The organism is Streptomyces sp. NPDC006368, from assembly GCF_040612535.1.
Lineage (GTDB): Bacteria > Actinomycetota > Actinomycetes > Streptomycetales > Streptomycetaceae > Streptomyces.
In genome coordinates, this window is the sequence record NZ_JBEXQK010000015.1 from 1 (window position 1) to 56,306 (window position 56,306).

At 70.4% G+C, this 56,306-nt stretch carries 51 protein-coding genes, 4 tRNA genes and 5 pseudogenes (1 of these 60 running past the window's edge); 32 read left to right on the forward strand and 28 right to left on the reverse strand.

Translation table 11 applies throughout. The annotated features are described in order from the left end of the window. Window positions 1–102: 102 nt before the first annotated feature. The 4 genes and pseudogenes from ABZZ38_RS14050 to ABZZ38_RS14065 form a co-directional block, all read right to left on the reverse strand. Window positions 103–1,229 (reverse strand): annotated as a pseudogene (locus tag ABZZ38_RS14050) (site-specific integrase); the annotation flags it as partial. Continuing rightward, a pseudogene (locus ABZZ38_RS14055) lies at window positions 1,226–1,428 on the reverse strand (RRQRL motif-containing zinc-binding protein); the annotation flags it as partial. The pseudogenes ABZZ38_RS14055 and ABZZ38_RS14050, both read right to left, overlap by 4 nt. A gap of 117 nt (window positions 1,429–1,545) precedes the next feature. Continuing rightward, window positions 1,546–3,816 carry a restriction endonuclease gene (locus ABZZ38_RS14060; RefSeq protein WP_356739201.1) on the reverse strand — a complete coding sequence of 757 codons (2,271 nt, stop codon included), beginning with the start codon at window positions 3,814–3,816 and terminating at the stop codon, window positions 1,546–1,548. 562 nt (window positions 3,817–4,378) lie between these two features. Next, entirely contained in the window at window positions 4,379–5,701 is a 1,323-nt protein-coding gene (locus ABZZ38_RS14065) for a peptidase (RefSeq protein ID WP_356739203.1), read from the reverse strand. A gap of 271 nt (window positions 5,702–5,972) precedes the next feature. Between ABZZ38_RS14065 and ABZZ38_RS14070 the strand changes: the two genes are divergently transcribed. After that, on the forward strand, window positions 5,973–6,386 hold the full coding sequence (locus ABZZ38_RS14070) for a YciI family protein (RefSeq protein WP_356739205.1): 414 nt from the start codon (window positions 5,973–5,975) through the stop codon (window positions 6,384–6,386). A 97-nt stretch (window positions 6,387–6,483) separates the two neighbouring features. Here the strand turns inward: ABZZ38_RS14070 and ABZZ38_RS14075 are convergent, their stop codons facing one another. Next, entirely contained in the window at window positions 6,484–6,735 is a 252-nt protein-coding gene (locus ABZZ38_RS14075) for a hypothetical protein (RefSeq protein WP_356739207.1), read from the reverse strand. Here ABZZ38_RS14075 and ABZZ38_RS14080 point away from each other — a divergent pair. The 6 genes from ABZZ38_RS14080 to ABZZ38_RS14105 all read left to right on the forward strand — a co-directional run bounded on the left by ABZZ38_RS14080 (window position 6,734) and on the right by ABZZ38_RS14105 (window position 11,243). Then, on the forward strand, window positions 6,734–7,210 hold the full coding sequence (locus ABZZ38_RS14080) for a TetR/AcrR family transcriptional regulator (protein ID WP_356739209.1): 477 nt from the start codon (window positions 6,734–6,736) through the stop codon (window positions 7,208–7,210). The two genes, ABZZ38_RS14075 and ABZZ38_RS14080, sit on opposite strands and share 2 nt — an antisense overlap. Beyond that, on the forward strand, window positions 7,120–7,320 hold the full coding sequence (locus ABZZ38_RS14085; protein WP_356739409.1) for a hypothetical protein: 201 nt from the start codon (window positions 7,120–7,122) through the stop codon (window positions 7,318–7,320). Before ABZZ38_RS14080 ends, ABZZ38_RS14085 begins: the two co-directional genes overlap by 91 nt. A 150-nt stretch (window positions 7,321–7,470) precedes the next feature. Beyond that, the gene (locus tag ABZZ38_RS14090; RefSeq protein WP_356739211.1) at window positions 7,471–8,187 is read left to right on the forward strand and encodes an HhH-GPD-type base excision DNA repair protein; all 717 of its coding nucleotides are present in this window, start codon (window positions 7,471–7,473) and stop codon (window positions 8,185–8,187) included. 138 nt (window positions 8,188–8,325) lie between these two features. Beyond that, window positions 8,326–9,882, forward strand: coding sequence for a M28 family metallopeptidase (locus tag ABZZ38_RS14095; RefSeq protein ID WP_356739411.1), 1,557 nt, complete (start codon window positions 8,326–8,328; stop codon window positions 9,880–9,882). A 301-nt stretch (window positions 9,883–10,183) separates the two neighbouring features. After that, the gene (locus ABZZ38_RS14100) at window positions 10,184–10,480 is read left to right on the forward strand and encodes a type II toxin-antitoxin system VapB family antitoxin (protein WP_003999914.1); all 297 of its coding nucleotides are present in this window, start codon (window positions 10,184–10,186) and stop codon (window positions 10,478–10,480) included. A gap of 121 nt (window positions 10,481–10,601) precedes the next feature. Further along, window positions 10,602–11,243, forward strand: a complete 642-nt coding sequence (locus ABZZ38_RS14105; RefSeq protein WP_356739213.1) for a LytR C-terminal domain-containing protein — start codon at window positions 10,602–10,604, stop codon at window positions 11,241–11,243. A 64-nt stretch (window positions 11,244–11,307) separates the two neighbouring features. Here the strand turns inward: ABZZ38_RS14105 and upp are convergent, their stop codons facing one another. Next, the gene (gene upp, locus ABZZ38_RS14110; RefSeq protein ID WP_356739215.1) at window positions 11,308–11,943 is read right to left on the reverse strand and encodes a uracil phosphoribosyltransferase; all 636 of its coding nucleotides are present in this window, start codon (window positions 11,941–11,943) and stop codon (window positions 11,308–11,310) included. Between the two features lie 92 nt (window positions 11,944–12,035). Here upp and ABZZ38_RS14115 point away from each other — a divergent pair, with 92 nt between their 5' ends. The 8 genes from ABZZ38_RS14115 to ABZZ38_RS14150 all read left to right on the forward strand — a co-directional run bounded on the left by ABZZ38_RS14115 (window position 12,036) and on the right by ABZZ38_RS14150 (window position 16,530). After that, a complete protein-coding gene (locus tag ABZZ38_RS14115) occupies window positions 12,036–12,275 on the forward strand; it encodes a hypothetical protein (RefSeq protein ID WP_356739217.1) in 240 nt (79 codons plus the stop codon). Window positions 12,276–12,435: 160 nt separating this feature from the next. Further along, a complete protein-coding gene (locus ABZZ38_RS14120; protein WP_356739219.1) occupies window positions 12,436–12,963 on the forward strand; it encodes a hypothetical protein in 528 nt (175 codons plus the stop codon). A gap of 62 nt (window positions 12,964–13,025) precedes the next feature. Continuing rightward, window positions 13,026–13,505, forward strand: coding sequence for a nucleoside deaminase (locus ABZZ38_RS14125; protein WP_356739413.1), 480 nt, complete (start codon window positions 13,026–13,028; stop codon window positions 13,503–13,505). 111 nt (window positions 13,506–13,616) lie between these two features. Beyond that, window positions 13,617–13,701: transfer RNA gene (locus ABZZ38_RS14130), tRNA-Ser, on the forward strand. Between the two features lie 163 nt (window positions 13,702–13,864). Continuing rightward, window positions 13,865–14,029, forward strand: coding sequence for a hypothetical protein (locus ABZZ38_RS14135; protein ID WP_356739221.1), 165 nt, complete (start codon window positions 13,865–13,867; stop codon window positions 14,027–14,029). 9 nt (window positions 14,030–14,038) lie between these two features. Further along, on the forward strand, window positions 14,039–14,332 hold the full coding sequence (locus tag ABZZ38_RS14140; RefSeq protein WP_356739223.1) for a Dabb family protein: 294 nt from the start codon (window positions 14,039–14,041) through the stop codon (window positions 14,330–14,332). 224 nt (window positions 14,333–14,556) lie between these two features. Further along, window positions 14,557–15,363: an RNA polymerase sigma factor SigF gene (locus tag ABZZ38_RS14145; protein WP_356739415.1), complete on the forward strand. Its 807-nt coding sequence runs from the start codon at window positions 14,557–14,559 to the stop codon at window positions 15,361–15,363. 234 nt (window positions 15,364–15,597) lie between these two features. Continuing rightward, window positions 15,598–16,530: an RNA polymerase sigma factor SigF gene (locus ABZZ38_RS14150; RefSeq protein ID WP_356739225.1), complete on the forward strand. Its 933-nt coding sequence runs from the start codon at window positions 15,598–15,600 to the stop codon at window positions 16,528–16,530. Between the two features lie 118 nt (window positions 16,531–16,648). Here ABZZ38_RS14150 and ABZZ38_RS14155 read toward each other — a convergent pair whose 3' ends face one another. Then, window positions 16,649–16,855 carry a hypothetical protein gene (locus ABZZ38_RS14155; RefSeq protein WP_356739227.1) on the reverse strand — a complete coding sequence of 69 codons (207 nt, stop codon included), beginning with the start codon at window positions 16,853–16,855 and terminating at the stop codon, window positions 16,649–16,651. Window positions 16,856–17,005: 150 nt separating this feature from the next. Between ABZZ38_RS14155 and ABZZ38_RS14160 the strand changes: the two genes are divergently transcribed. From ABZZ38_RS14160 to ABZZ38_RS14170, 3 genes are all read left to right on the forward strand, one after another. After that, a complete protein-coding gene (locus ABZZ38_RS14160) occupies window positions 17,006–17,473 on the forward strand; it encodes a MarR family winged helix-turn-helix transcriptional regulator (protein ID WP_356739229.1) in 468 nt (155 codons plus the stop codon). Between the two features lie 9 nt (window positions 17,474–17,482). Then, complete coding sequence (locus tag ABZZ38_RS14165) at window positions 17,483–19,978, forward strand: MFS transporter (protein WP_356739231.1); 2,496 nt, start codon at window positions 17,483–17,485, stop codon at window positions 19,976–19,978. 143 nt (window positions 19,979–20,121) lie between these two features. Then, window positions 20,122–20,940, forward strand: a complete 819-nt coding sequence (locus ABZZ38_RS14170) for a YceI family protein (protein WP_356739233.1) — start codon at window positions 20,122–20,124, stop codon at window positions 20,938–20,940. A 77-nt stretch (window positions 20,941–21,017) separates the two neighbouring features. On the opposite strand, the gene ABZZ38_RS14175 is transcribed toward ABZZ38_RS14170, so the two are convergent. From ABZZ38_RS14175 to ABZZ38_RS14210, 8 genes are all read right to left on the reverse strand, one after another. After that, window positions 21,018–21,791: a TetR/AcrR family transcriptional regulator gene (locus tag ABZZ38_RS14175; protein ID WP_356739235.1), complete on the reverse strand. Its 774-nt coding sequence runs from the start codon at window positions 21,789–21,791 to the stop codon at window positions 21,018–21,020. Window positions 21,792–21,822: 31 nt separating this feature from the next. Beyond that, entirely contained in the window at window positions 21,823–23,358 is a 1,536-nt protein-coding gene (locus ABZZ38_RS14180; RefSeq protein WP_356739237.1) for an MFS transporter, read from the reverse strand. 140 nt (window positions 23,359–23,498) lie between these two features. Continuing rightward, window positions 23,499–24,242 (reverse strand): response regulator transcription factor, encoded by a 744-nt coding sequence (locus ABZZ38_RS14185; protein WP_356739239.1) that lies wholly within the window; start codon window positions 24,240–24,242, stop codon window positions 23,499–23,501. Window positions 24,243–24,372: 130 nt separating this feature from the next. Continuing rightward, on the reverse strand, window positions 24,373–25,239 hold the full coding sequence (locus tag ABZZ38_RS14190; RefSeq protein ID WP_356739417.1) for an amidohydrolase family protein: 867 nt from the start codon (window positions 25,237–25,239) through the stop codon (window positions 24,373–24,375). A 43-nt stretch (window positions 25,240–25,282) separates the two neighbouring features. Further along, window positions 25,283–26,131, reverse strand: a complete 849-nt coding sequence (locus ABZZ38_RS14195) for a DUF2797 domain-containing protein (protein ID WP_356739241.1) — start codon at window positions 26,129–26,131, stop codon at window positions 25,283–25,285. Next, window positions 26,128–26,982 carry a carbon-nitrogen hydrolase family protein gene (locus ABZZ38_RS14200; RefSeq protein ID WP_356739243.1) on the reverse strand — a complete coding sequence of 285 codons (855 nt, stop codon included), beginning with the start codon at window positions 26,980–26,982 and terminating at the stop codon, window positions 26,128–26,130. Before ABZZ38_RS14200 ends, ABZZ38_RS14195 begins: the two co-directional genes overlap by 4 nt. Before the next feature lie 275 nt (window positions 26,983–27,257). Then, complete coding sequence (locus ABZZ38_RS14205; RefSeq protein ID WP_356739245.1) at window positions 27,258–27,485, reverse strand: hypothetical protein; 228 nt, start codon at window positions 27,483–27,485, stop codon at window positions 27,258–27,260. A gap of 26 nt (window positions 27,486–27,511) precedes the next feature. Further along, window positions 27,512–28,066: a hypothetical protein gene (locus tag ABZZ38_RS14210; protein ID WP_356739247.1), complete on the reverse strand. Its 555-nt coding sequence runs from the start codon at window positions 28,064–28,066 to the stop codon at window positions 27,512–27,514. A 197-nt stretch (window positions 28,067–28,263) separates the two neighbouring features. Between ABZZ38_RS14210 and ABZZ38_RS14215 the strand changes: the two genes are divergently transcribed. Then, window positions 28,264–28,797 carry an NUDIX hydrolase gene (locus tag ABZZ38_RS14215; protein ID WP_356739249.1) on the forward strand — a complete coding sequence of 178 codons (534 nt, stop codon included), beginning with the start codon at window positions 28,264–28,266 and terminating at the stop codon, window positions 28,795–28,797. Here ABZZ38_RS14215 and ABZZ38_RS14220 read toward each other — a convergent pair. Then, window positions 28,775–30,121, reverse strand: coding sequence for a hypothetical protein (locus ABZZ38_RS14220; protein WP_356739419.1), 1,347 nt, complete (start codon window positions 30,119–30,121; stop codon window positions 28,775–28,777). The genes ABZZ38_RS14215 and ABZZ38_RS14220 overlap by 23 nt on opposite strands. Window positions 30,122–30,444: 323 nt before the next feature. On the opposite strand from ABZZ38_RS14220, the pseudogene ABZZ38_RS14225 reads away from it, so the two are divergent. The 6 genes and pseudogenes from ABZZ38_RS14225 (at window position 30,445) to ABZZ38_RS14250 (ending at window position 33,926) form a co-directional block, all read left to right on the forward strand. Beyond that, a pseudogene (locus ABZZ38_RS14225) lies at window positions 30,445–30,770 on the forward strand (hypothetical protein). 193 nt (window positions 30,771–30,963) lie between these two features. Further along, window positions 30,964–32,088 (forward strand): radical SAM protein, encoded by a 1,125-nt coding sequence (locus tag ABZZ38_RS14230; protein WP_356739251.1) that lies wholly within the window; start codon window positions 30,964–30,966, stop codon window positions 32,086–32,088. Continuing rightward, complete coding sequence (locus ABZZ38_RS14235; RefSeq protein WP_329873362.1) at window positions 32,085–32,249, forward strand: hypothetical protein; 165 nt, start codon at window positions 32,085–32,087, stop codon at window positions 32,247–32,249. The genes ABZZ38_RS14230 and ABZZ38_RS14235 overlap by 4 nt, the downstream gene beginning before the upstream one ends. Window positions 32,250–32,337: 88 nt before the next feature. Next, window positions 32,338–33,207 (forward strand): GNAT family N-acetyltransferase, encoded by an 870-nt coding sequence (locus ABZZ38_RS14240; protein WP_356739253.1) that lies wholly within the window; start codon window positions 32,338–32,340, stop codon window positions 33,205–33,207. A gap of 101 nt (window positions 33,208–33,308) precedes the next feature. Beyond that, a pseudogene (locus tag ABZZ38_RS14245) lies at window positions 33,309–33,749 on the forward strand (hypothetical protein); the annotation flags it as partial. Between the two features lie 3 nt (window positions 33,750–33,752). Beyond that, complete coding sequence (locus ABZZ38_RS14250; RefSeq protein WP_356739434.1) at window positions 33,753–33,926, forward strand: hypothetical protein; 174 nt, start codon at window positions 33,753–33,755, stop codon at window positions 33,924–33,926. A 91-nt stretch (window positions 33,927–34,017) separates the two neighbouring features. Here the strand turns inward: ABZZ38_RS14250 and ABZZ38_RS14255 are convergent. Together ABZZ38_RS14255 and ABZZ38_RS14260 are read right to left on the reverse strand one after the other, a co-directional pair. Continuing rightward, window positions 34,018–34,090, reverse strand: a tRNA-Arg gene (locus ABZZ38_RS14255). Between the two features lie 241 nt (window positions 34,091–34,331). Continuing rightward, a tRNA-Ser gene (locus tag ABZZ38_RS14260) sits at window positions 34,332–34,422 on the reverse strand. A 215-nt stretch (window positions 34,423–34,637) separates the two neighbouring features. Here ABZZ38_RS14260 and ABZZ38_RS14265 point away from each other — a divergent pair. Further along, on the forward strand, window positions 34,638–35,102 hold the full coding sequence (locus ABZZ38_RS14265) for an SSI family serine proteinase inhibitor (protein WP_356739255.1): 465 nt from the start codon (window positions 34,638–34,640) through the stop codon (window positions 35,100–35,102). 193 nt (window positions 35,103–35,295) lie between these two features. Beyond that, a complete protein-coding gene (locus tag ABZZ38_RS14270; protein WP_356739257.1) occupies window positions 35,296–38,922 on the forward strand; it encodes a PAS domain-containing protein in 3,627 nt (1,208 codons plus the stop codon). 50 nt (window positions 38,923–38,972) lie between these two features. Here the strand turns inward: ABZZ38_RS14270 and ABZZ38_RS14275 are convergent, their stop codons facing one another. The 5 genes from ABZZ38_RS14275 to ABZZ38_RS14295 form a co-directional block, all read right to left on the reverse strand. Continuing rightward, entirely contained in the window at window positions 38,973–40,619 is a 1,647-nt protein-coding gene (locus ABZZ38_RS14275; RefSeq protein WP_356739259.1) for a long-chain fatty acid--CoA ligase, read from the reverse strand. Window positions 40,620–40,719: 100 nt separating this feature from the next. Continuing rightward, window positions 40,720–41,283, reverse strand: a complete 564-nt coding sequence (locus tag ABZZ38_RS14280) for a SigE family RNA polymerase sigma factor (protein WP_356739261.1) — start codon at window positions 41,281–41,283, stop codon at window positions 40,720–40,722. Window positions 41,284–42,051: 768 nt separating this feature from the next. Then, window positions 42,052–42,136: transfer RNA gene (locus ABZZ38_RS14285), tRNA-Ser, on the reverse strand. Between the two features lie 186 nt (window positions 42,137–42,322). Continuing rightward, a complete protein-coding gene (locus tag ABZZ38_RS14290; protein WP_356739421.1) occupies window positions 42,323–42,892 on the reverse strand; it encodes a hypothetical protein in 570 nt (189 codons plus the stop codon). A gap of 492 nt (window positions 42,893–43,384) precedes the next feature. Further along, a complete protein-coding gene (locus ABZZ38_RS14295; protein WP_356739263.1) occupies window positions 43,385–47,386 on the reverse strand; it encodes a hypothetical protein in 4,002 nt (1,333 codons plus the stop codon). A 624-nt stretch (window positions 47,387–48,010) separates the two neighbouring features. On the opposite strand from ABZZ38_RS14295, the gene ABZZ38_RS14300 reads away from it, so the two are divergent. Beyond that, window positions 48,011–48,934 (forward strand): FkbM family methyltransferase, encoded by a 924-nt coding sequence (locus ABZZ38_RS14300; protein WP_356739266.1) that lies wholly within the window; start codon window positions 48,011–48,013, stop codon window positions 48,932–48,934. Between the two features lie 59 nt (window positions 48,935–48,993). After that, window positions 48,994–49,173, forward strand: a pseudogene (locus tag ABZZ38_RS14305) (GntR family transcriptional regulator); the annotation flags it as partial. 16 nt (window positions 49,174–49,189) lie between these two features. On the opposite strand, the gene ABZZ38_RS14310 reads toward ABZZ38_RS14305, so the two are convergent. The 3 genes from ABZZ38_RS14310 to ABZZ38_RS14320 form a co-directional block, all read right to left on the reverse strand. After that, window positions 49,190–49,948 carry a glycosyltransferase family 2 protein gene (locus tag ABZZ38_RS14310; protein ID WP_356739268.1) on the reverse strand — a complete coding sequence of 253 codons (759 nt, stop codon included), beginning with the start codon at window positions 49,946–49,948 and terminating at the stop codon, window positions 49,190–49,192. Between the two features lie 8 nt (window positions 49,949–49,956). Beyond that, window positions 49,957–50,745 (reverse strand): GntR family transcriptional regulator, encoded by a 789-nt coding sequence (locus tag ABZZ38_RS14315; RefSeq protein WP_356739423.1) that lies wholly within the window; start codon window positions 50,743–50,745, stop codon window positions 49,957–49,959. Between the two features lie 298 nt (window positions 50,746–51,043). Further along, the gene (locus ABZZ38_RS14320; protein WP_356739270.1) at window positions 51,044–52,447 is read right to left on the reverse strand and encodes a trypsin-like peptidase domain-containing protein; all 1,404 of its coding nucleotides are present in this window, start codon (window positions 52,445–52,447) and stop codon (window positions 51,044–51,046) included. 182 nt (window positions 52,448–52,629) lie between these two features. On the opposite strand from ABZZ38_RS14320, the gene ABZZ38_RS14325 reads away from it, so the two are divergent. The 3 genes from ABZZ38_RS14325 to ABZZ38_RS14335 all read left to right on the forward strand — a co-directional run bounded on the left by ABZZ38_RS14325 (window position 52,630) and on the right by ABZZ38_RS14335 (window position 55,258). After that, window positions 52,630–53,433 carry a glycerophosphodiester phosphodiesterase family protein gene (locus ABZZ38_RS14325; RefSeq protein ID WP_356739272.1) on the forward strand — a complete coding sequence of 268 codons (804 nt, stop codon included), beginning with the start codon at window positions 52,630–52,632 and terminating at the stop codon, window positions 53,431–53,433. A gap of 62 nt (window positions 53,434–53,495) precedes the next feature. After that, complete coding sequence (locus ABZZ38_RS14330) at window positions 53,496–54,125, forward strand: ATP-binding protein (RefSeq protein ID WP_356739274.1); 630 nt, start codon at window positions 53,496–53,498, stop codon at window positions 54,123–54,125. 158 nt (window positions 54,126–54,283) lie between these two features. After that, complete coding sequence (locus tag ABZZ38_RS14335) at window positions 54,284–55,258, forward strand: DUF5926 family protein (RefSeq protein ID WP_356739276.1); 975 nt, start codon at window positions 54,284–54,286, stop codon at window positions 55,256–55,258. Window positions 55,259–55,483: 225 nt separating this feature from the next. Here ABZZ38_RS14335 and ABZZ38_RS14340 read toward each other — a convergent pair whose 3' ends face one another. Together ABZZ38_RS14340 and ABZZ38_RS14345 are read right to left on the reverse strand one after the other, a co-directional pair. Further along, a complete protein-coding gene (locus tag ABZZ38_RS14340; protein WP_356739278.1) occupies window positions 55,484–56,089 on the reverse strand; it encodes a hypothetical protein in 606 nt (201 codons plus the stop codon). A gap of 132 nt (window positions 56,090–56,221) precedes the next feature. Continuing rightward, on the reverse strand, window positions 56,222–56,306 hold the final stretch of the coding sequence (locus ABZZ38_RS14345; RefSeq protein ID WP_356739280.1) for a bifunctional DNA primase/polymerase. 626 nt of this gene lie beyond the right edge of the window; only the last 85 of its 711 coding nucleotides appear in the window; its start codon lies off the right edge, out of view; its stop codon occupies window positions 56,222–56,224.

The following is a 56,306-nucleotide window of genomic DNA, read 5'->3' on the forward strand; positions in this document are numbered from 1 at the left end:
CACAAATAATCACACCCTCTTTCCCTAACCCACTCTCTTCCTTTCTCACCGGGCACGATGTCGAAGGGCCCCACCGTTCGCGGTGGGGCCCTTCGACGTGTCTCAGCCTTCGTTGTCCTGGTTTTTGTCCACAGCGGGTGCTTCCGGGGCTCCCCAGATGGCATCGGCGATCTTCCGGGCCACATCCTTGAGCATGGCGTCCGGCACATGGAGGTAGCGCGCCCGCATGCTCGCGGAGGTGCCCGGCTCCCACCCCATGATCTGATCGATGACGCGGTCCGGGACACCGAGCAGCATGAGCACGGTGGCGGCCGTGTGCCGGGCGTCGTGCAGCCGAGCGTTCCGGACCCCCGCTTCTCCCAGCAACCGCTTCCAGTCGTGATAGTCCGTGTTCGGGCTGAGGGGGCCACCCAGCGGCTTGGTGAACACGTAGTCCGACTCGACCCACAGGTCGCCGGCCGCCTTGCGCTCGCGCTCTTGCGTCTCGGCGTGTGCGCGGAGCATGGCGACCAGCGGGCCCGGCAGGGGCACGGCGCGGCGGCCGGCGTGGGATTTGGTGTTCTTCGTCTCACGCCGGACCTGCACCTTGTCCGGGCAGTACCCCGCCTTTCGGCCACACGGTGAGGCTTCGGGGCACCCATGCTCGTACCTGGGGCGCAGACGGTTGCGGCGCAGCTTCAGGTACTCGTTGCTCAGGTCGACGTCAGACCAGCGCAGTCCAAGCGTCTCGCCCTGCCGCAGTCCGAGGGCCAATGCCAGCATCCAGCGGGGGTTCCGACGCTTGTTGGCTTCGAGCAGCAGGCACTGAACCTCTTCCACGGAGTAGGGCTCTACCTCGGATTCGTCCTCTTCCATCCGTGGTGGCTTCGCCAGCGCGGCGGCGTTCTTGGCCGCGTAGCCCCGCTGTACGGCCTCCCCCAGCGCGGTCCGGGCGGTGCGGTGAGCCTGGTGAGCCGTACCGGCCTTGCGCTCCCCGTTTGCCTGCATGCGGCGGTACAGGCCTTCCAGATGCTCGGGCTGCAAGCGGTCAAGGCGGTGCTTGCCGACACCGGGCACGAGGTGCACGCGAACGGCGACCTCGTAGCCGTCGTACCTGTTCTCGCTCACGGTCGGCTTGGCGATGTCTCAACCCAGTGCCAAAGCCACTTCTGAACCGTCCACGCCTTACCCGGCTGCTGCGTCGAACCCGCGTCGCGCTGCTTCTCCAGCTTCTTGACTTCCTCAAGTACAGGTACGCGGTCAGCGGTTCGCGCCGCCGACGCCCGAAGGATCTGTGCCGCGATGTCCTGACCTCCCGGCCGCAGTCCACGGATGCGGAGTTGGCGGCGGGTGGCCAAGTCGTCGCGGGGCGTAGCGCCACGGGTAGGTAGGAATGCCGAAGCGCTCGCCTGTCGGGTCGAAGAAATCGGCGAGGGTCAGCCGGCTCACGCTGCTTCAGCGCCACCGGTGGCGCGCTTGGCAAGGATCGTGTCCCGCAGCATCCGCGCGTTCGCCGGTGAGGTGTGGACCTCGCGGCTGGGTCTCGAATGGGTCCGTTAGCTCTGGCTAATCAGACGATTCCCGTAGGGTCTGCATCATGCTTTGAACTTCTCTTACTTCGTTCCATGCGAGCCCAGCGGCACTGTCTTTGCGAGGAGCTGCAAAGGGCGTCTCATGCCCTGCGTCGTACTCGTCCAAGCGCTGCAATACGTTGTCGTACTCACTCATGTCGAATGGATCAGTTGAGCCGATTGCCTTGTAGTGGTCGATTACTTCCTTCATTTCCGATCCGGAAAACACCGGGTCCCGATGAGTTTGCGCCCAATCTTCGAAGGCCGATTCGGCATAGTCATCCCGAACCGAATCCAGCCTTGCTAGGGCCTCAGAAACCTCGATCCCGGGGTCGTAGTGTTCGATGGATCGGAGGAAGTCCTCGGCTTCTTCGATGAGGTTCCAATCACTGAGATCACCCATAATCCACTCGACCGCCCACGATATGCAGTCGAACATGATCTCTTCGCCTCTTGAAGTTTTGTGTCGAGCCAGGGTCTGAAAAAACGCATGCAGGTCAGTCGACTCCGATGCATTCAAGATGGTATCTGCGTCAGAAGCCGCTTCAAGAGCCAGTTCCCGGATTACCTCCGATTCAAGATCAAGCCCCATCTCTAGACACAGCCAGGCGCGACGCACATAATTCTTCCCGTGCCTGGAGTTACGCAGATTGACAGGCTCAGCATGGAAAACCATGGAAGCGACCTGTTCGAGCTGATCTCGCCGCCTTTTGTAGGTCTCAGCCATAGGACCTCCACCTGGCGCCGGGAAAATGAGCCAGAGAGTCTCTAGCTGCTCAAACCTCCTAACCATCGAGATGAGAGAAGTTACCTCGCCTATGTCCGACTGGACATAGTTGACTAGAAAGTCTCGAACGGACGGATTATGGAAGCCGACGTGTACAGCCCCGTACTGATGCATGCTTCTTAGCATTGTGCCGTCCAGCACACCCAGCGCCTTACGCAGCTCACGCAAAGGTTCGCCAAGTTCCATCCACAGCTCTTGCAGGTCGTCCAGGCGAATATCCGACATGAACGTCAGAATGAGCTTCAAAAGCTTCACATCGGTTTCACCTAGCTGATTGCGGACGATGTGATCCCAGATCCGGTATGGATCTTCGAGGTTAGCGACGATATCGTCGCTCAGCGACTCGTGGTGACCCGACAGCAATCCGGATTCTGCAAGCGTGACTGCGATAATGCGTGGATTGAAATTTCGGTGCTGAATGATCGGGCGATATACTCGCTTCTCTGCAAATGACTGCTTAACCGTCTGAGGTAGCGGAGAGTTATAAACGTGATTATAGAGGATGGAGGCTCTAGCCTGATACGTGTAGTCCGATAGGTCAATGACGCAGGTATGGACGTCGAACGAGTGCCTATCGAGGCGTTCATACCGCTGCCTGGCCTGCGCGAGAATATATTCACGAGTCGTGAGAATGAAGCGCTTGTTGGGACTTCTTGAGACTCGCTTCATCAGCGAAAGAAGTCGACTGTCCTCATTTTTCGCAAGCTTCTCATCGAACGTCGTCTGCCCGAGGAAGTCATCGTAGTAGTAGACCTGATTCAGCTCGTCATTCCACAGATGGTTCGCCTCGTCAGAATCCTCTGAGATCTCCACAAGCTCATATCCCATGGCCATATAGTGCGCACTGAGAACCTGACTCAGGGTTGTCTTGCCGATCCCAGGGATGCCTGCGATAACGCACACGTGCCTACTCTCAAGAAGTTCGAGAGCCCTGTCATAACTGGGGTTGACCGCGTAGGTTCGCAGCGTACCGTCGAACTCTTCAGCCAACGCCTGGGAGCGGGTCACAACGTTCTTGGCGAGCAGCGAGTTTAGAACTGAAGCGCTCGTAAGCCACAGACGAAGGTGTCTGCGGACAATGTGATCGCGCTTGCGCAGAAGGGCGTCGATCTCCTCCTTCCCGTAAATATCACTAGGAGTTTTGACGTAAGGCTGGAGGATCTCGAACAGCTTGTCCTTGGCGCCTTTGGTCAGAGAGGCCGACGTCGCAAGGATGTATCGTTGCGGTTTAAGCTTCGCTACTTTTGCCGCTTCGGTATTTTCAACGTGCTCGATCAGTTTTGCACGTCCGGACCGGTGCCAGTGCTTGCACTGCACGACGAGTGACTCTCCTGCCGAAGAGAGATGGCGCAGGTCGACTCCTCCGTCTGCGCCAGCGGCGAAAAGCTCAAGCCTCACGCCAAGCTCCTCTTCAAACAGGTCCTTGCAGACGGCTTCAAAGTCGAAGTCCGTCAGCCGACTCAGGTCGAACGTTTCCATGCCCCTCCTCTGCCACGCGCCTGCCTCTCAGTATCGGCCGGGACCGGTAACTTGTGTAGCTGGTAGCCGAGTTGCGGTGGACCAGCGAGGACTCACCGCCTAGAAGCGGCACCGTAACGGCGCACCGCATCAGGCCCCGGGCCGGCAGTCCTCGTTGTCCTGGTCTTTGTCCAGTGCGCTCACGGACGCCAGCGTTCGCCGCCGTACGCGCACCCCTCCTGACCTGCCGAGCGAACCCCCACGAACGCCCCTGTACAGCCGCGCGGACAGTTGGAAAGCGTGTTGGGGGCAACCCCTCACGAGTTCGAATCTCGTATCCTCCGCCAGTGCCTCACCGGGCACGATGTCGAAGGGCCCCACCGTTCGCGGTGGGGCCCTTCGACGTGCGTGGTTGCAGTTTTGGTCGCAGTTCGCGGCTATCGCCCGTTGAGGACGGCCCGGCACACGTTGCAGTACACGGCGGCGTTCCGTCCCGACGGTGGCAGCCGGGCGGCGGTGAACGGCGTCGGGGGCCGGACCGTGCCGGCCCGGCCCCCGACGGTGCGTCATCGACGCTGTCGGCTCAGCCGTCCGCGCCGGCCTTGCGGCGGCGGACCACGAGCATCGCCCCGGCGCCCATCGCCACCGCGACGCCGCCCGCGAGGGCGATCTGCGGTACGGCGGAGGACGAACCGGTGGCGGCGAGGGTGCCCGACGTGGCGTTCACCGGCTGGACGGAGGTCACACCCTGCGGGGTCGTGCCCGGGGCGTGCGGGCGGTTCCCGCTGGGCTGGGCGTCATCGACCTTGCCCGGCTTGGTGCCCACGGGCGCGATCTCGAAGTCGTACAGGTCGGAGTCCGGGGTCCCGCCGCAGGAGCCGTCCTCGTTGAAGTAGCTCCCCGCCGCCACGGCGACGCCCTCACCGGCCGGGGCCTTGGCGTCGACCGTGAGGCGCAGCTTGATGTCGGTGTGGGCACCGGCCTTCAGCGGGCTGATGACGTCGATGTAGCGGTCGTCGTCGAGGGGCTTCCACTTCGTGGACGAGGCGGAGGACCACTGCAGCTTCAGCAGGTCGTCGAACGACTTGTAACCGCGCTTGTCGAAAGCGTGGACGGCTGCGTGCGTGTACACCTCGTCCATCGTCTTCTTGCTGCCGTTGCTCACGCGCAGCGAGAAGTTCACCGTCGTACCGGCGACGACCTTGGACGGCAGGCCGGTGACCACGGTGGTGAGCTTGGACTCGAGGACGCACGCGTCCTCCTCGTCCCCGTCACCGTCGTCACCCTCGTCGCCTTCGTCCTTCTTCGCGTCGGCGAGCGCCTCGTCGGCGGCCTTCTTGGCCTTCAGGGCCTCGGCGGTGGCCTTCTGCGCCTTGGTGTAGGCCTGGCCGGCGGCGACGCGCACGTCGTCCGCGGCAGAGGCGACGGCCTTGGCCTTCTCGTCGGCGGCCGTCTTGTCGGCGGCGGCGGTCACGGCGACGGCCTCGGCGTCCTCGACCGCCTTCTGCGCGGCGGCGCGCTCCTCCTCCGTGGCCTCGGCCGGCAGGGCGGCGAGCTCGGCCTTGGCGTCGGTGACGGCCTGGTCGGCGGCCGTCTTCGCCGCGGCGGCGGCCTTCGCCTCCTGCTCGGCCGCCTTGGCGGCCAGGGCGTGCGGCGCGTCGTCCGCCATCGCGGCGTCCCAGACGGCCTTGGCGGTCTTCTCGGCGGCGAGGGCGGCGTCGTACGCCTTCTGCGCCTCGGCGGCCGCCTTCTCCAGTTCGGCGATGGACTTCTTGGCGGCCTTCGTGGTCTGCGACTGCGGCGCGGACGGCTTGGTGTCGGCGAACGCGGGGGTGACGGACAGCAGCACGGCGGGCGTCGTCACGGCGGCGGCGACAGCCGTCGCCAGAATGCGGCGAATCTTCACTAGAGCCCTTTTCTGGGTCCGAAAGAATGGGAGCAGCCGCGGCGGGGTGGAGCTCACGCAACGCGACCGGCGAGAGCGATCGTATGGCCGTGCCCAAGGCCGGGAAAGCGCGATTCCCGGGGGAAACCCCACGGGTGCGAGCCCCCGCAGGCGCATAGAAGGACAACCCCGGCAGTTGCCCACAGTTTCCATCTTTTCTCTGTGACTCATGTCACGGCGCGGCGGTGCCGATGCCGAGAACCGAGACACCGCACGCGCGAGGAGCGATGACATGAAGTACCTGGTGATGGTGCAGGGTTCGCAGGCCGACTACGACGCGATGACGGGTAAGGGGTCGGCGCAGTACCCCGCGTGGTCCGAGGACGACCTGCAGGCGATGTTCGCGTTCATGCGGCGCCTCAACGAGGACCTGGCGCGGTCCGGGGAGCTGGTGGACGGCCAGGGGCTGGCCGAGCCCGCCCGGACCCGCTTCGTCACCGCCGACGAGGACGGGCGTCCGGTGGTCACGGACGGGCCGTACGGCGACACGCAGGTGCAGCTCGCCGGTTACTGGGTGCTCGACTGCCCCGACCTGGACCGGGTCACCGGGATCGCCGCGCGCATCGCCCGCTGCCCCGTGCCCGAGGGCACGCCCGACTATCCCGTCGTCATCCGGCCGATCCTGGAGGACGGCGCCGACATGTGAGCCGGCGCCGATCGGCCGGGCCGGCACCGCCTGGTCGACGGTCGACCCGGTCTCGGCGGCCACCTCCCGCGGCGGCGGCGCGGGTGCGGAAGGCCCCTCAGTGCGCGTGCACGCCGTCGAGGTGCGGTTTCCCCCGCGGTACGAGGACGAGGGCGACCGACGCTCCCACCGCGCCCGCCACCGCGCAGCCGGTGAACGCCGTCGCGAAGCCGCCCGCCGTAAGGAGAAGCAGCCCGCCGGTCCGCCCGCCGGCGATCGGCGCCCCACCGGTCCGCGCGCCGCCCGCAAGCGGCAGGCCATCGCCGAGACGGCGCGCGCCGTTCCTCCGCGAGGGCTTCGGCGTCGGCATGGACGCCATCGCCGCCGAGGCGGGCGTCTCCAAGGTGACCGTCTACAACCACTTCGGCAGCAAGAAAGCCCTCTTCACCGCCGTCATCACGGGCGCGCTCGACGAGACGCTCGACGACGACTCCTCGGCCGCCCTCGCACGGCTCGCGGACACCGGGGACGCCGACGACCTGCGCGCCGCCTTCGTCGACGCGGCCCGCGCGTGGGTCGCCGCCGTACGGGCCAACGAGGACGTGGCCGCGCTGCGCCCCCTCGTCGCCACCGAGCTCCACCGCTTCCCGCAGCCGGGGGCGGCCTGGCGCGGCCACGGCCCCGCGGGCCACCACCCGCCGTGGCGGACGCCCTGCGCGCCCCGGCCGACCGGGGCCGCCTGGCGATCCCCGACCTGGAGGCGGCGATCGTCCAGCTCTACGCGCTGCTCGTCTTCCCGCACATGGTGTTCGGCCAGTACGGCGCGGACCTGGACGACGACCTGACGGAACGCCTGGTGACGAGCGGGGTCAACATGTTCCTGACGTACTACGCCCCTGACCCGCACGGGACCCCGGCCCCTGACCCGTACGGAACCGGGCCCCGTCCCGGGTAGTCGCCTGTCGGCCGGTTGTCCGTGGTGCCTGCCACCATCGCCGGCCGAGCGAGGCGCCACCCTGACGGCCCAGCACCCGCGGAGGCGCGTCGGCGCCTGAGCGGCGGACTCCGCCGTGCGGCCCGTGGGCGGGGGCGCGATCATCGGGCCATGACCACCACGATCCGCCTCGCCCAGCAGCCTGAGGCCGACGCCCTGCTGGCCCGCAGCCCCCTCGCCGCCCTGGTCGGGATGCTGCTCGACCAGCAAGTGCCCATGGAGTGGGCGTTCTCCGGCCCGTACACGATCGCCCAGCGGCTCGGCTCCGACGACCTGGACGCACACGGGATCGCCGCGTACAACCCGGAGGCGTTCGTCGCGCTGCTGTCCGCCAAGCCCGCGGTGCACCGCTACCCGGGCTCGATGGCCAAGCGGGTCCAGCAGTTGTGCCAGTACCTGGTGGACGAGTACGGCGGTGACGCGGGCGCCGTGTGGGCGGACGCCGGCACCGGCGAGGAGCTGCTGGACCGGCTCCTCGCGCTGCCGGGGTTCGGCAAGCAGAAGGCGCAGATCTTCCTGGCGCTGCTGGGCAAGCGGTACGGCGTACGGCCCGAGGGCTGGCGGGAGGCGGCCGGCCCGTACGGCGAGGAGGGGTCGTACCGTTCGGCTGCCGACATCACCGGGCCGGAGACGCTCGCCAAGGTCCGCGCGTACAAGCAGGAAGCCAAGCGCGCGGCCAAGACGGCCAAGACGGCCAAGACGGGCAGGACAGCGCAGGCGGCGAAGACGGCCCGGACGGCCGCGCCGGGCGGGAAGGGCACGTCAGCGGGTACGGCGGCCAGGGCGCCCAAGTCCGACCGGCCATCGAGAAGTTCTGCCGCGGAGTGATGGCCTCCGCAACGAATCGTACGGAATATGACGTGAGTTGCGGCACATGTGTTCCCAGAAGCATGGGAGATCGCTAATTTCCCTTCAACCTCTTTCGCACCGGGAAGGACCTCTGTGACCGCATCCCCTCGCAGAGCCGTGGCCACCCTGGCCGCAGCCGCACTCGCGACCCCGCTCCTGCTGGCCTCCGCCTCCCCCGCCTCCGCCGACCGGCTCGCACCCGAGCCGGGCGCCGCCGCGGCCAAGGACGCCGCCAAGCTGTCCAAGAAGCTGGTCCGGGAGGCCTCCGCCGAGGACGCCTTCACGCACCTGCGGAAGTTCCAGCGGATAGCCGACTCGGCCGGCGGTCACCGCGCGGCCGGCTCGCTCGGGCACGACGCCTCGGCGGCGTACGTGTACCAGCAACTGAAGAAGGCCGGTTACCAGGTCGAGTACCAGAAGTTCGACTTCGTCTACACCGAGACGCTCGCCGAGAAGCTCTCGGTGGTCTCGCCCGCGCCCCGCGCCATCGACATCAAGGCGATGACGTACACGGCGTCGACACCGGTCGGTGGCCTCAGGGCCGCCGTGGCCGCCGTCCCGGCCCCCGCGGACGACGCGACCCCCGGCTGTGAGCCGACGGACTACGCCACCGGCACCTTCACCGGCAAGATCGCCCTCATCAAGCGCGGCGGCTGCAGCTTCGCCGACAAGCAGACCCAGGCCGCCGCCGCGGGCGCGGTCGGCGCGATCATCTACAACAACGTCGACGGCTCCCTCTCCGGCACCCTCGGCGACCCGGCGGTCGGCAAGATCCCGACCGGAGGCGTGTCCAAGGCGGACGGCGAGAAGCTCGCCGCCGACCTGGCGGGCGGCCCCGTGGAGGTGAACTTCGAGGTCCGCCAGCTCCGTGAGACCCGCTCCACCAACAACGTCATCGCGGAGACGCAGCGCGGCAACGCCGCCAACACCGTGATGCTCGGCGCCCACCTCGACTCGGTGACCGCCGGCCCCGGCATCAACGACAACGGCTCCGGCTCCGCCGGCCTGCTCGATGTCGCCCTGAAGTTCGCCAAGTCCAAGGAGAAGGACCGGACCACCAACAAGGTGCGCTTCGCCTGGTGGTCGGCGGAGGAGAACGGCCTGCTCGGCTCCGAGCACTACGTCGAGAACATGAGCGAGCTCGACCGCAAGGAGGTCAAGCTCTACCTGAACTTCGACATGATCGCCTCGCCGAACTACGGCCTGTTCGTGTACGACGGTGACAACTCCGACGGCGTCGGCGCGCCCGCCGGCCCGGCCGGTTCGGCCCAGATCGAGCGCGACATCAACGCGTTCATGGACAAGCAGGGCCTCCCGCACGAGGGCACGGACTTCACCGGCCGCTCCGACTACGGACCGTTCATCGCGGTCGGCATCCCGTCCGGCGGTACGTTCACCGGCGCCGAGGGCATCAAGACCGAACGGCAGGCGGAGAAGTTCGGCGGCACCGCCGGGGTCGCGTACGACGCGTGCTACCACGCCAAGTGCGACGACATCAACAACGTCAACATGACCGCGTTCGACGCCAACATCGACGTCATCGCCAACGCCGTGGGCACCTACGCCCATGACCTCAGCTCGCTGCGCAAGCCGGTGGAGGTCGTCCCGACGGACGGCGACGCGGGCAGCGGCGGCGGCCTGCACGAGGACCACGACCACGAGGTCACCGAGTAGGACGTCAGCGACTAGGACCACCGAGCAGAGCGCGTCCGGCAGGAACGGACGGGCCCACGCACCCCCCGCACCACCAGGCATCGCCCCCGGGCGCGCCGCGGGAGAGTCGCCATGCGACCCCTCCCGTGGCGCGCCCGCGGCGCGCACCCCTTCGGGGGAATCCGTCGCGCCGACCGCCCCGCACGCCCGCCCCGGTACACGGGGCCGCGCGACCCTCGCCCCGCATCACATCGGCATCACAACGGCGCCCGTCGGCGCCGCGTGGCTGCGCTGGGCGCCGGTCGCCCGGTAGGCTTTCCGTGTGATCTTCAAGCGCATCGGTAACGGGCGGCCGTATCCCGACCACGGCCGGGAAAGCACCCGGCAGTGGGCGGATGTCGCGCCGCGCCCGGTCCGCCTCGATCAGCTCGTGACCACCAAGGGTCAGCTGGATCTGGAAACGCTCCTCGCCGAGGACTCGACCTTCTACGGCGACCTCTTCGCGCACGTCGTGAAGTGGCAGGGCGATCTCTACCTCGAGGACGGGCTGCACCGCGCCGTACGCGCGGCCCTCCAGCAGCGGCAGGTGCTCCACGCCCGCGTGCTGGAGCTCGACTGACCCCGCCTCGCCGGTCGTAGGGAGTCGCTCGGCTCAGCCTTTCGGGGCCATTCCGACCCGTCCGGCCCTATCGATTGATCGTTTAGTAGGCATAGTCACCGGGCCGCATTACGCTGCGCCCATGAGCATGCTCACTCCCCCGGGTATGGGCGGAAAGTACCGCATCACGGGTAACGCCTACCCGCGCATGCGCCGCCCCCGTCATCGCCGCCGGCTCGTGTTCGCGGCACTCGCCGCAGTGGTCGCCCTCGGCCTGGCCGGCTGGGGAACCCTGCAGCTCGTCGATGCCTTCAGTGGCGGCGCCGGAAGCGGGAAGCGGACCACGGCCGCCGCCACCGCCTGCAAGCCCCGCCAGAATGCCGCCCAGGACCTCGCCACCCCGGTCCAGGTGCCCCTCAAGCCCGCCCAGATCACGGTGAACGTCTACAACGCGACCCCCCGGGCCGGGCTCGCCAAGACGACCGCCGACGAGCTGAAGAAGCGCGGCTTCGCCATCGGCAAGGTCGGCAACGCCCCCGTGACGTACGACAAGAAGGTGCCCGGCGCCGGACTGCTGCTGGGCGCCGCCGAGGCCACCAAGGGCGCCTTCCCGGTCCTCGGTACGCAGCTGAAGGGCGCCGCGCTCAGGACCGACACCCGGCAGACGGCCGACGTGGACCTGATCATCGGCACCGCGTTCACGGCCCTGACACCGCCGAAGGACGCGACCGCGGCCCTGGCCACCCTGGCCAAGCCCGCGCCCGCGCCCTCCGCGAAGTGCTAGGTACAGCCAGGTCGTGCGGGCACCCCGGGGATGCCGGGGTGAAAGGGGGCTACGCCCCCGGTCGTCACTCCGCCGTGCCGTACATGCGGTCACCCGCGTCGCCGAGGCCCGGCACGATGTAGCCGTGCTCGTTGAGGCGCTCGTCGACCGAGGCGGTGACGACCGTGACCGGCGTGCCCGCCAGCTCGCGCTCCATCACCTCGACGCCCTCCGGCGCCGCCAGCAGCACGACCGCCGTCACATCGTCGGCACCGCGCTTGATCAGCTCCTGGATCGCCGCGACCAGGGTGCCGCCCGTGGCCAGCATCGGGTCCAGGACGTACACCTGGCGCCCGGAGAGGTCCTCCGGCATCCGGGTCGCGTACGTCGACGCCTCCAGCGTCTCCTCGTCGCGGATCATGCCGAGGAAGCCGACCTCGGCGGTCGGCAGGAGCCGCACCATGCCGTCGAGCATGCCGAGGCCGGCCCGCAGGATCGGCACCACCAGCGGCTTCGGGCTCGACAGCTTCACGCCGGTCGTCCCCGTCACCGGGGTCTCGATGTCGACCTGCTCGGTCCGCACATCCCGGGTGGCCTCGTAGGCGAGCAGGGTCACCAGCTCGTCGGCGAGACGCCGGAAGGTCGGGGAGTCGGTGCGCCTGTCGCGCAGCGTGGTGAGTTTGTGCGCCACCAGCGGGTGGTCGACGACGTGGATCCGCATGGACTCCACAGTAGCCCGCACTGGCATCAACCCCTGCCCTGGAGGGAAGGTGGGGAGGTCAGGACGGACCCAGCCTGGGGGTGGTGGTCGCGATGCCGGACTCCGAAGACCCACGAGACGAAGACCCGAAGCGTCGCGGGGACACGAAGCGGCGCGAGAAAAGGAAGCGGCGCGAGGAGCCGGCGGAGACCGACTCCGAGCGACGCAGGCGCCGCGCGCAGTTCCTCCGCGAGCTGAACGAGGCCAAGGCCCTGCGCGACCGCGTCCAGCCCCGCCGCGCCAGGGCCGCCAGGATGCGCCAGGCGATGCGTATGCGCACCTTCCGCTGGTGATGCCGGGTGACACGGACCGCGTATCGGGCTCAGACTGGTGCACGACGCAAGAGCGGAACACCTCTCCTGAAGGCCTCGCATCTGCCACGATGCCGAGTGGGCGGGGCATTCAGGAGCGTGCCGCCCGATCGTCACACCTCTGATCAGTGGGAGAGTCACGGTGTACTTCGCCGCACTGCTCGCGCGCACCGAAGACGGGTGGGAAGCGAGCGACACAGAGCTCGACGATGTGGAGACCTTGTCGGATCTGACCGAGCTGGCGCGTGAGGCCTCGGTGGACGACGACACAGTGCTCGTCTTCATCGAGCAGGAGGACGCATGGTTCGGCATCGTCCGCGTGGAGGGTGAGGACGACCCTCGTATCTACGTCTCGGACGGCGCAGCCGCCGCCCGCTCCTCGTACGGGGAGATCCTGACCAAGGAACTGCTGGGCGACGACCTCGACGACGACGCCCCCGACCTGGACGCGCTGGACCTCGACGGCACCGAGGACGGCGAACCGGCTGACGAGGAGGAGGAGGATGCGGAGGTGACGGCCGAGACCGTACCGGCGGAGCCGGTCGGGGATCGCCTGATCCTGGACGATCTCGGCCTGTCCGAGAAGGAGCTGCTGGCGCTCGACACCGACGCGCTGAGCGAGATCGCGGACGCGCTCGGCGCCGCGGAGGTGCTGGAGACCGTCCGCTAGTGCCCTCCGTACACCCCCAGCCCACCCCCTTCGATCCCGTACGCGATCCCTGGCGCGCGTCCATGCGCCGGGCGCTGGAGGAGGCCGAGCGAGCCGCGCGGGCCGGCGATGTGCCGGTCGGCGCGGTCGTGCTGGCCGCGGACGGCACCGAACTCGCGTCCGCGCACAACGAGCGCGAGGCCACCGGCGATCCGACGGCGCACGCCGAGGTACTGGCGCTGCGACGGGCGGCCGAGCGCCTGAGCGGGGCGGCGAGCAGCGCCCCGGACGAGGGCGGTGTCGGGCGACGGCCGGGTGAGTGGCGGCTGTCCGGCTGCACGCTCGTCGTCACCCTGGAGCCGTGCGTCATGTGCGCGGGCGCGCTCGTCCAGTCCCGGGTGGACCGGCTGGTGTTCGGGGCGATGGACGAGAAGGCCGGGGCGGTCGGCTCCCTGTGGGACCTCGTACGGGACCGTCGCCTCAACCACCGGCCGGAAGTGATCCGGGGAGTGCTGGCGGACGAGTGCTCGGCGCTCCTGACGCGCTTCTTCCGCGACCGCTGACCGCGCCGACCGCGCCGCCGACGCGCCGCCGACACGGTGCCCGCCACCGCGCCGCCGCGACGCCGAGTATCGATTTCGGCGAACCGGCACCCTTGGGCTAAGCTCTCTCTCGGTAGCGTGTCCGAGCGGCCGAAGGAGCTCGCCTCGAAAGCGAGTGTGGCGCAAGTCACCGAGGGTTCAAATCCCTCCGCTACCGCTCTTGTGTGAAGGGCCCCGGCGCATGGCGTCGGGGCCCTTCGCGCGTCCGCCTCCCGGTGCCGTAAAGGGCCCCGGTGGCCAGGGTCTTGGCCCCGGAGGGCTCGGTTAGACTCACGCGACCGCCCACGGGTTCGCAGGGGAGAGACGGGGAGACCGGGCCGATGGTGCAAGCGAAGAAGATCGGGCTCTATGTCGTCGTGGTCTTCGTGCTGTACACGATCATCAACTCCCCCGACCGGGCCGCCGACCTCGTCCAGGTAGGGTTCGAGGGCATTTCGAGCGCCGCGCAGGGCGTCGGCGATTTCATGACCGAGCTCGTCAACTAGGAGTCCGCTGTGATCCGCCACCTGGTCCTCCTGAAGCTCAATGACGGGGTGCGCCGCGACGAGCCGCGCGTCGTCGAGGCCGCCAAGGCCTTCGAGGAGCTCGGTGGGCTCATTCCCGAGCTGAAGTTCTGGGAGTGCGCCTGGAACATCACGGACCGGCCGATCGCGTACGACTACGCCATCAACTCGGCGGTCGAGGACACGGACGCGCTGAAGCGCTACATCGAGCACCCGGCCCATCAGGCCGCCGCCGATCAGTGGCGTGAGTTCGCCACCTGGGTGATCGCCGACTACGAGTTCTGAGCGCCGGCGGGCCGCCGCCGCCCGCCGAGCCCGAGCCCCGCACCTGTTCCGTGATGGTGCGGGGCTTTGTCATGTCTCTTCCGCGCGGTCAACACGGCGTTATCAGGTGCTTGCACAGAGTGGACATGTCTTGTGATGCTATGACCGCTTTTGACGGATCAGTTGACCGTACTTGATCGCGAAGGGGTGGCGTGGACGTGCCGGCCAGTACGACGCCTCAACAGGTGCCGCCCCAGAACGAGTCGGAGGCCCGCACCAAGCCATCGGGGCGGGCGGCGGACACCCGCGCACTCACCCAGGTCCTCTTCGCCCAGCTGAAGGACCTGGAGCCCGGCACGCCGGAGCACAACCGGGTGCGCGGGGCGCTCATCGAGGCGAACCTCCCCCTGGTGCGGTACGCGGCGGCCCGCTTCCGGTCCCGCAACGAGCCCATGGAGGACGTCGTCCAGGTCGGCACGATCGGTCTGATCAACGCGATCGACCGGTTCGACCCGGACCGGGGGGTGCAGTTCCCGACCTTCGCCATGCCGACGGTCGTCGGCGAGATCAAGCGGTACTTCCGCGACAACGTGCGGACCGTGCACGTACCGCGCCGGCTGCACGAGCTGTGGGTCCAGGTGAACGGCGCGACCGAGGACCTGACGACGGCTCACGGCCGCTCGCCCACGACCGCCGAGATCGCCGAGCGGCTGAAGATCTCCGAGGAGGAGGTGCTGTCCTGCATCGAGGCGGGGCGCTCGTACCACGCCACCTCACTGGAGGCCGCGCAGGAGGGCGACGGGCTTCCGGGGCTGCTCGACCGGCTGGGGTACGAGGACCCGGCCCTGGCGGGCGTCGAGCACCGGGACCTCGTACGGCATCTGCTCGTGCAGTTGCCCGAGCGGGAGCAGCGGATCCTGATGCTCCGCTACTACAGCAACCTGACCCAGTCTCAGATCAGCCAGGAACTCGGCGTCTCGCAGATGCATGTGTCAAGGCTCCTGGCGCGCAGTTTCGCCCGATTGAGATCCGCAAACAGGATCGAGGCATAGCTGGATCGGGTAGACCTGTATAGCCCCACTTCAGGCGGCTCAAAAGCCGCACACCCCCTGTTTCCTGCGCAGATTTGCCCTCTTCTTGTCGACAAGTCACTACAGCGTGTTGCCGACATGTGACATTCTGCTGGAACCGCGTTTGCCGCAGCCTCGGCTCCGGTATTCAGGTGGAGGCTGCGTTCCTCCGATGGTCGCGGCCCACGCGACCGTCCGCGACCTCAAGGGGGTGGCATGTCCGCAGAACAGGGCAGCTCGAAGGTGCTCACGCTCACGCCCGGCTCCGAGCTCGCGCACGCGTCCGAGCTCACGCCGGTGCCCGACACCGTGCCGGTGGCCGTGGTGAGCGCGCCCGCCCCGCTTCCCGAGCTCCCCGACGCCCTGGAGGCGTCGGCCGCGCCGGAAGCCATCGACACCCGCACGCTGTCCCGCTCCCTGTTCCAGCGGCTCGCCGTCCTCGAGCCGAACAGCCCGGAGCGTACGTACGTACGCGACACGCTCATCGAGCTGAACCTGCCCCTCGTGCGGTACGCCGCGGCCCGCTTCCGCAGCCGCAACGAGCCCATGGAGGACATCGTCCAGGTCGGCACGATCGGGCTGATCAAGGCGATCGACCGGTTCGACTGCGAACGCGGCGTGGAGTTCCCGACGTTCGCGATGCCGACCGTCGTCGGCGAGATCAAGCGCTTCTTCCGCGACACGTCGTGGTCGGTGCGCGTGCCGCGCCGGCTCCAGGAGCTGCGCCTGGCGCTGACGAAGGCGAGCGACGAGCTGGCACAGAAGCTGGACCGCTCGCCCACCGTGCCCGAACTCGCCGCCGTTCTGGGCGTGTCCGAGGACGACGTGGTCGACGGGCTCGCGGTCGGCAACGCGTACACGGCGTCGTCGCTGGACTCGCCGTCCCCGGAGGACGACGGGGGCGAGGGCTCGCTGGCGGACCGGCTCGGGTACGAGGACAGCGCCCTGGAGGGCGTCGAGTACCGGGAGTCGCTCAAGCCGCTCCTGGCCAAACTCCCGCCCCGGGAACGGCAGATCATCATGCTGCGGTTCTTCGCGAACATGACGCAGTCGCAGATCGGCGAGGAGGTCGGCATCTCCCAGATGCACGTCTCCCGGCTGCTGACGCGCACGCTCGCGCAGCTGCGCGAGGGCCTCATCTCCGACTGAGGGTGCCCAACAGCACCCCCGACCGAACAAATTGACTGCCGGTCACCCCCGAGGGGTGACGGTGACGGCGGCGCCCTGCCGGGCAGGGCGCCGCCGTCGTGCGCTCAGCCGCGAGCGGTCAGGCGAGCGCGAGCCACGCGACCGCGGCGATGATCACGACAGCCGCGACGACACCCGCGATCAGGCCGGCCCGCGAACCCGACGGGGCCGGTTCCCGGCGCCGCTGCGGCGTGCCCTCGTCGACGAAGGCGCGGAACATCTGCGTGCTGCCGGCCGGGTCGTAGTTGCCCTCGGGGCCCTGCGGAGCGTGGGGGTTGTGTGCCATGGGTCAGGACCCTAGCGAACCCGCGTGCTTGACCCAACCCATGATCTCCTTTGCCAGGACTTTAGCCGCGTTCGCCCCTTTTTAGTTTGCCTGTAGCAACCAACCTTGCCTATGGTTGCCCTAAGCAACAAGATGTTTCGGGGGTGTCCCATGGCCGAGCGGAGTCAGTACGAAGAGCTGGCCCGGCAGCTGAGCGCCATCGGCGCCGTCAAGCGCGGGCTCTCCCGGGTCCTCCCGGCCGAGTGCCCGGGCGGGTCGGCGGCCGTGCTCTCGCTCCTCGCCCGCCACGGCGACATGCGGATGAGCCGGCTCGCCGAGCTGCTCGCCGTCGACATGTCGGTCACCAGCCGACACGTGGCCCACGTCGCCGACCGAGGCTGGATCGAACGGCTGCCGGACCCGGGCGACAAGCGCTCCCGCATCCTGCGGCTGACCCCGACGGGTCAGGACATGCTCGACGACCTCGGCCGCCGCACGGCGGACCTGGTCGCCCACAACCTCCAGGACTGGTCCGACGACGAGGTCGGACACCTCACCGCGATGCTGGCCCGCCTCCGGGACTCCTTCGGGGACTGCCGGGCCCACGCCACCACCCGTACACCCGCAACAACGACGTAAAGGAAGTTCATGGCTACGACCACACCACCCGGTGTGCGGGGCGGCCACGCCAAGACCCGTGACGGTGGCGGCGGCGCGCCGATGACCCACCGGCAGATCATGGAGGCGCTCTCCGGGCTGCTGCTCGGAATGTTCGTCGCCATCCTGTCCTCGACGATCGTCTCCAACGCCCTTCCGGAGATCATCTCCGACCTCGGCGGCGGCCAGAGCGCCTACACCTGGGTCGTGACCGCGGCCCTGCTGTCGATGACCGCCACCACTCCGCTGTGGGGCAAGCTGGCCGACCTGTTCTCCAAGAAGCTGCTGGTCCAGACGGCCCTCGTCATCTACGTCGCGGGCTCCGTGGTGGCCGGGCTCTCCCAGAACACCGGCATGCTGATCGCCTGCCGCGTCGTCCAGGGCATCGGCGTCGGCGGTCTCACCGCCCTGGCCCAGATCATCATGGCCGCGATGATCTCCCCGCGTGAGCGTGGCCGCTACAGCGGTTACCTCGGCGCGACCTTCGCCGTCGCCACCGTGGGCGGCCCGCTCCTCGGCGGCGTCATCACCGACACCGACTGGCTCGGCTGGCGCTGGTGCTTCTACGTCGGTGTCCCCTTCGCGATCATCGCGCTGATCGTGCTCCAGAAGACCCTGAAGCTGCCGGTGGTCAAGCGGCAGGTCAAGGTCGACTGGGCCGGCGCCCTCTTCATCAGCGCGGCGGTCTCCCTGCTGCTGGTGTGGGTCACCTTCGCCGGTGACAAGTACGACTGGCTGTCGTGGCAGACGTGCGCCATGGTGGGCGGCTCGATCGTCCTCGGCGCGCTGTTCCTGCTCGTCGAGTCGAAGGCGAGCGAGCCGATCATCCCGCTGCGGCTGTTCCGCAACCGCACCATCACGCTCGCCTCGCTCGCGTCGCTCTTCGTCGGTGTCGCGATGTTCGCCGGCACGGTCTTCTTCAGCCAGTACTTCCAGCTGGCCCGCGACAAGTCGCCGACGATGTCCGGCGTCATGACGATCCCGATGATCGCCGGCCTGTTCGTCTCGTCCACCGTCTCCGGCTTCGTCATCACCAAGACGGGCCGCTGGAAGGCCTGGCTGGTCAGCGGTGGTGTGCTGGTGACGGCCGGCCTCGGGCTGCTGGGCACCATCCGGTACGACACGGAGTACTGGCACATCGGCGTCTTCATGGCCGTCCTGGGCCTCGGCCTCGGCATGATGATGCAGAACCTGGTCCTGTGCACCCAGAACCAGGTCGCCCCGGCGGACCTCGGTGCCGCCTCCTCCGTCGTCACCTTCTTCCGCTCCCTGGGCGGCGCGATCGGCGTCTCGGCGCTGGGCGCGGTCATGGCCAACCGGGTCACGCGTTACGTGCAGGACGGTCTCGCCGACCTGGGCCCCAAGGGCGCGGCGCTCGGCCACGGCGGTACGAGCGGCGGGGGCATCCCCGACCTGGACGCGCTGCCGGCCCCGATCCGCACGGTCATGGAGACCGCGTACGGGCACGGCGTCGGCGACGTCTTCCTCTACTCCGCGCCCTTCGCCCTGCTCGCCTTCCTCGTGACCCTGTTCATCAAGGAGGTCGCCCTGAAGAGCCACGCGTCGCCGCAGCACGCGGCGAAGGAAGCCACAGCCGCGCCCGCCGTGGCCCCCGCCGCCGGTGACACCGTCGCCCGGAACACGGACGGCACGGAGAAGGACAGGGGCATGGGTGAGGACATGGGCATGGCCGCAGACGTGGACACGACCGTCCACGGCACCGGCACCCCCGTGCACGGCACCGTCCGTACGGCCGACGGCACCGCGGTCACCCGTGCCGCCGTCACCCTCATCTCGCTCGGCGGCCGGCAGCTGGGGCGCGCCGTCGCCCACGCCGACGGCACGTACGCGCTGGACGCGCCGGGCTCCGGCTCGTACGTCCTGATCGCCTCCGCCGACGGCTTCCAGCCGCAGGCGTCCACGATCGTCGTCGGCGGCGAGGCCCTCTCGTACGACATCCTGCTCTCCGGTACGAGCGGACTCACCGGCGTGGTCAGGGCCGCGGACGGCGGGGCGCCGGTCCACGGCGCGATGGTGATCGTCACCGATGTGCGGGGCGACGTCCTCGCCTCCGGTACGTCCTCCGAGGACGGCGCCTTCACCTTCGCCGAGCTCGTGCCCGGCGCCGTGACCGTCGCGGTCAACGCCGACGGCTACCGGCCGCTCGCCCTGCCGGTCGAGATCGGCGGCCAGGGCGTGACCCGGGTCGAGGCGCTGCTGCACTCCGGCGCCCGGCTCCAGGGCACGGTGCGCGCCGGGGCGGACCGCCGCCCGCTGGCCGACGCGCGGGTGACGCTCGTCGACGCGGCCGGGAACGTCGTGGCGACCGCGACGACGGGCGAGGACGGCGCGTACGGCTTCGCCGACCTGAACGCGGGCGAGTACACGGTCATCGCGACCGGCTACCCGCCGGTGGCCGGCGCGCTCACCGTGGCCGGCCGCGGGGTCGAGGGCCACGACATCGAACTCGCCCACCCCGGCGAGTAACCGGACGCCCGGCCGCGCGTCGAGCGGAGGCGCGGCCGGGACGCACAGGGGCGGCAGGCAGGGGACGGCCTGCCGCCCCTTTCGCACAAGACGTTCGCACGAGGGCGTTCCCACGGGGCGTTCGTACGAGGAGAGAAACCCGCATGGCACTGCACGCACACGTACGCACCCGCGACGGCTGGGCGGTCCAGCACGCGGTCGTCACCGTGACCGACATGACCGGCGCGCAGGTGCTGCGGGCCGACGCCGACGCCGAGGGGGCCGTCACCTCGGACGCGCCGCTGGCCCCCGGCCCGTACACGGTCATCGTCACCGCCGTCGGCTACGCCCCCGCCGCGTCCACCGCGCTGGTGACGGCGAGCGGGCGCGCCGACGTCGGCACGGTCGTCCTGGCCCGCGCGGGCGGCGTCGAACTCCCCCCGCCGGGCGTCTGGACGCTGGACCCGGCGCACTCGTCGGTCGGCGCGGTGGCCCAGCACCTGGGCATCTCCAGCGTGCACGGCCGCTTCACCGACTTCGGCGGCCGGATCGAGATCGCGCCGGACCTCACCGCGTCCCGCGTGGACGCGGTCATCTCGGCGGCCTCCGTCGACACGGGCAACACCCTGCGCGACAAGCACCTGAAGTCGCCGGACTTCCTGGACGTGGAGGTGTACCCGGAGATCACCTACACCAGTCACGGCCTGAGCCCCGCCGGGCCGGACCGCTGGACCGTGCACGGCTCCCTGGCGCTCCACGGCGTCGTCCGTGACGTGGACCTGGACCTCACCTACCTGGGCACGGGCCCGGACCCGTGGGGCGGCACGCGGGCGGCGTTCCGCGCGACTGCGGAGCTGCGGCGCGAGGACTTCGCGATGCGCTACAACCAGGTGGTGCAGGCGGGGATCTCGGCGATCGGCACGACGCTGCGCGTGGAGCTGGACATCCAGGCGGTCCAGGGCGACGCGGCCCCGGCCGTCTAGCCCCTCGGCCCGGCCCCGGCCCCGGTCCGCCGTCAGCCCGTCAGTCCGTCAGGTCCGTCCTCGGTCGTCATCGGTCGTCATCGGTCGTCATCGGTCGTCATCGCCTCGATACCGGCGATGAGGACCCGCAGCGCGAACTCGAAGTCGCGTTCGCGCATGTCCTCCACGGTGTCGCCGCCCCGCGCGGCCATCAGCTCCGAGGCGCGCGCGAAGTCCTTCCGGTAGCCCGGCCGCTCCATGATCAGGCCCATGGCCTCGCGGAAGTACGCGTCCTGGCTCATGCCCGCGCTCGCACACCGCTGGATGAACTGGCCCTCGATGGTGCCGAAGCCGTACACGAACTGGAACACCGCCGACATGGCGCCCGTCTGCCCGCGCGCGGGCAGTCCCGCGTTGCCGATGACCTGCTGGACGCAGAGCGTGAAGGCCATGGAGTGCGGGCCGATGTTGAGGAACCGGCCGATCAGCGATGACACCCACGGGTGGCGCACCAACAGGTCGCGGTAGCCGGAGGCCAGTCGGCGGAGCTGGACGCGCCAGTTCTCGGCGGCGGCCGGGTCGGGCAGGGACAGCTCGCCGAAGACCGCGTCGATGGCGAGCTCCAGCAGGTCGTCCTTTGTGTCGACGTACCAGTAGACCGACATCGCGGTGACGTTCAGCTCCGCCGCGAGCCGCCGCATGGAGAACTTGGCCAGCCCCTCGGCGTCGAGCAGCCGGACCGCCGCCGCCGTGATCCTCTCGCGGTCCAGGCCGGAGGGCTGCTCGGCCTTGCGGCCGCGCCGCCCCTTGCCGTCCTCCAGCCACACGCTCGCGCGTGCCGGGCGCTTCACGCGGTCGGCTGCCGACACCATGGGCGTTCCTCCTCGTTGCTGACCCCCGATGCTATGCCCGCCCCGGTTCCGGTCGATCGCCTCGCTCCGCGCGCCGCAGCAGCAGCGCCGCCAGCAGGCCGCCCGCCAGGACGGCGACCGCGCCGACGAGCTGGCTGGTCTCCAGGCCGGTGGCGAAGGCGTCGGCGACCCGGCTGCGCTCGGCCGGGGTTCCGGCCGCGGCCAGCGCCGCCGGCAGGGACGCGGCGGAGACGCCGGCGGCGGTCACCAGGGACGCGAAGCGGGAGTTGAGTACGGCGCCGAGGACGGCGACGCCGAGGCCGTTGCCGAACTCGGCGAGGGTGCCGTTGATGCCGGCGCCCACGCCCGCCTTCTCCGGCGGGATCGCGCTCATGATGGCGTTGGCCATGGCCGGCATGGACAGGGCGACGCCCGCGCCCATGACGACGAGCCCGAGCAGCATCCCGCCGTACCCGTGCGCCCCGCCCAGGACGGCGATCGCCGCGAGTCCGGCCGCGACCATGGCCATGCCGAGGGCGATGGTCCACGGCGTACCCAGCTTCGGCAGCAGCCGCGCCCCGACGCCGGCCACGTTCAGTACGACGACGGTGAGGGCGAGCGGCGCGGTGCGCAGGCCCGCGTCCAGCGGCCCGTACCCCAGCACGAACTGCAGGTGCTGCGTGAGCAGGAACAGGGAGCCGGTCATGCCGAAGGCGACGAGGATCGTGCCCGCGACGGCTCCGACGAAGCGCTGGTTGCGGAAGAAGTGCATGTCCAGCATGGGGTGCGGGGTGCGCAGCTCCCACAGCGCGAACAGGCCCAGGACGAGCACGCCGATGGCCGTGGAGACCCCGACCCGGGTGGAGGTCCAGCCGTGCTCGGGCCCGGAGATGATCGCGTACACCAGCGCGGTCATGCCGATGGTGGACAGCAGCGCGCCCAGCAGGTCGGGGCGGTCGCCCTGCTTGTGCTTGGACTCCGGTACGAGCGCGGCGACGGCGACGAGCCCGATGAGGGCGACCGGGATGTTGATGAGGAAGATCGCGCCCCACCAGAAGTGGTCGAGCACCAAGCCGCCGATCAGCGGTCCGGCGGCGAAGCCGAGCGAACTGACCGTGGACCACAGGGCGATGGCCTTGACGCGCTCGGAGTCGTCGAAGACCTGCACGACGACGGCGAGGGTCGTGGTCATCAGCAGCGCGCCACCGATGCCCATGCCCGCGCGGGCGGCGATCAGCTGCCCGGAGCTCTGGGCGAGGCCGGCGGCCAGCGAGCCCAGGCCGAACAGGGCCAGGCCGGTGAGCAGCATCTTCCGGCGGCCGTAGCGGTCGGCGGCGTTGCCCGCGGTGAGCAGCAGTCCGGACTGCACGAGCGAGTACGCGTTGATCATCCACTGGACGTCGGAGGTCGAGGCGTCCAGCTCACCGGTGAGGGAGGGGATGGCGACGTTGAGGACGGTGTTGTCGAGCAGCACGGTCAGCTGGGCGAGGCAGATGACCCCGAGGATCAGCCAGCGCTGCGGATGGCCGCCCCCGGTGGGGGCGGTGGGGGCGGCGGCCGGTTGGCTGCCGGCGGTGGTCGCCGTCATGCGGGCAGCTCCTTGTACGGTGTAAGGGAGTCGGTCCCGCACACCGTACAAGTGACTCCCGTACGCTGTATAACGCTTTTCCGGGGCGCGTTTTCCCAGGTCGGTCCGGCCCGTGGTTCCCCGGAAGCCCGCCCACCCCGTCACTCACCCGGCTTGATCAGATATCCCGCGCCGCGCCGGGTGTGGATCATCGGCGGGTGGCCGGAGTCGATCTTGCGGCGCAGGTACGAGATGTAGAGCTCCACCACGTTGGCCTTCCCGCCGAAGTCGTAGCTCCAGACCCGGTCCAGGATCTGCGCCTTGCTCAGCACGCGCCGCGGATTGCGCATCAGGAACCGCAGCAGCTCGAACTCGGTCGCCGTCAGATGGATGGACCGCCCGCCCCGCGTCACCTCGTGGCTGTCCTCGTCGAGCACCAGGTCGCCCACCACCAGCAGGGACTCGTTCCGCGCCTTCTCCGCCGCTCCGGACCGCCGGATCAGCCCGCGCAGCCGGGCCACGACCTCCTCCAGGGCGAACGGCTTGGTGACGACGTCGTCCCCGCCGGCCGTCAGCCCGGCGATCCGGCTCCCGGCCGCGCCCCTCCCGCCCTCCTTCGCCGCGCCCCTCGCCGTCAGGAACAGCACGGGCACCCGGGGAAGTTCGTGCCGCAGCCCGCCCAGGACCGCGACCCCGTCCATGTCGGGCAGCGTCATGTCCAGGACGACGGCGTCCGGCCGGAACGCGCGCGCCGCGCGCACCGCCCCCGCGCCGTCACCCGCGCTGCACACCTCCCAGCCCTCGTACCGCAGGGTCGTCGACATCAGCTCGGCGAGCGACGCCTCGTCGTCGACGACCAGCACCCGGACGGGGCCGCCGTCCGGCCTGAACACTTGGGTACGCATACGGCCACGGTCGCGGCCGGCTCTGAGAGGACCCTTGCGCGTCCCTGTGAAACACCTGAGAAAACATCCGCCGGCGATCGCCGACAGCCGCGACAATCGTCCGACGACGGGCGCGGCCGTCCACGGCGGGCTACGGGAACAGCCGGGCCCCGTTGTCGTGGCACACCGCCCGCAGCCACTCCTCCCCGAGCCCGAGCCGCTCCAGCGCCTCCAGCTGATGCGCGTACGCGTACGGGATGTTGGGGAAGTCGGTCCCGAGCAGGATCCGCTCCCCCAACTCCAGCAGCCGCCCGCGCTCGCCGGCCGGGAAGGGCGTGAAACGCTCACCGAAGTCGGTGAACGCCATCGTCGTATCCAGCCGCACCTCCCCGTACCGCTCGGCGAGGTCCAGGAAGTCCGTGTACTCCGGCATCCCCATGTGCGCGACGATCAGCCGCAGCCGCGGATGCCGGGCGAGCAGCCGCGCGACCGGCTCCGGCCCGGTGTACGCGCCGGGCGCGGGCCCGGACCCGCAGTGCATGACGACGGGCACGCCGGCCTCGGCCAGCAGACCCCAGGCGCCGTCCAGCAGCGGGTCGTTCGGGTCGTACGCCCCCACCTGCACATGCGCCTTGAACACGCGCGCACCGCCCTCGACCGCCTCCCGCACGTACCGTTCGACGCCCTCCTCGGGGAAGAGCGTCGCCGTCCGCAGGCACCCCTCGACCCGCGCGGCGAACTCCGCGGCCCAGCCGTTGAGCCACTCCGCCATGCCGGCCTTGTGCGGATAGAGCATCGAGGTGAAGCGCACCACGCCGAACTCCCGCAGCAGCTCGACACGCCGCTCCTCCTCCTCGCGGTACGCGATCGGCCACGGGACCCCGGTCAGCGGACCGACGGAGTCGAAGTACGCCCACACCTTGCGCAGGACGCGCTCGGGCATGAAGTGCGTGTGCACGTCGACGAGCCCGGGCAGCCCGAGCCGCGCCCAGAACGCCCTGACGGCCGCCGCCTCCACCCCGCCGCCAGGTCCGGGCCCGGCCTCACCGCCGGGCGACCGCTCAGAAAAGCCCACCCTGTGCCCCCTTCTCCCCGCGTACCACGGGAACCGTGACGCCCTCGCCGCCCGCGACCAGGTCCCAGCCCTTGAGCAGCCGCGTGTCGAGCACGAGCCGCCGCCCCCCGGAGTCGACCAGGTGCACATCGGGCCCGGCAACCCCGGCGACCACGCCACGCACGTCCCCGCCCGCCACCAGCTCACGCACCACCCCGTCGATCCCGTCCACGCCCTCCAGCCCGAACACGCCCACGTGGTCGACGACCCGCGCCTCCATCCGCTCCAGCGTCTCCTCCCACCCGGGCACCCCCAGGGTCCGCCGGTACAGCGCCTCCACCTCCGCCGCCCGCTCCCGCACGCCCGGCAGAGCCACGCGAGCCGCGCGCTTCGCGGCGTACGGAATCCGGTCGGGCACCCCCAGCGCCGTACCGAGCACCCCCTCCGTACGCCGTGCCGCCATCAACGGCCCGCGCCCGAGCCAGGTGAACGCCACGGCCCCCTGCTCCAGCAACCGCGCGTCGCCCCGCTCCTCCGCCGTGATGCCGACCTTGACCATCCCCGGCCCGAACCAGGCGAGGTACACCCGGTACGTACGGGGGTCGTCCGCCACCGTGTCCGCCGCCACCGAGTGCGCCCGCTCCAGCCGCGCGCACTCCGGGCACAGCCCTCCCGTACTGCGCCCGGTCACGAGCGCCCCCAGCGCACACGGATTCCCCCGCGCCCCCGCGCACCGCCGCTCCCCGACGGCCCGGAACCCGATCTCCCGTCCGTACGCCAGCGGGCTCACGCGCCCCCGCTCCCAGGCGAGCACGGGCCGGCCGTCCCGCCAGCGCAGCCCCAGAGCCCGCGTCACAGGCGGTACCGCGTGCGCGGCGCCGACGAGGTGTCCCGCAGATCGCGCACCATGGTGTGCGCCGCGCGGGCCGCCCGCAGGACGTCCGGAGAGAGGTCCGCGAAGACCAGTTGCCGCTTGTCCGGCCCGGCCTCCACCACCAGCCGCCCGTCCGGACCCCATACGGCACTGCCGCCACAGGTGTGCCAGCCGCCCGTGTGGCCCACGTGGTTGGCGAGTACCGCGTACATGGTGTTGTCGAAGGCCCGCGCGGGGAACCACATCCGCGACTCGTGGTGGCCCTTGCCGACGCCGAACAGCGCCCCGACCAGGTACGCGTGGCACCCGTCGAGCACGGCGCCCCTGGCGTGCTCCGGGAAGCCCGCGTCGTAACAGACCCCGAGCCCGAGCCGCCACCCGTCCACCTCGACGGTGCAGCCGGCCTCCCCGTGCCGGTACACCTCCCGCTCGGCCGCGAACAGCGTCTGCTTGTCGTACCGCCCCGCGAGCCGCCCGTCCCCGTCGATCACCAGGGCCGACACGTACAGCCCCACCCCGTCGTGGACGGCGGCCCCCACCACCGCGACGACCCCGCTCTCCCGGCACGCCTCCTGAACGCCCCTGAGCCGCCCGTCCTCCACCTGAACGGCGCAGCGCTCCGGCTCGGCCGCGATCAGCCCCGGTTCGTACCCGGTGAGGAACTTCTCCGGAAAGACGACAACCCGCGCCCCACCCTCGGCGGCCTCCCGCACCATGGCGGCGACGACCCCGGCATTGGCCTCCACATCCCCCGCCACCGGACACGCCTGCGCGGCGGCAACACGGAGGACGCGGGAGGGCAATTGTTCGGTCGGCGATTGTTCAGTCCACATGATCCGTGAACCTAGCAACGCCGCCACACAACACCAGAGGCCCCCGGATCTCTCCGGGGGCCTCTGGTCTGCTGTGCACTCGGCAGGATTCGAACCTGCAACCTTCTGATCCGTAGGATCGGGCGGGCGGTTGGGCGGGGGCTCCGCCTTCCTCTCAGCTGATCGCTGGCGGTCGTGATCAACGGCTTCTGTGTGCCGTCGTTGCCGTCAGGGTTGCCGTCAGCTCGGATCAGTGGCACCGGCTCGCAGCGTAGGCGATCACCGCGACGCCGAGCCTAGGCCGCCAAGGTGGTGGGCCTGGCTGTCCGCTCCAGTTCCTTGAAGATGACATTGAGCACTTCGAGTTCCTCACCGGTGAACAGGTCGTCGGGGCCGCCGGGGGCAAGATCGGCGAACGAGTCCTCGTAGAGGTCGCCCAGCCCCAGAATTCCACGCTTGGCCACCGTATCGATGATCAACGTCAGGAAGTCGAGCTGGCGGGAGTGAGCTGCTTCCCCGCGCAAAAGGCCTCGAACGCCTTCTGCGCGGCCTACCGATCCAGCCCGCACAGCCCGCGCACGAACAGGCCGAGGCCGCCGGAAGACCGCACCTCGTCGAGATCCTCCGGGGAAGCGATGGCCTCTGTGAGAAAGATCTCCTCCAGATCCGCGAGATCGAGCTCAGTGATCTGCTCGTTGAGACGCAGTTTGCGCACCACGGGCTGGTCCTCGTGGCGCAGGAGGTAGGCCCTGGCCTTCTGCTTGAAGCGCTGCTCGTCCGTGCCCTGGGGCATCCCCTGAATCTCGGCCTCGGTGATGTCGCCGAGCGTGTCGGCGAAGTCGGTGTAGACGACGTTCCGCTTGATCTTGGGGTCGGTGAGCCGGGCGAGCCGACGCATACGGCGACGCATGTCCTCCAGCATCGGGAGTGTCACGTCGTTCCACCACTCCTCGCCCGCCACCGCTTCCAGCAGCTCGGCCTGTTCGCCGACCGCCGGGATGTTGGTCTTGGTGAGCAGGTTGGAGGCGATGTCCTGGATCTTCGTGCGCAGCTTGGCGAAGTCCTTGCCGCCTTCCAGCGCGGCGAGCTGGAGACCGTACGCCATCAGGTCGAACCGCTTCGCCTCCTCGCCCGTCTCCTCATCGTCCGGGCGGAGCGAGGCCGAGCTGGATACCGGTTTGCCACCTCTCCTGTAGTAGGGATGACCTCCTCTATTGGTCAGATTGACACTAAGTCGCCGAACTCCGCTGTCCTCGAGGCTCGTTCTGCGATGCTGGAGGTCGATCGAGAGGGGCCGCAGCGATGCAGTGGAAGATCCACGGGGAACGTCCGATCTACGAGAACAGCTGGGTGAACCTGTGGCTCACCGACGTCGAGACGCCGGACGGGAACCGCTGGGAGCACCACGTCGTCAAGCTCCGGCACCTAGCCGTGGCCGCCGTCGTCAACGACCGGCGTGAAGTTCTGATGATGTGGCGGCACCGCTTCATCACGAACGCCTGGGCGTGGGAGCTGCCCATGGGTCTGGTCGAGGAGGGCGAGACGCCGGCCGAAGCTGCGGCCCGTGAGGTCCTGGAGGAGACTGGCTGGCGGCCTGGTCCGATCAAGCCGCTGATCTATGCCGAGCCGGCCAACGGCATCACCGACTCCCAGCACCACGTCTTCCGGGCCGACGGGGCGACGTACGAGGGTCCGCCGACAGAGAAGAACGAGTCGGACCGGATCGAGTGGATCCCGCTGGCCGACGTGCGGGGCATGATCGACCGGCGCGAGATCGTCAGCAGCGGCTCCCTCGTCGGGTTGCTCTACGTGCTCATGGACGAGGCGATCCGCTGATCTGACGGGGCAGCACTTCCCGGAGCCGGGATTCGAAGGCCACTGCGGCCGGTTCGCGGCGGAAGGGTTCCAGCTGCTCGTAGAACTCCCGTAGGTGGCCGGCGACTCGTTGCGAGCTGACGGCCGCCGCCGGGGCCAAGGCGTCCATGGCCGTGTGGCACGCCTCGTCGAGTTTGCCGCGCTGGAGCTGGGTGCGGGCGAGCCAGAAGGCGTGGAAGGCACGGCCCCGGTGGTTCGATGCGTGCTCGCGGCGTAGCGCGTCCGCGATGAGGGGTTCGGCGAGGGCGGCTTCGCCCAGGCGGCCGTGCGCGATACCGGTGTCCACGATCAGCTTCGGCTCGTCGAAGTAGGCGACCCAGGCCGGGTCCGGATCACCGGTGCTGATCCGTCCGAAGTGGGTGTGGGCTTCCGAGATCGCGGTGTGGGTCGCACCGTGGTTGCCGAGCGTGGCGTGGGCGAAGGCTTCGCGCATCGCGAGCATGGCCAGCACGCGCGGTGTCGTCCCCGCGGCCGTTCGGGCCTGGTCCTGGGCGGCTGTGACGAGTGCGAGGGCGTCGCCGGGCTTGTCCTGGTAGGTGGCCTGGAGGCTCATGCAGGCGAGGACGTTGGCCATGAACTGGCGGTCGTCGATGGCCTTGGCCAGACCGAGGGATTCGGTGAAGTAGGCGCGTGCCTGGTTGTACTGGCGGGCGTCGAAGTAGGTCCATCCGGTGAGCCGGGCCAGCTCGGCCGCGATGCTGTGCAGGCCGTCCCGCAGAGGATCCGGACGCTGCTCCTTGAGGAGATCGACGACGTAGCGGAGCTGGCCGACGACCGCTGGCCGTAAGGTCTCGCCACCGTGCTCGTCGTCCCGGCGCCAGTAGTCCGCGATCGACGAATGCAGCGCGTCCAGCGTCGAGGCGCTGAGATCCCGCTCGGCTGCCAGGGCGAGGATGCTGTCGACGTCCGCCCCCGGTAGTCCGGCGGCCAGTGGTTCGACGGCTGAGGTCGGCACCTCGGCCGGTTCGCGGGGCGTGACCGTCAGGCTGGGTGGCGTCTCCCAAGAGCGTCGGGCGAGGCCGAGCATGTGTCCGGGAATGCGCAATCCGTCCGAGATCCGCTCGATCACGTCCATGTGCAGCAGCTGTCGCCGTCCGGCGATTACCTCACCCACGCGGCTCGGGGTCAGGTCGCAGCGTCGCGCGATCATTGATGGATAGATGCCTGCTCGTGCCTTGACCAGCTGAAAGATGCGGCCGAAGTCTCTGGCCTGGCATGCCTTGATCATCACTGGGTCCGTGAGCAGGCTGACCGGGAGTTCCTTCGAGCGAGACGGCTCGGGCAGCGGGCACGCTCCGGCATGAGGACTACGGATCGCTGCACTTGGTCAACCGAGGGTGATGTTACCCAAGTTGGGTAATCCGCTTGGCCTTTCTGGCCGGGTCCGTGGATCGCGATGCTCCTGGCCATGGCGAACAGACAGGACGACGTACGGATGACGTTGCGCGTCTCCCGCGACTCCGGCCAGACGTGGGGGCCTCTCACGGAGGTACGCGTGGGCGAGGACCCTGTGGTTCCGGAGAATCCGGGTCGCTACCCGCCCTGCGTCTGCCCCCGCTGCTCGCAGCAGGCCCGGAATGCCATCGGGTCCTTCCGGATGGTGTCGTGATGCGGTGTGTGCACTGGCGTCGGGTGCCCCTCAACCTGGCACGGGATGCGCGGGAGAGGTCGGCCGCCCCGTACATCGGCAGGGCCGTGCAGTGTCAGCTGTCCGCGCACGACGAGGGTGAGCACTTCGGTCTCCTCACCGACGCCGGAGCGTACGGGACCGCGCTGTGGCTCCGCTGCACGGGGTGGACGAGGCGGAACTTGTCGTGCTGCCGGACTGCCCGGTGGCCGCCCCGGGTCCTGACGGTGAGGGCTGCTGTCTGTTCGCCGACCACGCCATGCAGCACACCTGGGACGCCCTGGAGGAAGTCTCGTGCACCAGCTGATCGTGAGCCCGCACAAGACCCGGCCCCCTCGCTCGCCTCGCAACGAACAGTGTGGGGACTGCGGTGGCAGCGGCGCCAACTCGTCCGGCAAGACCTGCGGCACCTGTAACGGACTGGGCAAGATCTACTGCCTTGCCGGCCACCAGGAGTCCCGTGTGCTGTCCCGCTCTGTGATCCGGAAGGAGGGCCACCGATGGCCCACGCTTTGATCGCCTCACCGTTCCTCGACGGACACCTTCTCCTCAAGCCGGGAGCAAGGGCCGGCGCCCGAATCTCGGCCGACCACTTCGAGGGCCTGCGCCAGGCCGCTGCCGACGGTGAGTCGCTTCCCGCCTGGGCGGTGCAGGCCGCCGCCGACGTGTGGGGCCTGGACCTGGGCGGCCAACCCGTGCAGGGCACGGTGCTGGTGCGCGAGCCGTCCGCGTACGGCTACTGCCGGGCCTCCTGGGAGATCAACCTCGGCTGTAACTTCGGCTGCAAGCACTGCTACCTCGGCGAGCGCCCGTTCTCTGGCCTCGGCTGGGAGGACAAGGTGCGGCTGCTGGACATCATGCGCGAGGCCGGTGTTCTCTGGCTCCAGATCACCGGCGGCGAGCCCACCATGGATCCCCACTTTCAAGGTGCCTACCGGTACGCCTGGCAGGCCGGGATGATGCTCACCCTCTCCACCAACGGCTCGCTGCTCTGGCGACCGGACCTCCTCAAGCTCTTCCGGGACTGCCCGCCGTACCGCCTGGTGGTCAGCATGTACGGGGCGAGTGAGGAGTCCTTCGACACGCTCACCCAGCGCCGCGGGGCGTGGAAGGCGTTCCGGCGCGGCATGGACGCCGCCCGTGAGGCGGGTCTGCCGCTGCGCATCAACGTCGTGGTGACCGAGGACAACGCCTCCGAGGCCGACGAGATGGCCGCCCTCGCCGACGAGTGGAACGTCGAGAACCACGCCTACACGAACATGACGCCCACTATCTACGGCGGCGGAGAGCCGCTGCTCGCCCAGTCCGCCGCCCACCTGCGGCAGCGCAAGCCGTTCGCTGGCTGCAACGCGGGACACACCTTCTTCCACGCCGACCCCCACGCCAAGGTCTCGATCTGCAAGGTCGGCCGCGACGACCAGATCGACCTCATGGCCGAAGGCATCGACGGCCTCACCCGGCTCGGCGCCATCGCCGACCGCCTCATGCTTCGCACCGGAGGGTGCGAGGGCTGCGCCCTGTCCGGCACCTGCCGGGTCTGCCGCCCCCTGGCCAAGCACTACCAGGAGGCCAAGGCGCCGCTGCACAGCTACTGCCAGCACGGAGACAAGGAGAACGCCTCATGACCCCGCCCGTACCGGTGACCATCCTGCCCAGCCCGCCGACCTCGGCCCGCCGCGCCGCCCCGCCCGTCGCGACCGCGTCGATCACCGCCGTCCAGGACCTCGACGTGATCGTGGAGAGCGCGGAGTGCTCCTGCGACGCCGGGGACGACAACCCCCACTGACCGAGACGAACCGGTCAACTCCGTTCAGGCCCCGGCGTACTCGCGTCGGGGCCTGAGCCCTGGTTGGCTCACCGTTAGGGTGCCGCTCATGTTCTTCCGCTGGGACTGGCTCCGGCCCCAACTGACCGCGCCGATCGTGCCGACTCTCGGTCCTGTCCACCCCGACGCCCTGACCGTCGGGATCTTTGAGGACGTCCTGCGAGCGGCCGACACTGGTGGCTTCCTGCCCTACGACAAGGACCGGCGCTGGGGCGGCGAGAAGGACGAGAAAGTCCTTCGCGAGGACGTGGTGCATCAGCCTGAGCGCACCCTCATCCCCACCCTGACCCGGCACGGACGCGGCACTGTGAAGGTCTTCGCCTACGGGTTCCCCGACGACGTCGTGGATGAGGCCGCCGAGCTAGCCGCGAAGCTCGCCGCCGGGTACGACGTGGTCAACGCCCGGGTCGTACGCCCCCTCGGCCCCAAGACCCCCCACCCGCGCGGCACCCGCATCCAGCTCAAGGACTTCACCGGCGGCCCCTGCCCCGACCCCGGCGGCCCGGTCCGTCCCGTCACCGACTGGCCGGCCGCTGTGCAGGGAACCTTCGCGCCGTTCGCCGCGGCGATGGCCGCCGACGGCCTGGCCTTCCTCCACACGCAGATGCAGGCCGGCCGGCGGTGCGGCCCGGTCCTCACCGCCACCGTCGACGGCCGCATCGTGGGCGCGATCGGCCCCATGGAGATCCAACCCGACGCCATCGGACGCCCCCAGCTCATGCCCCAATACTTCGCCGTCCTGCCCGAGGCCCGAGGCCAGGGGCTCGGACGCGTCCTGTGGCGGGCCGCTATGCACTGGGGCCAGAGCCGCGGCGCCGCCTACCAACTCCTCCAGACCGAGGTCGACGGCCCCTCCGACCGCCTGTGCCGGGCCGAAGGACTCACCCCCCTCGGCTTCACCCACACCACATCGGCATAGCTCCAGGCCGCGCCGCCTTCTCTGGTCAGCTGACCCGTGCCGTTGGCGACCTCAGCCACAGAATCAGCCACGCCGGCGGGTGTGCCGAACAAGCACCCGCCATGTGTGTCTCCAGCAACCACCCACCGGCCCCAGCCACGCTTCCCCAATCCGTCACGGTCTCGGCCACGTTGCAGTCTGAGCGCTGCCACCAGCCCCGCCTGGCGGATAGGCAGGAGGCCAGCCACCGGGAACGGCTGGTTGAACGGCAATCCGCAGTGACCGATGCGGACTTGGAGGGCGCCGCGCTCCTTCCGGCCGTGCTCACCGTGGGGTGGCTGGCAAGGCGTCCAGCAGATCGCCGACCAGAAGGCCGCGGGCCACAACTGGAAGGGGACGGGGAAGGGCCTCGTCTTCACGACGAAGAACGGGACTCCCATCGAGCCCCGCAACCTGAATCGGCCTTCGAGGCCCTGTCCGCCCGCGCCGGCGTCCGCAAGGTCCGCTTCCACGACCTGCGCCACACGTGCGCGTCCCTGCTCCACGAACAGGGCGCCGACGCCCTCATGATCATGGAAGTTCTGGGCCACAGCTCCATCCGCGTGACCATGGACATCTACACCTTCGTGCGGCTGGACTCCCAGCGCTCCGCCTTCGACCGCGTCGGGGACGCGCTGAGGGGTGACGGCAACGGGCCGGACGATGACGACGGCGCGGCCGGTGTCTTCGTAGCCGTCTGATCGGCTCGCAGAGGCGGTTGCCGTCACACACTGCCGTCAAGGCAAAAGCCAGAGGCCCTCAAGATCTCTCCTGAGGGCCTCCGGCCTGCTGTGCACTCGGCAGGATTCGAACCTGCAACCTTCTGATCCGTAGTCAGATGCTCTATCCGTTAAGCTACGAGTGCTTGTGCTTCCCGGGCTTTTCTGCCCGGTCGGCGTTGCGGGAACAACATTACATGACCTGCGCCGTCACGCGAAATCCGTTACCCGCGCCCCCTCTGACCTGCGAAAACACCGCCGGACAAGATCCAGAGCCAGTGGGAGGGGGTCGCCGGGAGGCGACAGGAGCGGCCCGGGATCAGCCGCGAACCGACCACCGGAACGGCCGAAGCCCCGGCCGTGGGGCCGGGGCTTCGGGTGGTGCGGCGGAGGCGGAGGGATTTGAACCCTCGATGGGCTTTAAGACCCAAACCGCATTAGCAGTGCGGCGCCATAGACCGGACTAGGCGACGCCTCCAGTGCATACCCGCGCGGGCGCGAGTGGTGCGTGCAGATGATGACACAGTCGCAGGGGGTGTCACCAATCGGTCCCCACGGTACTAGGCGTGCGGGGCGCAGAGCAAAGGCTTTCGGGTTGCGCAACGCGCGGGGCGGTGCAGCGTTAGTGAGGTGAGGGATGCCGGATCCCCGGACGTCCCGACGGTTTCGTGGTTCCGCACCCCTGGAGTTCGTATGCTGCGCCGTCTCGTCCTCACCACCGCCGCGTCCATCGCCGCCCTCGCCGCCGCCGCGCCCGCCGCCCTCGCCGGTACGACCGGGCCCGTCGTGCCGGAGCTTCCCTCGCTGCCGCTGTTCGCGGCGACCGACTCCCTGACCGTGACGGTGTCCGGCTCGGGGGATCCGACCAAGGACGGGACGTTCGACCTGGAGTGCGGGACGCGGACGGCCACCGGCAACCACCCGAAGGTGCAGGGCTCCTGCGACCGGCTGGAGCAGCTGTCGCAGGAGGGCAAGGACCCCTTCGCCCCCGTGGGCGGCGACCAGCTGTGCACCATGCAGCACGGCGGTGACGCGACCGCGCACATCACGGGGACGTGGCGCGGTCAGCGGGTCGACGCCCACTTCGAACGGACCAACGGATGCGAGATCGCGCGCTGGGACACCCTGGAGCCGGTACTGCCGTCTGCGAGGGCATAGTCCCTGCTCGCCGGGGTTCCCCGGGGTCCCCCGACGGGCTGCCCGGGGCGCCCTCGGCTGAAATGCGCACACAACCTTCGCCGAGGGGTCCCGCTCATCCGCCGTCGCGCCCGTAGCGCCTGCCTTTAGACTCCCTCCAGTGACAGACCCCGGCCCGAGGGGTGGCAGTAGGTCAGTGGGAGGAAGCGTCGTCGTGAGCAGCAGGCCATCCCGAGGCGCTGCTCGCCTCGCAGCCATACTCGACGCGCTGCCGGACGGGCTCGTCCTCGTCAACGCGAACGGCACGGTCGTCAACGCCAACACCATCGCCCTGGAGATGTTCGAGTCTCCCGGTACGGCGCTGGTGGGACGGGGCCTGCTCGATCTGCTGCCGGTCTTCGACTCACGGCTCATCCCCGGCTCGATGCGTCGCCCGGAGGTCGCCGACGAGCGCGGGCGCACCAAGCCGGCCCGGATGATCGCGCGGCGTACGGACGGGAGCGAGTTCCCGGTCGAGGTGACCAGCGCGAGCCTGGAGGACGGACGCGAGGCGTACGACTCGTACGGAGCCGGTGGGAATCCCTTCACGGGTGACGAGCTCCTCATGCTCGTCGTGCGCGATCTGTCCGGCACCCTCGACACCGAGGCCGAACTCGCGCGCTCCCAGCGGCAGACCGAGATGATCCTGCGCGCCGCCTCCGAGGGTGTCGTGGGCACGGACACCGACGGGCGGATCGTGCTTGTCAACCCCGCCGCCGCGCAGATCCTCGGATGGCGCGCCAGCGACCTCGGCGGCAAGGAGCTGCACCCGCTGATGCTGCACTCGCGTGCGGACGGCGAGCCGTTCCCGTACGACGAGTCGCCGCTCGCCGACACGCTGCGCTCCGGCCGCAAGCACCGGGTGCGCGGGCAGGTGGTGTGGGCGAAGGACGGCTCGCCGGTACCGGTGGACCTGACGACGGCGCCGGTACGGGACGGGGACCAGCTCGTCGGCGCGGTGATGACCTTCACCGACCGGCGGCCCTACGAGGAGCTCGTCGGGCAGCACACGGCGGAGGTCGCCGCGCTGACCGAGCGGCATGCCACGGAGCTGGCCGACCGGAGCGAGCGGCACGCCGTCGAGGTCGAGCAGCGCGAGGAGCGGTACGCGGCGCTGGCCGCGCGCCACGCCCAGCTGACCGCCGTGCTCGGTGAGTCGCTGCGCGGTCCGCTGGAGGAGCTCCGCGCCGAGCTGGGCACGCTCGCCGCCGACCCGGCGGGGCAGCTGTGGCCCGAGGCCAACCAGATCCTCCACCATCTGGCGGCCGGCTACGCCCGGATGACGACGCTCGTCGACAACGTCCTCGGCTACCAGCGGCTCGATGTGGGCCAGGAGCGGCTGCACAAGACCAAGGCGCTCCTCGACGGGATCGTCGCGGCCGGCGTCGAGGGCGCGGTGGAGCTCATCGGACCGGGCCGGGTGCAGTTCGCCGTGCACGCGCCGCCGATCGAGGCCGAGGTGGACGGCGTACGGCTCTCGACGGCGCTCGCGCACCTGATCGCGGACGTGGCCGGGGTCGACTCGACCGGCAAGACCCGGACGGTCCCGGGCAGCGGATACGTGGATTCGACGATCGTCGTCGCCGCCGCCCAGCGCGGTGACGTCGTACGGATCGAGGTGCGCGGGCCGTACGCCGGGGGCGACCCGGTGCACGAGCCGATCGTGCGCGGGATCGTCCGGGCGCACGGCGGTGTGCTCCAGACGCACGAAGTACCGGGGATGACCGGGCACGCGTACGTACTCGAGGTGCCGCTGGGGCAGGGCGCCGGGACGGTGAAGCCGACCCCCTCCCCGGTCCTGGCCCCGGACACGGCCGCCCAGGCCGCTGCTCCGGCCCGGGTCCCAGGGGCGGCTCCTGTGCCGGACGCCGTGGCTCCGGTCGTGCCCGCGCAGCAGAGCGGGGACACCTCCGGGGGCGGGACCTCCGGGGGCGGGCGGCGGCGGGCGCGGCGCGCTTCGACGGACGCGTTCCTGGACAGCCCGGTACAGGTCGAGGACCCCGTGGCCGCCAAGCCGACCGGGCGGCGGCGCGGGCGGCCGAGCCCGGCGGAGATCGCGGCGGTCGAGGCCCCGGCCGAGGGCTCGGTCATGACGGCCGCCGAAAGTGCTCAGGGGCGCGCGGCACGCGGACAGACGGTGCCGCCGCAGGGGGTGCCCGCGGACGCGGCGCACGCCTCCGTGGCGGTGCCGGCGAGCGGGCTTCCCGCGCTGACCGCCGCCGCGGCGCCTTCGGGTGCCGAGGTGGAGCCGACCGGACGGCGCGCCCGACGGGCGCTCGGCGCGGCGCAGGAGCGCCCCGCGCCCGCCGAGGGCGGGCGTACGGCGTTCGCGCTGCCGCCCGCGCAGGCGGACCGGCGGGACGGTGGGGACGAGGGGCGCCACGACGCCGTACGCACCGCGCCGGACGCCGACCACACGCCGCCCCAGCCGCATCCCGTACAGCCGTCGGCGCCCGTGCCGGGTCCTGCGCCCGCGCCCGCGCCGGCGACCCCGCCCACCGCCGGGCCCGCCGCCCCGCCCACGGGGCGGCGGCGGGCGGCCCAGGAGACGACCGCCGGGACCGGGACCGGGACCGGATCCGTACCGCTTCCGCCGGAGATGCCGCCGGTGACGCCCGTGGCGCCGACGGCACCGGTGGCACCGGCGCCCCCCGCGCCCGCGTCTCCCGCGCCCTCCGCGTCTCCCACACCGCCGCACGGCACCGGAGCCGGCACCGCGTCCGCGGCGGGTGAGGAGACGAGCTCCTCCACGCAGGGCCAGGGGCGGGCGTTCAACGTGCGCACCCTGGGTCAGGGCGTGCCGTTCGCGCAGCAGATCGCCCAGCAGCAGGCGCCGAGCCCCTCCGGGCGGCGGCGCAAGCTGGCCACACCGCCCGCGGAGGGCGAGCGCCCCGTACCGGAGACGGCCACCGCCCGGCCGCTCCCGCAGTCGCGGCTGTCCCCGCAGACGGAGGGGCGGGCCTACGAGATAGGAGCGCCGGACGAGGACGCGGCCGAGGGTCCGGAGCCGCTGGACGGCCCGGGCGGCGCGGTCGAGGTCACCAACCAGCCCGCGCCGCAGCCCGTGGACGACGAGCTGCCGCCCGAGCCGCTGGACAATCCCCGCCGCCTGCTGGTGTGGCCCGCGCCGGACGTCTCCACGCAGCAGGCGCTGAGCGAACGCGGCTACCGGCCGGTCATCGTGCACTCGCGCGAGGAGGTCGACGCGCAGATCGCCGCGTTCCCGGCGGCGCTGTTCGTGGACCCGCTGACCGGGCCGATCACGCGCAAGGCCCTCCAGTCGCTGCGCCAGGCCGCGGTGGCGGCCGAGGTGCCGGTGCTGCTGGCGGCGGGCCTGGGGCAGGCCACGCGGGAGGCCGCGTACGGCGCCGATCCGGCCGTACTGCTCAAGGCGCTGGCGCCGCGGGACAGTGAACAGCATCCGTCGCGGGTGCTGCTGATCGAGGAGCACGAGGAGATCGCGCTGGCGCTGACGGCGGCCCTGGAGCGGCGCGGGATGCAGGTGGCGCGGGCGGCGACGGACAGCGAGGCGGTCACGCTGGCCGCGCAGACGCGGCCGAACCTGGTGGTGATGGACCTGATGCAGGTACGTCGCCGGCGCGCGGGGATCATCGACTGGCTGCGGGCGAACGGTCAGCTGAACCGTACGCCGCTGGTCGTGTACACCTCGGCGAGCCTGGACGAGACCGAGCTGCCGAAGCTGTCGTCGGGCGAGACGGTGCTGTTCCTGGCGGAGCGGTCGACGAGCGCCGAGGTGCAGTCGCGGATCGTGGATCTGCTGGCGAAGATCGGCACGAACTAGGACACGGCGAGGGGCGCCCCCGCGTCGCGGGAGCGCCCCTGCCCACGGTGTCAGAGCTGGGTCACATCCAGCTCACCGGCCGCGTACTGGCGGCGGATGACCTTCTTGTCGAACTTGCCCACGCTCGTCTTCGGGACGGCCGGGACGACCGCCCAGCGCTCGGGCAGCTGCCACTTGGCGATCGACTGGGCGAGGAACGCGCGCAGCGTCTCGTAGTCGGCCGTCGCACCCTCCTTCAGCACGACGGTGGCCAGGGGCCGTTCGCCCCACTTGTCGTCCGGGACGGCGACGACGGCCGCCTCGGCGACCTCGGGGTGGGCCATCAGGGCGTTCTCCAGCTCGACCGAGGAGATCCACTCGCCGCCCGACTTGATGACGTCCTTGGCGCGGTCGGTGAGGGTGAGGAAGCCGTCCGGGCTGATCACGCCGACGTCACCGGTCTTCAGCCAGCCGTCCTCGCTGAACTTGTCGGCGGGGCGGAGCGGCTCGCCGGCCGCGCCGCCGTAGTAGGCGCCGGCGATCCACGGGCCGCGCACCTCCAGCTCGCCGGCCGACTCGCCGTCCCAGGGCAGGAAGTCCCCGCCGGGGCCGACGAGCCGCGCTTCGACCCCGGCGGGGAAGCGGCCCTGGGTGATGCGGTACGGCCACTCCTGCTCGGCCGTCAGGCCGGCGGGCGGGTTGGCCATGGAGCCGAGCGGTGACGTCTCGGTCATGCCCCAGGCGTGACAGAGGCGGACGCCCAGCTTGTCGTACGCCTCCATGAGGGAGGGCGGGCAGGCGGCGCCGCCGATGGTGACGCGGGCCATGGAGGACAGGTCGCGCGGGTTGGCGGTGACCTCCGCGAGGAGGCCCTGCCAGATGGTGGGGACGGCGGCGGCGTGCGTGGGCTTCTCGCGCTCGATCATCTCGGCGAGCGGGGCGGGCTGCAGGAAGCGGTCGGGCATGAGCATGTTGATGCCGGTCATGAACGTGGCGTGCGGCAGACCCCAGGCGTTCACGTGGAACTGGGGCACGACCACCAGGGTCGTGTCCTTGTCCGTGAGCCCCATCGACTCGGCCATGTTGACCTGCATGGAGTGCAGGTAGATGGACCGGTGGGAGTAGACGACGCCCTTGGGGTCACCGGTGGTGCCAGAGGTGTAGCACATGGCGGCGGCGGAGCGTTCGTCGAGCTCCGGCCAGTCGAAGGTGGTGGGGCGGCCGGCGATCAACTCCTCGTAGTCGTGGACCTGGGGCGCGGCGCCGTCGAGGAGGGAGCGGTCGCCGGGGCCGGCGACGACGACGTGCTCCAGGGTGGGGAGGTGCGGGAGGAGCGGGGCGAGCAGCGGGAGGAGCGTGCCGTTGACGATGACGACGCGGTCTTCGGCGTGGTTGACGATCCAGATCAACTGCTCGGCGGGGAGGCGGAGGTTGAGGGTGTGGAGCACGGCACCCATGGAGGGGATCGCCAGATATGCCTCGACATGTTCCGAGTTGTTCCACATGAGCGTGGCGATCCGCTCGTCACCGGTCACGCCGAGTTCGTCGCGCAGGGCGTTCGCCAGCCGGGTCGCGCGGGCGCCGGCCTCCGCGAAGCTGCGGCGATGCGGCTCGGCCTCGCCCGTCCAGGTGGTGATCTGCGACTGACCGTGGATCGTCATCCCGTGGTGCAGGATGCGGGTCACCGTCAGTGGTACGTCCTGCATGGTGCTCAGCACGGCGTCCTCCCGTGGGCGCTACGTGGCAGTAAGGGTGTGCAGATTCTGCGCACATACCACGCGGTATGTCACTACCCGGGAGTACATCGCGCGCCGCCGATCACCGAGTGTGGGTCAGCTCCGAGTCCTCGCGGAGCTTGCCCAGCGCCCGGGAGACGGCACTCTTGACCGTGCCGACGGAGACCCCGAGCACCTCGGCCGTCTGGGCCTCGCTGAGGTCCTCGTAGTACCGCAGGACGACCATGGCCCGCTGGCGGTCGGGCAACCGCATGACCGCACGCCACATCGCGTCGCGCAGCCCCTGCTGCTCGGCCGGGTCGGGCGCGGGCACCCCGCCGACCGGCTCGGGCAGCTCCTCGCAGGCGAACTCGTCGACCTTGCGCTTGCGCCACTGCGAGGTGCGGGTGTTCACCAGCGCGCGGCGCACATAGCCGTCGAGCGCGCGGTGGTCCTCGATCCGCTCCCAGGCGACGTACGTCTTGGTGAGGGCGGTCTGCAACAGGTCCTCGGCGTCGCTCGGATTCGCGGTCAGCGACCGGGCGGTCCGCAGCAGCACGGGCCCCCGTGCCCGTACGTACGACGAGAACGACGGATATCCGGTGCGGACGGCCACGGTGGCGGCTGTGGAGGCTCCGGTGCAGACGGGTCGAGGAGTCGCGGTCATGGGTCCACGCTAGGTTCGCGCCCTCCCCCGGGGGATCGCCCCCAGGTCCCGAACCCGGCTCCGTCTCAGGTTGTAGGGACGCCCCCGCCGCCACCTCCTGGAGGTGGAGGAGGCCGTCCGGGCGCTCGGGGTCGAGCCGGTCGCGGCCGATCCCCGGCGGGGGCCGCCTCCCGCCCCTGGGCCACGAGGCGAGCGGGTACGGCGTGCCGGGATCGAGGCGGATCGTGGGGTGTGGTCCACCCAGGGTCCACGGGCCGCCCCGTTCGCGGAAGCGCAAGCCGACGCCATCACGGACGACATGCACGCCATCGCCGACGCACTCACCATGGCGTAGTCGAGGGCCAGCGGGGACGCGTTACAGATTTCTCCACCTCATCAAGGCGGCTCGCTCCGCTCGCCGCGCGCGGTCCCCGGCTCGCCGCCGGCCGCGCGGTTGGGCGAGCACGCCAGATGCAAGACCGGTAGCCCGCGGTGGCTGGGGCCGGTCCGCTCCACGTCTTTAGGCAGCCACCATGGGGCGAGCCTCGAAGATCATGGCCCCGACGTCGTGCTTTACCGGGCAGGTTCACAGACTGCCCGACGCGCCGGGCCACGGCGCGACCTGTATGCCCTTCAGGGACTGATCCCAGTAGAGCCACGGATAGAAGGCGCCGTGCCCTTCCCGTGCCCGATCGTGCGGTAAGCACCGGGGAACGACGGGCAGCCACGGGCAGCTCACAGCACGAAGCCCCCTGACCGGTTTACCTGGTCAGGGGGCTTCGACATGCGCGGTGGGTGTGGGATTTGAACCCACGGTGACTCGCGCCACGACGGTTTTCAAGACCGTTCCCTTAGGCCGCTCGGGCAACCCACCTCTGCCCCGCTTCACCTGCTGCGGGGCGGGCTACAGCCTACCGGCTGGGCGCTTCGGAGGTGGAGGGCCGGCCACACGATGGCCGCCGACCACCGCACTGGCCGCCGGAGCGGGTCGAGGCCTGCGACCACGGCCTCGCATCCGGGTGCCGTGGGCGAGTCCCTCTCCCGACCCCACGGGGTCGGGTCACGTGGCCGTGCGGTCGTCCTCGCGGCGCGCGGCGGGCAGCAGAAGGTCCCGCTCGGGATGCTTCTCCCCGGAGAGCCTGCCGTCGACCCCGAGGTCGACGCGCGCCTCCTCATGGAAGTTGTTGATCGCCCGGAAGGCCGCGCGGTTCCGCTCGCGCCAGTCCTCCAGGGTGCCGTCGACCTTGCCGGTGGCCTGCCAGTCGACCTGGAGAGCCACTGCGTTCAGCTCGTGAGCCGCCTCCACCACATCGTCGCCGGCGAGGAGCATGATCCGCTCGAAGGCCCGGCCACGAAGCCGGCCGGCCTCCGACATCTCCGCGAGCATCTCCTGATCGGTCCTGTCCCGCTCGCGCAGACCTTCCCGGCACTCGTAGAGGTGGACGGCCAGGAAGATGCAGGCACGGACACTGTCGACATAACCCTCATACGCTTCGAGCTTCTTGCCGTCCCAGCGGGTCACCAACTCGTGCTTCTTGCGCTGCCGCTCCATCGCGTACGTCGTCAGGTGCGTGGTGAGCGCGCCCAGCAACACCGCGGCGATCGTGACCCATTGCTCGGTGCTCCCCATGCGTCCCCCGGACACGAAGTCATCTTGATGTCCAAAGGATCTCAGGAGCGAGAGGCGCCTTCCACGCCCGCGGACCGGGGCATGGACTGAAACATGGGAGGCGCCACAGCCACAGCGCCTCGTTCACCCAGTCGGGGCCCTGTGACGCCGTGACCGCTGTGCCAGCCCCTGTTTCCGCCCGACTCCCGCACGCGGAGACCGCCGCATCCCCCATGAGCACGTGATCCACAAGAATGGGACGGAGTTTCGGGGCGTCAGGAAATGGAAACGCCCGACCGCTGGCGACGGGGGATGCACCAGCGATCGGGCTGCGGCCAAGACTAACAAGGCTGCTTGTGCGGCGGGAGCCGATTGCTCAGCCACAACGTCCTGTGATCAGGATCACGCGCTCGGCCCGCAGGGATAAAACGCGGAACCGAGGGCACTGCAGAGCTGACCGGAGCCACCCCGCCCGGCGACCGGGGACATGACGTCGGCTGAGCAGAGGCCCTGTTACTGATCGCACGGAGGCTCGTACGACAGACGGGGCAGATACTCGCGCCATTTTTCCGGCGTCAGAACACCCCGCGTGGTCGAGCAAATGCGACGAATGGCCTCGTCGACGTCCAGATTCCACAGCCGGACGGTATCGGTCCCGCTCGACACTCCGAGCATGTGGTTTTTCGGGCTGAACGACAAGAAATTGCCTGTCTTGGCGTTGGGGCTCATCGATTGACCGATCGGAGCGGCCTCGGACGGGACGGTGACGTCCCAGAGCCGGACCGTGTTGTCGTTGCCACCGCTCGCCAGAGTGCTGCCGTCCGGGCTGAACGTCAGCGACACGACCGCTTCGGTGTGGCCGGTGAGGGGAGAGCCCAACCGGGTCGCCTCGCGGGAATCGGTGACGTTCCAGAGTCGGACCGTGTTGTCGTCGCTGCCGCTGGCCAATGTCCGGCCGTCCGGACTGAAGGCGAGCGCGTTGATGGGACCGAGGTGTCCCGTGAGCGGCGCGCCGAGTTGGGCGGCGTGACGGGGGTCGGCCACGTTCCAGAGCCGGACGGTGTCGTCCGCGCTGCCGCTGGCGAGAGTGCGGCTGTCCGGGCTGAACACGAGGGCGTTGACGTACCCCTTGTGGCCGATGAGCGGAGCGCCAAGCGGAAGCAGGTGGGATGGATCGCTGACGTTCCACAACTGTATGGTGCGGTCGTCATGGGCGGTTGCCAGCATGCGGCCATCCTGGCTGAACGCCAGCGCGCCCGGCCCGGCGAACCGTGTTCGCAGCGAGACGGGCGGCCCATGGGGGACAGGCCGAGTCGGCTCGGTGACATTCCACAGCTGCACTGCGCGGCTTCCCGTCAACACCGCGAGTGTGTGCCCGTCGGGGGAGACCGCCAGCGAACGCACGTCACCCTTCCCGGGCATGAACGGTTTGCCCAGCGGCACGGGCCGCTTGGGGGTCTCCACGTTCCACAGCCGAACCCGTCCGTCGCGCGCAGCTGTGGCGAGCACCCGCCCGTCCGGGCGGAACGCTCCGATTCGGCCGATCATGTCCGATGTCGGTATCGACCACAGGCGGACCTTGTTGTCGCCGTTCCCGGTGGCGAGGGTTCGGCCATCGGGGCTGAAGCCCAAGGCGTACATCTCGCCGCTGCTCCCCGCGAGTGGCTCGCCGACCTGCGACGGGTAGGCCGGATCGCTGACGTTCCAGAGGCTTGCCGTGCTGTCGGCGCTGCCGGCGGCGAGCATGGTTCCATCGGGGCTGAAGGCCACGGACCATATGCGACCGGTGTGGCCGGTGAGCGGCGCGCCGAGCGGTACCGCGTGAGATGGATCGGCCACGTTCCAGAGCCGGATGGTGTCGTCCCCGCTTCCGCTGGCGAGCGTGCGGCCATCGGGGCTGAAGGCCACGGAGTGCACCGTGCCCGCGTGGCCGGTCAGCACCGTGTCGATCGGCGTCGGGCGATGCGGATCGGCCATGTCCCACAGCCTGATCGTGTCATCGTCACCACCGGCTGCCAGCGTCCGTCCGTCGGGGCTGAACGCCACGGAGCGCACGGCGTCGGTGTGGCCGGTCAAGGCGCCGAGCGCCTTGGGACGGCGCGGGTCGTCCACGTCCCACAGCCGAACGGTGCGATCTTCACCGGCGGAGGCCAGAGTGTGCCCGTCCGGGCTGAAAGCGAGCAGATAGATCGTGCCGTCGTGGCCGGTCAAGGGCGCGCCGAGCGGCTGCGGGTGGCTGGGATCCCGCACGTCCCACAGCCTGACCGTGCCGTCGTCCGAAGCGCTGGCAAGGGTGCGGCCGTCCGGGCTGAATACCGCGCTGCTCACCCAACTCGTGTGGCCGGCGAGGGGCTTGCCCAGTGGTTCCGGGCGGGACGGATCTGTCACGTCCCATAGGCGAACGGTCCGGTCGTAGCTGGCGGTGGCCAAGACCCGCCCGTTCGGGCTGAACGAGGTGAGGTAGACAGCGCCGGTGTGGCCAAGAAGCGGCGTGGCCAGCGGCGAGTTCACAATCGAGATCAATCGATTGCTCGTACCTTCGTCGTCCGGCCGCAAGCGGCGGGCCACCAGGTCGAGTTGTGCGGACAACGACGGGTCCGTGTACTGGACGCGATCGGCTTCGGCGACGACCTGCGCGAAGACGGCGTCGTCCCGCTGCTGCCACGCGACCACCGCCGAACCGACGGCCAGCACCACCAGGACGACCAGAGCCGACACCGCACCACGGCTGAGCCAGACCGTGCGCCTGCGCAGCCTGACCGAAGCAGCCAGGAATTCCACCGCGCTCCGGGTCAGACTGGCGTCACCGGCACATGTGGCCCAGGTGTGGGCCTGCTCCAGACGCGAACCCCGGTAGAGCAGTGACGTGTCGCGGTTGGCGCCTTCCCAGGCCCTGCCGTCCTCCTCCAGTCGCTGGCGCAGCAGGTTTCCGTTCCTGTCCTCGTCGATCCAGTCGCGCAGGCGCGGCCAGGCGTGGAGCAGCGCTTCATGGGTGATCTCCACGGTCTCGGCGTCGAGTGTCACCAAGCGGGCGTGAACCAGTGCTTCGAGTGATTCCTCCGTCTTGTCGGGGTCCCTCGACTCCTCCGCCAGTTGGCGCCGCGTGCCCCGCCGACGGGTGGCCTGGGTGTCTTCGCCCAGCCTGACCAGCCTGAGGAGGAGCAGTCTCGCGGCTGTGCGTGCTCCCGGGTCGAGGCTCGACCAGGCCCGCTCGGCGGTTGCCGCCACCGCTCCCTGGATTCCGCCCGCCGCGCGGTAGCCGGCCAGCGTCAGCTTCCCCGCCTTCCGTCGCTGCCAGGTGGCGAGCAGGGCGTGGGAAAGGAGCGGCAGCGCCCCCGCGCCGTGCCCTCCGCGGGGGCCGTCAGCGCTCACTTCCCGGACGATGAGCTCCGCCAGCCCCGGCTCGAGTTCCATACCCACGGCTTTGGCCGGGCCGGTCACCGCTTCGCGGAGCTCCGTGGTGGTCAGTGGCCCGAGCACCATGTGCCGGTGTTGCAGCGCGTCGGCCAGTTCGGGATATCCGAGGCATTGCTCGTAGAAGTCGGCGCGTATGCCGAGGACTACGAGCACGGGGGCTGGGTCACCCGTGTCGGCGGGAGTGCACGCAGCGTGGAGGAACTGGATGAAAGTGCGCCTGTTCGCCTCGCTGGAGCAGAGGGTGAACGCCTCCTCGAACTGATCCACGATGACGACGGGGCGGGCGGAGGACGACGTCCGGCGGTGCGCCCATGCGGTGAAGGCCTCCCTCGCCAGGTGCTCGAATCGCGGAGTACCGGGCTCCTCCGCCGCGGAGACGACGGGCGCCAGCTCAGGAATCCGGTGGATCAGCTCCGCGAGGGGATCGCCTCCCGGCACGAACTGGAGTACCTCCCTCGCCCGGCCGTTCTCGTCGCCCAGTGCGTCGTTCCGCAAGGTGGGCACCAAGCCCGCGTTCAGCAAGGAGGACTTTCCCGCTCCTGAGGCACCCACGAGCATGACCAGGCCACCCGTCTTCTCCGTTGCGCGGAGCTGAGCCACGAGGGCGTCCGTGCTCCGCTCTCGGCCGAAGAACCACCGGGCGTCTTGCTGCCGGTAGGGAGCCAGCCCCCGGTACGGGCACACACCGCCGGGGACGGTCGGGGCGTCGACCTGGGGTCGTTCCTCCTGTTCCGCGGATGTCGGGGCGCGGTCGCCGACGGGATCGGCAACCGCGCGCTCCCACAGGCGCTGCCACTGGGCCAGGTCGTACAGGCCCGTGGATACGGGCTCGGGCCGCGAGCGCCGTGCCTCGGGAATCAGGATCTGCAGCACTGCCGCGAGGGCGGCGAACTGGGCAGGCACGTTCTTGGCCCGTCGCCAGTCGCTGATCCGCTGGGCGGACACCCGCACCGGCCGGCCACGTTCGTCCACCCGCCGAAGCCGGACGACCGCCTCGGCCACGCGCTTGAGGGGAGGGTTGCCTGCCTCCTTGTACAGCAGCGCGAGACGTTCCGCGAAGGCTGTGCGTGCCCCTGAGTCGGAACTCAAGGCCTCCACCCCTTACTTCCCCCGCACCTGGACATCCGGACCGGAAAACTCACCTTATATGGCTGACCTGCGGTTGAGTCGTGGGTTCGCTGCCGGAGCCTCCTCGGTGGAAGCCACGGCTGGCAGGATCTCGACGAAGTAGCGCGTCTACGGGCGTCGGCCAGACAGACCACGGGTCCGGCCCTTACGCGATCCGCTCCGGGGCGGGCCCGGATCGACGCCGCTCGTGTGGTTCGGCACCGGTCCCCACGTGGGGAGGGACCGGTGCCGCACGACACGGCATCCGGAGGGCGCGTAGGTTCGGTACGGGGGCTGTCCGGCGTGGGTGCGATCGCATGCCGTTCGCAACCGGCCAATGTCAGCCGATCACGGCGATGGGCCACGACTGCTTCGGTCGGCCCGCGGAGGGCGCCGGCACAGCGGACGACGCACACGCGGTCGTCCCGTCAAGAAGGAGCGGCCCGCGAAGGGTCCCGGCCCGCTCAGCTGAGGGGCGTCGTACCGACGGGCGCGGACGGTTTCGAACCACCGGCATCTGCTTCGTAAGGGCAGTGGTGGCTGGCCGGGGCTCCCGACAAGGAGAGAGCTCCCGAGCGCTACGGTTTCGGTGAACCCCCGCGGAGAGGCGAGCGCATGAGCACCCCAGTGTCAGAGCTCCTGACCACTCTCGGCCGTGGGTACGTCCGCGATGCTCCCGGCTCGCTCGGCAAGGCCCTGCTCGCCGGCCGGTTCCTCAATCCCCGGCTGCGGGAGCACCCCCGCCGGCGCGTGACCCGTACCGAGTTCGGCGCGCGGGTCGCCGTTGACACCCGGGACCTCATCCAGCGGTACCTCTACCTGTTCGGCGTCTGGGAGCCGAACATGACGGGCTGGCTGCGGCGGCGGTTGCGCCCCGGGGACACGTTCGTCGACGTCGGTGCGAACATCGGCTACTACAGCCTCCTCGCCGCGCGGCTCGTCCGCGACGAAGGCCACGTCATCGCCATCGAGGCGTCCCCGGTGTTCCACCGGCGAGTCCTTCAGCACATCGCGCTCAATGAGTACGGCAACATCCGTGCGATCAACGGCGCCGTGTCGGACACCGACAAGCCTCTGACGTTCGTGCTGGCCAGCTCCTCCAACCTGGGCGCGAACAGCATCGTCCCCTACGAGGGGCCGGCCGAGTCGTCCTTCGAGATCGAGGCCCACCCGCTGCCGGATCTCCTGAGCCCGCGGGAGATCAGCCAAGCACGCGTGATCAAGGTCGACGTCGAAGGCGCGGAGGGGAGCGTCGTGCGGGGGATGGTGCCGATGCTGCCGCTCCTCCGTCCTGACGTGGAGATCACGGTGGAGGTGACCCCGGAGCGGATGGCGCTGCTCGGTGACTCCCCCGACGAGCTTCTGGAGATCATGCGGGACCACGGCTTCCATCCATACCGTCTCGTCAACGACTACACGCCGGAGAGCTACGTGACGGCGCTGCACGGGGCTTCGTCCGTGCCGGAGCGCCTTGTCGGGCCCCTCACGGGCGAGACGGATCTGATCTTCTCCAGGGTCGACGCGGACACCTTGCCCTGACGCCACATGGTCCGGATACCCGCGCATCGGACATCCGGGCCGGGCCATGTCCTCCCCGAGTCAGCCACGCGGCCGAGCAGCCGGAGCCGCGGCCGGCCGGCGCCGAGAAATCATCACTCCTCGGCATGCGGAAGGCCGCCCTGGTCACGCACATCCGACGGACGTGTGACAGCGACCAGGGGCAGCCCGTGGAGACGACGGTCATCGTCGTGCCCGCCGCCCTCTGCGAGATCGTGTACGGGGCCCGGTCGGCGATCAGCGCTCAGCCGGGTAGCGCCACTGAAGGTCCGCGAGAGTCCGTGCCCGCGCCTCCACGATCGCCATACGAGCGTCGCGCTCGGCCGCGTCGGTGTGGGAGGCCTGGCTCGTGGCCTGGCCAGGCCACTTGCGGTACAGCAGGCCCACCTCCGAGGAGAACCAGCCGCGGCTCGTGGCGTTCAACGCCATCAGCAGTCCGGTGTCCTCGGATGCCGGGAGGGCCATCCAGCCGCCCACCGCGAGGAGCAGGTCCCGGCGGATGAAGAGGGTCGCGGGGTGGACCTGGGCGCGGAAACCGTTCGCCTTCCAGTACTCCAGGACGGCGCCGCGCTCGACCGGTCCGGGCTCCGGGTCGCCGGGGAAGCCGACGGTGGAGCCGTCGGGCAACAGGTCGAGCACGCGGGAGGTCGCCCAGCCGATCGACGCGTCCGTTTCGAGCGCGGCCAGGTCGCGGGCAAGCACCCCCGGGGACAACTGGTCGTCGGCATCCAGAACCTTGACGTACTCGCCGTCCGCGTGGGCCATCGCCATCATGCGCGCGACACCCGGACCACCCGGCCGCCCCTGATGGAAAGTCACCCGCTTGTCGTCGGGGACGTGAGGGGCGACCTCGTCGGTCTGGCCGTCCTCCTGGATCACCCAGTGCCACTCCCAGCCGTCGGGGAGTTCCTGCTCACAGATCGACCGGTACGCGTCCGGCAGAAACGGGGCCGACGGGGCGTGGACAGCGGTGACGATGATGACGCGCCGGCTCACGGCGGCACTCACCACCTTTCCAGGTGAGTGGTGAAGAGCAGCTCCGTACGGTCGCCGGGCAGCGTCACGTCGGAGATCTCCGCGGCGCGGTCGTCCGTGTCGTACGAGATCTTGCGGAGGACGATGACCGACGTCCCCGGCGGGAGCTCCAGCTCCTCGGCCTCTTCGGGGGTGGGTGGGCGGGCGGTGACGCGTTCCTCGATGCGGTCCAGCTCGATGCCGAGCGTGAGGAGCTGGTTCTGGGTGCCCCCCGGCCACGGCTCCTTGGTCTCATCGAGGAGATCCGGGTTCTCGGCGACCATGTCGCGGATCAGGTAGGAACTCACCAGGGCGAAGGGGGCGGTCTCCACCGCGTATCGCGTCCGGTAGACCCGCTCGACCAAAGCCGTGCCTTCGGCGACTCCGAACGCCTCGGCCAGGGACTTGTCGGCCTTGGCCTCACCGTAAGAGGCATGGAAGACGAGATCGTTCACCCGAAGCCCGGTGTCGTGCTCCGTGGCACCCGTCTGCAGGCGCTCCTGTTCAGGCTCGCGCGCGCGGTTCTTCTCCCACTGGTGGCGCAGATTCGTGCGGAGCACGCGAGTCCGCGGCTTCCGGACGAAGTTGCCGCGGCCGTGCTGCTTCTCGATCAGCCCTTCGTCCTGGAGTAGACGGAGCGCTTCCCGCACGGTCGGCACGCTGCGCCGGTATCGCGCGGCCATGTCCGTCTCGGCGGGAAGCCGGTCTCCCGGCCCCAGCCGACCTGAGCGGATGGCCTCTCGCAGCTCATCGGCGATCCGCTCGTACGCCTTGGCCATGGGGTGCTCCCCGTTCCGGTGGAGGGACGGCGCCAGCATACGACTCCTCAAGAGGTCTTGACGACCGGAGGGGGGCGGGCCGTACACCCGGCACGTCCCGAGGTCGGGTGCACCACAGGGCGGAGGGGCTGCCGACCTGCTCGGCAGCCCCTCTCACAGCCGGCTTTCGAGGTGTGGGAAGTCGCCGGCTTCGCCCTGCATCCGGCCGCGAAGCCGATCGCGGCCGGTCCCCCGGGCCGCTCGGGCAACCCACCTCGCGCCGCCCGCTGTGGGGCCGCGCGGGGGGCAGCCCAGCCGGTCAGCTGTCGCCCTTGCGTTCGCCCAGGGTGACGCGGACCGTGGTTTCCCTGCCGTCGCGCTTGTACGTGAGCGGAACCGTGTCGCCCGGCTTGTGGGTCCAGATCTCGCTGATCAGGGTCGGGCCGCTGTCGATCGCGCGGTCGCCGAACTTGACGATCACGTCGCCCGGCTTCAGGCCCGCCTTCGCCGCCGGGCCGTTGGGGGTGACCGCGGGGGTGCCGCCGGCGCCCTGTTCGGCGATCGTCGCGCCCTCGCCCTCCTCCGTCATGTTCACCGTCGCGCCGATCACCGAGTAGACCGGCTGCCCCGTCTTGATCAGCTGTTCGGCGACGTTCTTCGCCTGGTTGACCGGGATCGCGAAGCCCAGGCCCACGGAGCCCGCCTGCGACTGGCCCAGGCCGCCGCCGCCCGGTGACTGGATGGCGGAGTTGATGCCGATCACGGCGCCCCGCGCGTCGAGGAGGGGGCCGCCGGAGTTGCCCGGGTTGATCGAGGCGTCGGTCTGCAGGGCGCTCATGTACGAGTTCTTGCTGCCCGAGCCGTCCCCGGAGGCGACCGGGCGGTTCTTGGCGCTGATGATGCCCGTGGTGACCGTGTTCGACAGCCCGAACGGCGCGCCGATCGCGATCGTCGAGTCGCCGACGGCGACCTGGTCGGAGTCGCCCAGCGGCAGCGGGGCCAGTCCGGAGGGAGCGTTCTTGAGCTTGAGGACGGCCACGTCGTAACCCTGCGCGCGGCCGACGACCTCGGCGTCGTACTTCTTGCCGTTCGAGAACGTCGCGGAGAGGGCGCCGCCCTCGGCCGCCGAGGCCACCACGTGGTTGTTGGTGAGGATGTGGCCTTCCTTGTCGTACACGAAGCCGGTGCCCGTGCCGCCCTCGCCCTCGGAGCCGCCGGACTGCGCCTCGATGGTGACCACGCTCGGCAGCGCCTTGTTGGCGACGGCCGCGACCGTGCCCGGCTCGCGCTTGAAGTCGGTGGGGGTGTCACCGACGGCGACGGTCGTGGAGGTCACGGAGCTGTCGTTCCGCTCGGCCGCCCAGTAGCCGATGCCGCCGCCGACGCCGCCCGCGACGAGCGCCGCCACGAGCATGGCGGCGACCAGGCCGCCGCGGCGCCCGGCGCGGTGCCCCGAGGGCGGGCCGGCCGACGGGACCGGGGCACCCCACGCCGCGGTGGCGGGCGGGGCCGGCGGCGGCGGGGGCCAGGACGCGCCGCCACCCGTGTGCGCGCCCCCGCCGTGGGACGGGGAGGGCTGCCCCGGGGCGGGAGTGGGCTGCCCGGGAGTGGGCTGCGCGACCGGCGCCGGTGCCTGCGGTGCCGACGGGGCAGGCGTGGCAGGCGTGGACGCGGAGGGCGGCACGGGAGGTGTGGAGGCAGTGCCCTCGTTCTCGGTGCTCACAGCTCGTTCTCCTCGGTTTCCACGTCATCTCTCGGCAAGTGTTGCTGTCAGCTTTTCCCACATGCCGTCAGGCCACTGTAAGCCGCAGCTGTGCATCGTGCGCCCTTCCTTTATTTCCGGCGAATCGGACGCGAATCGACGGTCGGCCGAAGGGCCCCCACCGGTGGTGGCACCATGACGCGGTGACCCACGCACGGCAGCAGCACACGATCCAGGTCGTCGCACACCGAGGCGCATCCGAGGACGCCCCGGAGCACACCCTCGCCGCGTACGTGAAGGCGATCGAGGATGGTGCGGACGCCCTCGAATGCGATGTACGGCTCACCGCCGACGGCCATCTCGTGTGCGTCCACGACCGCCGCGTCAACCGCACCTCCAACGGCCGCGGCGCCGTCTCCGCCCTCGAACTCGCCGATCTGGCCGCACTCGACTTCGGCGGCGGCAAGGACCCGGACGAGAGTCCGGACTGGCGCGACCGCGAGTACACCTCCGTCCTCACCCTGGAACGGCTCCTGGAACTCGTCGCCGACGCCGGCCGGCGCGTCGAGCTCGCCATCGAGACCAAGCACCCCACTCGCTGGGCCGGGCAGGTCGAGGAGCGGCTGATCGAACTGCTGGGGCGGTTCGGGCTGACGGAGCCGCCACCGGGCACCACGTCCGCGGTGCGGGTGATGAGCTTCTCCGGCCGCTCGCTGCACCGGATCGCGGCCGCCGCGCCCGCCATCCCGACCGTGTACCTGATGCAGTTCCTGTCGCCCCGGCTGCGCGACGGCCGACTGCCGGCCGGTTCGCGGATCGCCGGGCCGTCCGTACGGATCGTCCGCAACAACCCGGCGTACGTCGACCGGTTGCACCGCGCCGGCCACCGTGTCCACGTATGGACGGTGAACTCACCCGAGGACGTGGAGCTGTGCGCCGGCCTCGGCGTGGACGCGATCATCACCAATCGCCCCAAGCAGGTCCTGTCCCAGCTCGGCCGTCTGTGACGTCCGCCACTTCCGTCACGGGGAGTGCGCTGGCGCGTTCGAAGAGTGTTCGCTCGTGCCGAGTGCGTCACCGTATCCGGATTGGCCGGTTTCCGGTCCAGTCCATTGGGGCATTCACACCGTGGCGTGGGACGAAGGAGGTCTCGGGGGTGGCGTTGGTGGTGGCACAGGAGGTGCCCACGTCGTCAAGCATGGCCGTGCCCCATGGCCCTGCGGGCGTGGGTGAGGCGAGAAACCGTATGCGGGAGCAGCTCCGCCGCAGCGGGATGCCGGAATCGGTCGTCGACGACGCCGTACTCGTCCTTTCCGAACTGCTCAGCAATTCCTGCCGGCACGGCAGACCGCTGGGGCAGGCGGAGGTCGGTGACGGCGACATCCGCGCCGCGTGGCGCGTCGACGCCCGGGGCGCGCTGACGGTCGAGGTGACGGACGGGGGCGGTCCCACCCGCCCTGTTCCGGCCACGCCCTCGGTGACCGCGCGCGGCGGCCGTGGGCTCAACATCATCAGCGCGCTCGCCCAGGACTGGGGCGTGCGCGACGGTGCGGCCGGCGAGGTCACGGTCTGGGTGGTCCTCACGGACGGGCATCGCCGCGACGATTTCGCTACGCGCGTCACCGGGCCCGCCACAGGATGCGGCTTCGGCTTCCTGGACACGTACGACGCGTACGACGTCTACGGGGACGGCGACTGAGTCGACCCGTCGACGACTGGGGCGGGGAACCACTGCGGCCAACCGACGTGGAACCACCGCCACCCACCCGCGTCGAGTGGCCCGTTCGGCAGCCCGGTGCGGCTAGGCTCGCGGCCTGTACCGCACCGCCGCACCGCCGTTACGGGAGAAGCGACACCATGGGCAAGAAGCGACCCCAGTCCAAGGCCGGGAAGCCGCAGGCGCAGCTGAAGGACGGAGAGATCCCGGTCGTCGGCGCCCGCGAGCCCTGCCCGTGCGGTTCCGGCCGCCGCTACAAGGCCTGCCACGGGCGCGCCGCCGCGCACGCGGTGACCGAGCTGGTCCAGCGGCCCTTCGAGGGACTGCCCGGCGAGTGCGACTGGGTCGCGCTGCGTGAGCTGGTCCCCGCCGCGACGGCCGCGCTGCACCTCAAGGGCGGCCTGCCCGAGGGCGTGCCGTCCGTGACGCTCGCGACCGTGCTGCCGATGGCCTGGCCCGCGCTGCGCCGCGACGACGGTTCCGTGCTGCTGGCGCTCCAGAACGACACCTCGTCCGGCGACCTGAGCCGGGACCTCGCGGACACGCTCCAGCGCGCGCTGGCCGCCGAGCCCGGCACGCCCGTCGCCGCCCAGAGGGTGCCCGCCGAGGGCCCGCGCCTGCAGGATCTGCTCGACCCCGAGGGCGCCTTCGAGCCGGTCGTCCACTCGGGCTTCGAGTTCTGGGTGCCGGACTCCGCGCAGAGCGCCACGCCCGAGGTCGCCGCGTCCCTGGAGCGGGCGAACGCCGCCGCCATCCCCACCGTGAGGCTGTCGGGCGTGGACGCCGCCTACTGGTGCGAGACCCCCGAGAAGAACCACCTGCGCTGGGTCATGCCGCACCCCGAGGAGCGGCTGCTCGACGCGCTCGCCCGGCTGCACGCCGCCGGTGCGTCGTCGCTCGGCGACGGCACCCGGCTGGTCGGCTCGTTCCGCGCGCACGGCCTGATGGTGCCGGTGTGGGACCTGCCCGGCGCGATGGGCGCCAAGGAGTGCGAGCAGCCGGCCTCCGAGTTCGCGGAGCGCCTCGCGCCGGCGCTCGCCACCGACGCGCCGCTGACCGGCGAGGAGCGGCGGGCCCGCGCCGGGCTCACCAACCGCCAGGTGACGCTGAGCTGAACGGAAGGTGGGGTGGCGCACATTCCGACCGGTCGGTGATGTGCGCCACACACCCACCTACCGAGAGGTAAATACCTGACCGAATAAGCGAGATCGAATTTGCGAACAGCCGATCTCTTGTTACGGTGCTGGAAGCCCGGTCGCTGGTGCATCCCCCGTCGCCAGCGACCGGGCGCTTCACTTTCCGCGGAATGCGGACTTCCGTTCGTGCATCCCCGCCGCGCCTCAACTGCCCGCGGACTCCGGGGAGTTGCTCCCCGACCGCAGCAACAGCGGGTTGGTCTCCGCTTTCCCGCTCTCCGCGAACTCCGCCACCGCCGTGTATTCGCCCGGCTTTCCACGCGTGGGCTCCCGCGGGGACTCGCACGCGCCCGGCTCATCGTCCGCCGGCACGGTGCAACGCGTCTGTACGGTGCGCCCGCCGGGCGCCATCAGGGTCAGTACGGAGAGCAGCTCGGCGCCCGTCGCGTTGCGGTAGTACGTCCGGGCCCAGGTGTCGGGCCCCTCGGTCAGGACGCACGTCTGGGCCTCGATGCCGTGGGGCGAGGTCAGCTCCGGTCCGCAGCGCGCGCTCCCCGGGGCCGGGCCGCCGTCCGGCCCATCGATTCCGGCCAGAAGTCCGCGCCCGGAGCCGGGCGCGGAGCGGGGCTCGGAGCCGGGCACCGCGTCGGGCACGGCGCCCGGCGCGGAACCGGAGGTGGAACCGGGCGCGGACACCGCTACGGAGCCGGGGCCGGGGTCCGGGGACCCGGCCGGGCCCGCGGTCGCCACCAGCGGCACCAGCGCGGCGACAACCGCTACGGCCCCGATCCCGAACAGACGGAGATTCATGGCGGCCCCTTCTCGACGGTGCGCCGACGATATCGGCGCGAAGCGGGCGCCCGGCGGACCGCGCACCCGAATCCCGTACAAGTCCGGCCGCCTCGCACCCGTACGAGTGACGCCGGGGCCGTCCCGGCGCTCTCAGTACCGCAGTCGGCTGCCGTCCCCCGACTCCGGCGGGGACACCCCGCCACCGGGGGCGCTCACACTCGCCTCGACCAGCGCG

Bases quoted from the DNA above. Each gene is read 5' to 3' on its own strand.
- ABZZ38_RS14200 (WP_356739243.1), bottom strand. From the start codon at position 26,982: ATGTGGACTGAACAATCGCCGACCGAACAATTGCCCTCCCGCGTCCTC.
- ABZZ38_RS14180 (WP_356739237.1), bottom strand. From the start codon at position 23,358: ATGACGGCGACCACCGCCGGCAGCCAACCGGCCGCCGCCCCCACCGCC.
- ABZZ38_RS14215 (WP_356739249.1), top strand. From the start codon at position 28,264: ATGCAGTGGAAGATCCACGGGGAACGTCCGATCTACGAGAACAGCTGG.
- ABZZ38_RS14335 (WP_356739276.1), top strand. From the start codon at position 54,284: ATGGGCAAGAAGCGACCCCAGTCCAAGGCCGGGAAGCCGCAGGCGCAG.
- ABZZ38_RS14070 (WP_356739205.1), top strand. From the start codon at position 5,973: ATGAAGTACCTGGTGATGGTGCAGGGTTCGCAGGCCGACTACGACGCG.
- ABZZ38_RS14280 (WP_356739261.1), bottom strand. From the start codon at position 41,283: ATGACCGCGACTCCTCGACCCGTCTGCACCGGAGCCTCCACAGCCGCC.
- ABZZ38_RS14170 (WP_356739233.1), top strand. From the start codon at position 20,122: ATGGCACTGCACGCACACGTACGCACCCGCGACGGCTGGGCGGTCCAG.
- ABZZ38_RS14160 (WP_356739229.1), top strand. From the start codon at position 17,006: ATGGCCGAGCGGAGTCAGTACGAAGAGCTGGCCCGGCAGCTGAGCGCC.
- ABZZ38_RS14340 (WP_356739278.1), bottom strand. From the start codon at position 56,089: ATGAATCTCCGTCTGTTCGGGATCGGGGCCGTAGCGGTTGTCGCCGCG.
- ABZZ38_RS14210 (WP_356739247.1), bottom strand. From the start codon at position 28,066: ATGGCGTACGGTCTCCAGCTCGCCGCGCTGGAAGGCGGCAAGGACTTC.
- ABZZ38_RS14230 (WP_356739251.1), top strand. From the start codon at position 30,964: ATGGCCCACGCTTTGATCGCCTCACCGTTCCTCGACGGACACCTTCTC.
- ABZZ38_RS14155 (WP_356739227.1), bottom strand. From the start codon at position 16,855: ATGGCACACAACCCCCACGCTCCGCAGGGCCCCGAGGGCAACTACGAC.
- ABZZ38_RS14185 (WP_356739239.1), bottom strand. From the start codon at position 24,242: ATGCGTACCCAAGTGTTCAGGCCGGACGGCGGCCCCGTCCGGGTGCTG.
- ABZZ38_RS14165 (WP_356739231.1), top strand. From the start codon at position 17,483: ATGGCTACGACCACACCACCCGGTGTGCGGGGCGGCCACGCCAAGACC.
- ABZZ38_RS14235 (WP_329873362.1), top strand. From the start codon at position 32,085: ATGACCCCGCCCGTACCGGTGACCATCCTGCCCAGCCCGCCGACCTCG.
- ABZZ38_RS14075 (WP_356739207.1), bottom strand. From the start codon at position 6,735: ATGCCGACGCCGAAGCCCTCGCGGAGGAACGGCGCGCGCCGTCTCGGC.
- ABZZ38_RS14290 (WP_356739421.1), bottom strand. From the start codon at position 42,892: ATGGGGAGCACCGAGCAATGGGTCACGATCGCCGCGGTGTTGCTGGGC.
- ABZZ38_RS14150 (WP_356739225.1), top strand. From the start codon at position 15,598: ATGTCCGCAGAACAGGGCAGCTCGAAGGTGCTCACGCTCACGCCCGGC.
- ABZZ38_RS14090 (WP_356739211.1), top strand. From the start codon at position 7,471: ATGACCACCACGATCCGCCTCGCCCAGCAGCCTGAGGCCGACGCCCTG.
- ABZZ38_RS14115 (WP_356739217.1), top strand. From the start codon at position 12,036: ATGCCGGACTCCGAAGACCCACGAGACGAAGACCCGAAGCGTCGCGGG.
- ABZZ38_RS14250 (WP_356739434.1), top strand. From the start codon at position 33,753: ATGATCATGGAAGTTCTGGGCCACAGCTCCATCCGCGTGACCATGGAC.
- ABZZ38_RS14240 (WP_356739253.1), top strand. From the start codon at position 32,338: ATGTTCTTCCGCTGGGACTGGCTCCGGCCCCAACTGACCGCGCCGATC.
- ABZZ38_RS14105 (WP_356739213.1), top strand. From the start codon at position 10,602: ATGAGCATGCTCACTCCCCCGGGTATGGGCGGAAAGTACCGCATCACG.
- ABZZ38_RS14265 (WP_356739255.1), top strand. From the start codon at position 34,638: ATGCTGCGCCGTCTCGTCCTCACCACCGCCGCGTCCATCGCCGCCCTC.
- ABZZ38_RS14300 (WP_356739266.1), top strand. From the start codon at position 48,011: ATGAGCACCCCAGTGTCAGAGCTCCTGACCACTCTCGGCCGTGGGTAC.
- ABZZ38_RS14060 (WP_356739201.1), bottom strand. From the start codon at position 3,816: ATGGAAACGTTCGACCTGAGTCGGCTGACGGACTTCGACTTTGAAGCC.
- ABZZ38_RS14080 (WP_356739209.1), top strand. From the start codon at position 6,734: ATGGACGCCATCGCCGCCGAGGCGGGCGTCTCCAAGGTGACCGTCTAC.
- upp (WP_356739215.1), bottom strand. From the start codon at position 11,943: ATGCGGATCCACGTCGTCGACCACCCGCTGGTGGCGCACAAACTCACC.
- ABZZ38_RS14315 (WP_356739423.1), bottom strand. From the start codon at position 50,745: ATGGCCAAGGCGTACGAGCGGATCGCCGATGAGCTGCGAGAGGCCATC.
- ABZZ38_RS14125 (WP_356739413.1), top strand. From the start codon at position 13,026: ATGCGCCGGGCGCTGGAGGAGGCCGAGCGAGCCGCGCGGGCCGGCGAT.
- ABZZ38_RS14175 (WP_356739235.1), bottom strand. From the start codon at position 21,791: ATGGTGTCGGCAGCCGACCGCGTGAAGCGCCCGGCACGCGCGAGCGTG.
- ABZZ38_RS14135 (WP_356739221.1), top strand. From the start codon at position 13,865: ATGGTGCAAGCGAAGAAGATCGGGCTCTATGTCGTCGTGGTCTTCGTG.